The sequence below is a fragment of the Nitrospira sp. BLG_1 genome (assembly GCF_047338595.1).
In the GTDB taxonomy this organism is placed as follows: Bacteria; Nitrospirota; Nitrospiria; order Nitrospirales; family Nitrospiraceae; genus Nitrospira_D.
On the sequence record NZ_JBLFBO010000014.1, the window covers coordinates 1 to 54,923 of the forward strand.

54 protein-coding genes, 1 tRNA gene and 3 pseudogenes are annotated in these 54,923 nt (G+C 56.3%); 32 read left to right on the forward strand and 26 right to left on the reverse strand.

The window, feature by feature from the left end:
* Positions 1-207: 207 nt before the first annotated feature.
* The 6 genes from ACMTNU_RS12310 to ACMTNU_RS12335 all read right to left on the reverse strand — a co-directional run bounded on the left by ACMTNU_RS12310 (position 208) and on the right by ACMTNU_RS12335 (position 4,931).
* The gene (locus ACMTNU_RS12310) at positions 208-1,251 is read right to left on the reverse strand and encodes an NAD(P)-dependent alcohol dehydrogenase (protein WP_413935555.1); all 1,044 of its coding nucleotides are present in this window, start codon (positions 1,249-1,251) and stop codon (positions 208-210) included.
* Between the two features lie 152 nt (positions 1,252-1,403).
* A complete protein-coding gene (locus ACMTNU_RS12315) occupies positions 1,404-1,742 on the reverse strand; it encodes a DNA gyrase inhibitor YacG (protein ID WP_413935556.1) in 339 nt (112 codons plus the stop codon).
* Positions 1,639-1,974, reverse strand: coding sequence for a PilZ domain-containing protein (locus ACMTNU_RS12320; RefSeq protein WP_413935557.1), 336 nt, complete (start codon positions 1,972-1,974; stop codon positions 1,639-1,641). Before ACMTNU_RS12320 ends, ACMTNU_RS12315 begins: the two co-directional genes overlap by 104 nt.
* Before the next feature lie 144 nt (positions 1,975-2,118).
* Entirely contained in the window at positions 2,119-3,822 is a 1,704-nt protein-coding gene (locus ACMTNU_RS12325; RefSeq protein WP_413935558.1) for a glutamine--tRNA ligase/YqeY domain fusion protein, read from the reverse strand.
* Between the two features lie 96 nt (positions 3,823-3,918).
* Positions 3,919-4,344, reverse strand: coding sequence for a DUF6941 family protein (locus ACMTNU_RS12330; RefSeq protein WP_413935559.1), 426 nt, complete (start codon positions 4,342-4,344; stop codon positions 3,919-3,921).
* A gap of 68 nt (positions 4,345-4,412) precedes the next feature.
* Positions 4,413-4,931 carry a hypothetical protein gene (locus ACMTNU_RS12335; RefSeq protein ID WP_413935560.1) on the reverse strand — a complete coding sequence of 173 codons (519 nt, stop codon included), beginning with the start codon at positions 4,929-4,931 and terminating at the stop codon, positions 4,413-4,415.
* Positions 4,932-5,189: 258 nt separating this feature from the next.
* Between ACMTNU_RS12335 and ACMTNU_RS12340 the strand changes: the two genes are divergently transcribed.
* Positions 5,190-5,267: transfer RNA gene (locus ACMTNU_RS12340), tRNA-Glu, on the forward strand.
* 222 nt (positions 5,268-5,489) lie between these two features.
* Here the strand turns inward: ACMTNU_RS12340 and ACMTNU_RS12345 are convergent.
* Positions 5,490-6,320 (reverse strand): annotated as a pseudogene (locus ACMTNU_RS12345) (tyrosine-type recombinase/integrase); the annotation flags it as partial.
* On the opposite strand from ACMTNU_RS12345, the gene ACMTNU_RS12350 reads away from it, so the two are divergent.
* Positions 6,288-6,419, forward strand: coding sequence for a hypothetical protein (locus ACMTNU_RS12350; RefSeq protein ID WP_413935561.1), 132 nt, complete (start codon positions 6,288-6,290; stop codon positions 6,417-6,419). The pseudogene ACMTNU_RS12345 and the gene ACMTNU_RS12350 overlap by 33 nt on opposite strands.
* A gap of 46 nt (positions 6,420-6,465) precedes the next feature.
* Here the strand turns inward: ACMTNU_RS12350 and ACMTNU_RS12355 are convergent, their stop codons facing one another.
* Both ACMTNU_RS12355 and ACMTNU_RS12360 read right to left on the reverse strand, forming a co-directional pair.
* Complete coding sequence (locus ACMTNU_RS12355; RefSeq protein ID WP_413935563.1) at positions 6,466-6,777, reverse strand: helix-turn-helix transcriptional regulator; 312 nt, start codon at positions 6,775-6,777, stop codon at positions 6,466-6,468.
* Positions 6,778-7,387: 610 nt separating this feature from the next.
* Positions 7,388-7,594, reverse strand: a complete 207-nt coding sequence (locus ACMTNU_RS12360) for a toxin-antitoxin system, antitoxin component, Xre family protein (protein ID WP_413935564.1) — start codon at positions 7,592-7,594, stop codon at positions 7,388-7,390.
* 280 nt (positions 7,595-7,874) lie between these two features.
* Here ACMTNU_RS12360 and ACMTNU_RS12365 point away from each other — a divergent pair, with 280 nt between their 5' ends.
* Both ACMTNU_RS12365 and ACMTNU_RS12370 read left to right on the forward strand, forming a co-directional pair.
* Positions 7,875-8,516 carry a hypothetical protein gene (locus ACMTNU_RS12365; RefSeq protein ID WP_413935565.1) on the forward strand — a complete coding sequence of 214 codons (642 nt, stop codon included), beginning with the start codon at positions 7,875-7,877 and terminating at the stop codon, positions 8,514-8,516.
* Positions 8,513-8,716, forward strand: a complete 204-nt coding sequence (locus ACMTNU_RS12370; protein WP_413935566.1) for a hypothetical protein — start codon at positions 8,513-8,515, stop codon at positions 8,714-8,716. Before ACMTNU_RS12365 ends, ACMTNU_RS12370 begins: the two co-directional genes overlap by 4 nt.
* 96 nt (positions 8,717-8,812) lie before the next feature.
* Here ACMTNU_RS12370 and ACMTNU_RS12375 read toward each other — a convergent pair whose 3' ends face one another.
* Complete coding sequence (locus ACMTNU_RS12375) at positions 8,813-9,775, reverse strand: GlxA family transcriptional regulator (RefSeq protein WP_413935567.1); 963 nt, start codon at positions 9,773-9,775, stop codon at positions 8,813-8,815.
* A gap of 104 nt (positions 9,776-9,879) precedes the next feature.
* On the opposite strand from ACMTNU_RS12375, the gene ACMTNU_RS12380 reads away from it, so the two are divergent.
* Together ACMTNU_RS12380 and ACMTNU_RS12385 are read left to right on the forward strand one after the other, a co-directional pair.
* Positions 9,880-10,182: a putative quinol monooxygenase gene (locus tag ACMTNU_RS12380; protein ID WP_173045355.1), complete on the forward strand. Its 303-nt coding sequence runs from the start codon at positions 9,880-9,882 to the stop codon at positions 10,180-10,182.
* Positions 10,183-10,230: 48 nt separating this feature from the next.
* Positions 10,231-11,016 (forward strand): chlorite dismutase family protein, encoded by a 786-nt coding sequence (locus ACMTNU_RS12385; protein WP_173045353.1) that lies wholly within the window; start codon positions 10,231-10,233, stop codon positions 11,014-11,016.
* A 506-nt stretch (positions 11,017-11,522) separates the two neighbouring features.
* Here ACMTNU_RS12385 and ACMTNU_RS12390 read toward each other — a convergent pair.
* On the reverse strand, positions 11,523-12,731 hold the full coding sequence (locus tag ACMTNU_RS12390; protein ID WP_413935568.1) for a hypothetical protein: 1,209 nt from the start codon (positions 12,729-12,731) through the stop codon (positions 11,523-11,525).
* 933 nt (positions 12,732-13,664) lie between these two features.
* Here ACMTNU_RS12390 and ACMTNU_RS12395 point away from each other — a divergent pair.
* On the forward strand, positions 13,665-13,931 hold the full coding sequence (locus tag ACMTNU_RS12395; RefSeq protein ID WP_413935569.1) for a CopG family antitoxin: 267 nt from the start codon (positions 13,665-13,667) through the stop codon (positions 13,929-13,931).
* Complete coding sequence (locus ACMTNU_RS12400; protein WP_413935570.1) at positions 13,928-14,296, forward strand: VOC family protein; 369 nt, start codon at positions 13,928-13,930, stop codon at positions 14,294-14,296. Before ACMTNU_RS12395 ends, ACMTNU_RS12400 begins: the two co-directional genes overlap by 4 nt.
* A 124-nt stretch (positions 14,297-14,420) precedes the next feature.
* Here ACMTNU_RS12400 and ACMTNU_RS12405 read toward each other — a convergent pair whose 3' ends face one another.
* Both ACMTNU_RS12405 and ACMTNU_RS12410 read right to left on the reverse strand, forming a co-directional pair.
* Complete coding sequence (locus ACMTNU_RS12405; protein ID WP_413935571.1) at positions 14,421-14,924, reverse strand: DUF3368 domain-containing protein; 504 nt, start codon at positions 14,922-14,924, stop codon at positions 14,421-14,423.
* Complete coding sequence (locus ACMTNU_RS12410; RefSeq protein ID WP_413935572.1) at positions 14,921-15,211, reverse strand: UPF0175 family protein; 291 nt, start codon at positions 15,209-15,211, stop codon at positions 14,921-14,923. The genes ACMTNU_RS12405 and ACMTNU_RS12410 overlap by 4 nt, the downstream gene beginning before the upstream one ends.
* Positions 15,212-15,766: 555 nt before the next feature.
* On the opposite strand from ACMTNU_RS12410, the gene ACMTNU_RS12415 reads away from it, so the two are divergent.
* From ACMTNU_RS12415 to ACMTNU_RS12455, 9 genes and pseudogenes are all read left to right on the forward strand, one after another.
* On the forward strand, positions 15,767-16,327 hold the full coding sequence (locus ACMTNU_RS12415; protein ID WP_413935573.1) for a hypothetical protein: 561 nt from the start codon (positions 15,767-15,769) through the stop codon (positions 16,325-16,327).
* 297 nt (positions 16,328-16,624) lie between these two features.
* On the forward strand, positions 16,625-17,314 hold the full coding sequence (locus tag ACMTNU_RS12420; RefSeq protein WP_413935574.1) for a hypothetical protein: 690 nt from the start codon (positions 16,625-16,627) through the stop codon (positions 17,312-17,314).
* Positions 17,315-17,669: 355 nt separating this feature from the next.
* A complete protein-coding gene (locus ACMTNU_RS12425; RefSeq protein WP_413935575.1) occupies positions 17,670-18,776 on the forward strand; it encodes a deoxyhypusine synthase family protein in 1,107 nt (368 codons plus the stop codon).
* 8 nt (positions 18,777-18,784) lie between these two features.
* Positions 18,785-19,414, forward strand: a complete 630-nt coding sequence (locus ACMTNU_RS12430; RefSeq protein ID WP_413935576.1) for a DsbA family protein — start codon at positions 18,785-18,787, stop codon at positions 19,412-19,414.
* A 91-nt stretch (positions 19,415-19,505) separates the two neighbouring features.
* Positions 19,506-19,781, forward strand: a complete 276-nt coding sequence (locus ACMTNU_RS12435; RefSeq protein ID WP_413935577.1) for a hypothetical protein — start codon at positions 19,506-19,508, stop codon at positions 19,779-19,781.
* 38 nt (positions 19,782-19,819) lie between these two features.
* Positions 19,820-21,274: pseudogene (locus ACMTNU_RS12440) on the forward strand (aldehyde dehydrogenase family protein).
* Between the two features lie 153 nt (positions 21,275-21,427).
* The gene (locus ACMTNU_RS12445) at positions 21,428-22,000 is read left to right on the forward strand and encodes a pyruvoyl-dependent arginine decarboxylase (RefSeq protein ID WP_176697809.1); all 573 of its coding nucleotides are present in this window, start codon (positions 21,428-21,430) and stop codon (positions 21,998-22,000) included.
* A gap of 65 nt (positions 22,001-22,065) precedes the next feature.
* Entirely contained in the window at positions 22,066-22,998 is a 933-nt protein-coding gene (speB, locus tag ACMTNU_RS12450) for an agmatinase (protein ID WP_413935578.1), read from the forward strand.
* Positions 22,999-23,163: 165 nt separating this feature from the next.
* The gene (locus ACMTNU_RS12455) at positions 23,164-23,865 is read left to right on the forward strand and encodes a pseudouridine synthase (RefSeq protein WP_413935624.1); all 702 of its coding nucleotides are present in this window, start codon (positions 23,164-23,166) and stop codon (positions 23,863-23,865) included.
* Between the two features lie 80 nt (positions 23,866-23,945).
* Here the strand turns inward: ACMTNU_RS12455 and nhaR are convergent, their stop codons facing one another.
* Positions 23,946-24,845, reverse strand: a complete 900-nt coding sequence (gene nhaR, locus ACMTNU_RS12460) for a transcriptional activator NhaR (RefSeq protein ID WP_413935579.1) — start codon at positions 24,843-24,845, stop codon at positions 23,946-23,948.
* A 144-nt stretch (positions 24,846-24,989) separates the two neighbouring features.
* Between nhaR and ACMTNU_RS12465 the strand changes: the two genes are divergently transcribed.
* The 8 genes from ACMTNU_RS12465 (at position 24,990) to ACMTNU_RS12500 (ending at position 37,131) form a co-directional block, all read left to right on the forward strand.
* A complete protein-coding gene (locus tag ACMTNU_RS12465; protein WP_413935580.1) occupies positions 24,990-26,543 on the forward strand; it encodes a TolC family protein in 1,554 nt (517 codons plus the stop codon).
* Positions 26,544-26,566: 23 nt separating this feature from the next.
* Positions 26,567-28,114 carry a TolC family protein gene (locus ACMTNU_RS12470; protein ID WP_413935581.1) on the forward strand — a complete coding sequence of 516 codons (1,548 nt, stop codon included), beginning with the start codon at positions 26,567-26,569 and terminating at the stop codon, positions 28,112-28,114.
* 25 nt (positions 28,115-28,139) lie between these two features.
* A complete protein-coding gene (locus ACMTNU_RS12475) occupies positions 28,140-29,738 on the forward strand; it encodes a TolC family protein (protein ID WP_413935582.1) in 1,599 nt (532 codons plus the stop codon).
* A 141-nt stretch (positions 29,739-29,879) separates the two neighbouring features.
* A complete protein-coding gene (locus ACMTNU_RS12480) occupies positions 29,880-31,556 on the forward strand; it encodes an ATP-binding cassette domain-containing protein (RefSeq protein WP_413935583.1) in 1,677 nt (558 codons plus the stop codon).
* Positions 31,557-31,604: 48 nt separating this feature from the next.
* Positions 31,605-33,050 carry an HlyD family secretion protein gene (locus ACMTNU_RS12485; protein WP_413935584.1) on the forward strand — a complete coding sequence of 482 codons (1,446 nt, stop codon included), beginning with the start codon at positions 31,605-31,607 and terminating at the stop codon, positions 33,048-33,050.
* 277 nt (positions 33,051-33,327) lie between these two features.
* Positions 33,328-33,909 carry a 5-(carboxyamino)imidazole ribonucleotide mutase gene (purE, locus tag ACMTNU_RS12490; protein ID WP_413935585.1) on the forward strand — a complete coding sequence of 194 codons (582 nt, stop codon included), beginning with the start codon at positions 33,328-33,330 and terminating at the stop codon, positions 33,907-33,909.
* A 14-nt stretch (positions 33,910-33,923) separates the two neighbouring features.
* Entirely contained in the window at positions 33,924-35,090 is a 1,167-nt protein-coding gene (locus ACMTNU_RS12495; RefSeq protein ID WP_413935586.1) for a 5-(carboxyamino)imidazole ribonucleotide synthase, read from the forward strand.
* 193 nt (positions 35,091-35,283) lie between these two features.
* Entirely contained in the window at positions 35,284-37,131 is a 1,848-nt protein-coding gene (locus ACMTNU_RS12500; RefSeq protein WP_413935587.1) for an ATP-binding protein, read from the forward strand.
* A 29-nt stretch (positions 37,132-37,160) separates the two neighbouring features.
* On the opposite strand, the gene ACMTNU_RS12505 is transcribed toward ACMTNU_RS12500, so the two are convergent.
* The 4 genes from ACMTNU_RS12505 to ACMTNU_RS12520 all read right to left on the reverse strand — a co-directional run bounded on the left by ACMTNU_RS12505 (position 37,161) and on the right by ACMTNU_RS12520 (position 40,728).
* Complete coding sequence (locus ACMTNU_RS12505) at positions 37,161-37,865, reverse strand: rhomboid family intramembrane serine protease (protein WP_413935588.1); 705 nt, start codon at positions 37,863-37,865, stop codon at positions 37,161-37,163.
* 12 nt (positions 37,866-37,877) lie between these two features.
* Complete coding sequence (locus ACMTNU_RS12510; RefSeq protein ID WP_413935589.1) at positions 37,878-38,750, reverse strand: phosphoesterase; 873 nt, start codon at positions 38,748-38,750, stop codon at positions 37,878-37,880.
* Positions 38,751-38,816: 66 nt separating this feature from the next.
* Complete coding sequence (locus ACMTNU_RS12515; RefSeq protein ID WP_413935590.1) at positions 38,817-39,872, reverse strand: LOG family protein; 1,056 nt, start codon at positions 39,870-39,872, stop codon at positions 38,817-38,819.
* 79 nt (positions 39,873-39,951) lie between these two features.
* Entirely contained in the window at positions 39,952-40,728 is a 777-nt protein-coding gene (locus ACMTNU_RS12520) for a cyclic nucleotide-binding/CBS domain-containing protein (protein ID WP_413935591.1), read from the reverse strand.
* Between the two features lie 168 nt (positions 40,729-40,896).
* On the opposite strand from ACMTNU_RS12520, the gene ACMTNU_RS12525 reads away from it, so the two are divergent.
* From ACMTNU_RS12525 to ACMTNU_RS12545, 5 genes are all read left to right on the forward strand, one after another.
* The gene (locus tag ACMTNU_RS12525) at positions 40,897-42,378 is read left to right on the forward strand and encodes a DUF692 family multinuclear iron-containing protein (RefSeq protein ID WP_413935592.1); all 1,482 of its coding nucleotides are present in this window, start codon (positions 40,897-40,899) and stop codon (positions 42,376-42,378) included.
* A gap of 6 nt (positions 42,379-42,384) precedes the next feature.
* Complete coding sequence (locus ACMTNU_RS12530) at positions 42,385-43,560, forward strand: tRNA dihydrouridine synthase (protein WP_413935593.1); 1,176 nt, start codon at positions 42,385-42,387, stop codon at positions 43,558-43,560.
* Positions 43,551-44,183 carry a Maf family protein gene (locus ACMTNU_RS12535; protein WP_413935594.1) on the forward strand — a complete coding sequence of 211 codons (633 nt, stop codon included), beginning with the start codon at positions 43,551-43,553 and terminating at the stop codon, positions 44,181-44,183. The genes ACMTNU_RS12530 and ACMTNU_RS12535 overlap by 10 nt, the downstream gene beginning before the upstream one ends.
* 95 nt (positions 44,184-44,278) lie before the next feature.
* Entirely contained in the window at positions 44,279-44,926 is a 648-nt protein-coding gene (locus ACMTNU_RS12540; RefSeq protein WP_413935595.1) for a hypothetical protein, read from the forward strand.
* Between the two features lie 133 nt (positions 44,927-45,059).
* Positions 45,060-46,067, forward strand: a complete 1,008-nt coding sequence (locus tag ACMTNU_RS12545; protein ID WP_413935596.1) for a zinc-binding alcohol dehydrogenase family protein — start codon at positions 45,060-45,062, stop codon at positions 46,065-46,067.
* A gap of 52 nt (positions 46,068-46,119) precedes the next feature.
* Here the strand turns inward: ACMTNU_RS12545 and ACMTNU_RS12550 are convergent, their stop codons facing one another.
* The 5 genes and pseudogenes from ACMTNU_RS12550 to ACMTNU_RS12570 form a co-directional block, all read right to left on the reverse strand.
* Positions 46,120-46,503: a cyclic nucleotide-binding/CBS domain-containing protein gene (locus tag ACMTNU_RS12550; protein ID WP_413935597.1), complete on the reverse strand. Its 384-nt coding sequence runs from the start codon at positions 46,501-46,503 to the stop codon at positions 46,120-46,122.
* A gap of 141 nt (positions 46,504-46,644) precedes the next feature.
* A complete protein-coding gene (locus ACMTNU_RS12555) occupies positions 46,645-47,274 on the reverse strand; it encodes a hypothetical protein (protein ID WP_413935598.1) in 630 nt (209 codons plus the stop codon).
* A 115-nt stretch (positions 47,275-47,389) separates the two neighbouring features.
* Positions 47,390-49,120: an ABC transporter ATP-binding protein gene (locus ACMTNU_RS12560; protein ID WP_413935600.1), complete on the reverse strand. Its 1,731-nt coding sequence runs from the start codon at positions 49,118-49,120 to the stop codon at positions 47,390-47,392.
* Between the two features lie 90 nt (positions 49,121-49,210).
* On the reverse strand, positions 49,211-49,435 hold the full coding sequence (locus tag ACMTNU_RS12565; protein WP_141654195.1) for a hypothetical protein: 225 nt from the start codon (positions 49,433-49,435) through the stop codon (positions 49,211-49,213).
* A 68-nt stretch (positions 49,436-49,503) separates the two neighbouring features.
* Positions 49,504-49,561, reverse strand: a pseudogene (locus ACMTNU_RS12570) (AURKAIP1/COX24 domain-containing protein); the annotation flags it as partial.
* A 132-nt stretch (positions 49,562-49,693) separates the two neighbouring features.
* On the opposite strand from ACMTNU_RS12570, the gene ACMTNU_RS12575 reads away from it, so the two are divergent.
* Both ACMTNU_RS12575 and nadB read left to right on the forward strand, forming a co-directional pair.
* Positions 49,694-50,161, forward strand: a complete 468-nt coding sequence (locus ACMTNU_RS12575; protein WP_413935602.1) for a hypothetical protein — start codon at positions 49,694-49,696, stop codon at positions 50,159-50,161.
* 3 nt (positions 50,162-50,164) lie between these two features.
* Positions 50,165-51,799, forward strand: a complete 1,635-nt coding sequence (gene nadB / locus ACMTNU_RS12580; RefSeq protein ID WP_413935603.1) for an L-aspartate oxidase — start codon at positions 50,165-50,167, stop codon at positions 51,797-51,799.
* On the opposite strand, the gene ACMTNU_RS12585 is transcribed toward nadB, so the two are convergent.
* From ACMTNU_RS12585 to ACMTNU_RS12595, 3 genes are all read right to left on the reverse strand, one after another.
* Positions 51,732-52,394, reverse strand: coding sequence for a lytic transglycosylase domain-containing protein (locus ACMTNU_RS12585; RefSeq protein ID WP_413935604.1), 663 nt, complete (start codon positions 52,392-52,394; stop codon positions 51,732-51,734). The two genes, nadB and ACMTNU_RS12585, sit on opposite strands and share 68 nt — an antisense overlap.
* Before the next feature lie 135 nt (positions 52,395-52,529).
* Positions 52,530-53,390, reverse strand: coding sequence for an aminotransferase class IV (locus tag ACMTNU_RS12590; RefSeq protein WP_413935605.1), 861 nt, complete (start codon positions 53,388-53,390; stop codon positions 52,530-52,532).
* A gap of 31 nt (positions 53,391-53,421) precedes the next feature.
* On the reverse strand, positions 53,422-54,888 hold the full coding sequence (locus ACMTNU_RS12595; protein ID WP_413935606.1) for an anthranilate synthase component I family protein: 1,467 nt from the start codon (positions 54,886-54,888) through the stop codon (positions 53,422-53,424).
* Positions 54,889-54,923: the final 35 nt, after the last annotated feature.

Sequence of the window (54,923 nt, forward strand, 5' to 3'; positions counted from 1 at the left end):
AGGACGCCGGCCTTTGGAGCCGGCTACCTAGGTTCGATTCCTAGTCCCCCAGCCACTTTCCGCCAGGATGGTGAAAAGAGCTCGCCAGCTTCGTTCTCACTGGCTCGGAGATTCGACGTACGGCGCAACATACGCCTCACCTGCTTACTCGCTGTGGCCTTGCTGGACGGAGCTTTTGAACGTCCTGTGACTTGAGAAGAACCAAGATCAACGTAGCGACGCCATGTCGATGACGAATCGAAATTTCACATCGCCCCGGAGGATCCGTTCGTAGGCGTCATTCACCTGTTGGATGGAAATCACTTCCACGTCGGACTCGACCTGGTGTTGGGCACAGAAATCGAGCATGCGCTGTGTTTCTTTGATGCCGCCGATCAGAGAACCGGCCAGGCGTCGTCGTTTGAAAATGAGCGAAAAGGCTTCGACAGGGGTCGGGGTTTCCGGTGCCCCGACGAGGATCATGGTCCCGTCGGTTTTAAGCAGGTTCAGGTAGGCGTTGTAATTGTGTGGGGCCGAAACCGTATCGAGGACGTAGTGGAAATACCCCTGGAGTTTCGTAAACGTCTGAGGGTCCGACGTCACTGCAAAGTGTGCTGCCCCTAGCCGCTTTGCATCCTGCCGTTTATTCTCCGAGGTGCTCAACACCGTCACTTCCGTTCCCATGGCTTTGGCGATTTTCACCGCCATGTGGCCAAGCCCGCCAAGGCCGACGACGGCCAGTTTATGATAGCGACCGATGCCCCATTGCCGGAGGGGAGAGTAGGTGGTGATACCCGCACAGAGCAAGGGGGCTGCTCCGGCCAACGAAAGCGTTGCTGGAATCCGGAGGACATACCGTTCATCCACGACGATCTGGGCTGAGTAACCGCCTTGAGTGATCTGGCCTGTCTTGTCTTGCGCACTGTAGGTCCAGAGGGTACCGCCGTCGCAGTATTGTTCTAGCCCTTCTCGGCAGGCCGTACAGGTTCGGCAGGAATCCACGAAACATCCGACACCGGCTCGATCGCCGGCTTTGAAGGTTTTCACTGCCGCCCCGACTTGTGCGACGGTTCCAACGATCTCATGGCCGGGTACCATCGGGAAGAGGGAGATGCCCCATTCGTTACGGGCTTGGTGGATATCGGAATGACAGATGCCGCAATGCGAGATCGTAATCAAGAGGTCGTGTGGACCGACATCGCGCCGTTCAAATGAATACGGCTGGAGCGGTCCCTTTGCGGCCATCGCGGCATAGCCTTTGGTCGGGAGCATGACGGTCCTCCTTCGCACGGGAGAAATAGTTGTCAGACCTTAGCAAGTTCACCGTGATTCTGCCAAGGGCAAAAAGTGGGGATTTGGGTGGTGCAGTTGGCGGGTTCTGCCAAGTGGGACCGGTCTCAACGTGCTCAGGCTCAAACGATCGACTAGGGGATGTCTGCATCGCCTTGACTGTTAATGGGTCGCTCCATCGTCAAGGTCTGGCCTGGAATACGGTATTGTTCCATGGCCCATGTGCCCAGATCAGTCACCTGGCAACGTTTTGAGCAAAAGGGACGCCAAGGATTTCCTTCCCACGTTGTTGATTGCTGACACAGGGGGCAGGTCATGGGGTGGAGTGTAACGACGATGGCGGAGAAAGGAAAGTCTTTGCTGAACGCCTCAGTGGTGTGGCGAGGATCGGAGGCTGGCGACATGGAGCAGCCGCTGCAATCGGCTTCGATCGAGGTCGGTGAGGCGTAGGAACTCGATACCGAACTCGCCATGGCGCGCCCATCGAACTGCGCCAGACTGGATGGTGATCGGGACAGCCAATTCCGTGGCCTGGATCAACAGCTTGACACCGGTTCCAGGTGCCATTGAGACGGCACTGGTCACGGCACAACCGCCTGGTGAGAGGTCGAAAGTGGTCCCTTGGCGGATATCCGGCTGGTCGGTCAGAGAAAAAATGACTTGGAGCTCAATGGGGATGCGGGGATGTTCTCGACATTCGATCATAGCGACTCTCAGGGAACCTCACGGCCGGTCACCGGATGCTCAACAATCCGTTTCTCAAGAAAGTATAGACCGCCCCGTTTGCGGTGGCACGCGTTGTGGGAAAATCCGCAAGGGCACGCGGTGGTCGTCAATCTGGAAGGACGATCACGTGGAGGTGTGCTGGGCTTTCGCAACCTTAGCCCATGCATCTTTGAGCGGCACGGTTCGGTTAAAGAGGAGTGTGTCGGGTGATGAGTCGGAGTCGACACAAAAGTATCCCTGCCGCTCGAACTGGAATCGGGAGCCGGGTTCGGCAGTGCGAAGGCTTGGCTCCACCCAGCAACCGGTTAGTCGTTCAAGAGATTGTGGGTTCAGGGACTGCGTCCAGTCCTGATCGGCTGCGGGCTTGGCCTGGTCGGTGAGTAACAGCGGCTGATAGAGTTGGATGGTTGCCTGGACGGCATGTACCGCCGATACCCAGTGAATAGTCGCCTTGACCTTACGCTGCTCCTGGGCTGACCCGCTTCTGGTCTCAGGGTCGTACGTGCAATGGAGCTCGGTAATCGTCCCGGTTTGCGGGTCCTTCGTTACGCCGACGCATTTGATAATGTACCCATAGCGCAGTCTGACCTCTCGACCTGGCGCAAGGCGATAGAACTGTTTGGGCGGGTTCTCCTTGAAATCCTCCTGCTCGATGTACAGGACTTTTGAGAAGGGCACCTTTCTGGTCCCTGCCGATGCGTCTTCCGGATTGTTCACGGCCTCAAGGTCCTCAACGACACCATCCGGATAGTTATCAAGCACCACTTTCAACGGGCGGAGCACCGCCATAACGCGCAGAGATCGCTTATTGAGGTCTTCCCGGATGAAGTGTTCAAGAAGCTGCATCTCGACGATCGCGTCACGCTTGGCGACACCGATATGCTCGCAAAAGGCCCGAATCGCCTCCGGAGTCACGCCTCGCCGACGGAGGCCTTTCAAGGTAGGAAGACGTGGGTCATCCCATCCGGCGACCAGTTTCTTCTCGACCAGTTCAAGTAGCTTGCGCTTACTCATGACGGTCGAGGTGAGGTTCAGCCTGGCGAATTCGATTTGCTGTGGCTGATGGGGTGCATCGGCTTCCGCGACCACCCAATCGTACAGCGGGCGGTGATCCTCAAACTCCAGGGTGCAGATGGAGTGTGTGATCCCTTCGATCGCATCGGACAACGGGTGAGCAAAATCATATGCGGGATAGATGCACCAGCTCGATCCGGTTCGATAGTGGATCGCATGGCGGATTCGGTAGAGGATCGGATCGCGGAGGTTGATGTTGGGCGACCCCATATCGATCTTGGCGCGTAAGACCTGGGTCCCGTCGGAAAACTCTCCGGCTCGCATGCGCGTAAATAATCCCAGATTCTCGTCGACGGATCGGGTGCGGTAGGGACTATCACGACCCGGTTCGGTGAGTGTCCCGCGGTAGTCTCGAATTTGATCAGGTGTCAAGCTGTCGACGTAGGCTTTCCCTTTCCGTATCAGAACAATCGCGAAGGCGTAGAGTTCCTCGAAGTAGTCCGAGGCGTAAAACATCTTGTCGTGCCAATCGAATCCCAACCATCGGACATCATCCTGGATCGCGTGTACATACTCGGGATCTTCGGTCGTGGGGTTCGTATCGTCGAATCGGAGATGACAGACTCCACCGGACATCTCGTTCGCCAGCCCGAAATTCAGGGCCATGGATTTGGCGTGACCGATATGGAGATAGCCATTGGGCTCGGGCGGAAATCTGGTGACGACCCGGCCCCCATGCTTGCCTGCGGCCCGGTCGGCGGCGACGAGATCGCGAATGAAATTCGAAGAAGATGAAGACTCTGGTGTGGTCATGGTGTTGGATCGATCCTGTCGGCCTCGGTCGCATGAAGGCCGCGTTCAGGGAGGAGTTCTATCACAGACAGGGCGATGAGAGGAATGGGGGAACGGCTAAGAGGCAGGTTCAGTCGCAGTGGGATCCGGTATCGACATGACGTTGAAATCCTTCTGGGCGATCAGCTGGCCTTCCATCAGGAGGCGGAATTCATAGCGGCCGGGTGCCGGAAGGATGAGAAGCGGGATATTGATGCCGAAATCAGAGATTTGGAGGCGGTCGCTGATTTCGATGTTGGGAAGATTGGCTCGACAGACCAGTTGTTCCGAGTTGAGATAGATCAAGTCGATATCAAAGTGATAGAGGCCTTCGGCGTCGGTGAGGCAGAAGTAGAGTCCCATATGCTGATGATGGAAAGGGAACGTAGCCGTCTGAAGATGAGTGAAGATTCCGATCAGGCTTTTCTTTTTGGTGAGGCTATCCTCAATGACTTGGTCGCAGACGAGAAACGCTTGCACGGACGGCTTGGGGATATCGGTCATCGTTCTATTCTAGAGAAAAGAGGAGGTGAGGGCAAAGCGGTTCTTGAACACCTAATCGATCAATCCTCTCAGCCGAGGATAGCGGGGCCGCCTCGCATGTCCAGGATCTCTCCAAAGAGCGTCGTGTGGGAGCCGATTCGACAATAGTGCGGCGTGATTTCCACCGGCATACCCTTGTGCGAGAACAGTTTCCCGCAGACGAGGTCCACTCTGTGCACGGACATCATGTGAACCTCGAGAGCCGGATCACCGGACCGCAGATCTGATAACTGAATCGCCGGCAGGGTTTGACCGTGAGACATCTCCACGGCAAATCGTCCGCGGTCATTCACCGTCAGAACGTTCCGGCGTAGGTGCGCAATGCGAATACCCTGCTCGCTGTAGAGATCGAGGGTGATGAGGAGTTGCCCGAGCTCCGGCTTGAGTTCAACGACGAGTTGTTCTTTCCCGTCAATCGTGACGACGCCGTTGGTGTTGCGGAAGATATTGGATCCGATGCGGAGTTCAAGTCGCGGCTTGGACAGCACTCCCATTGAGGGCGAACGGGAGAACGGATCGGTCCCGTGAACCGGTACCGACTCACCCATTTAGCAACCTCGAACCGCAACGACCATGGGTCGTGTGAAGCAGGTATAGAGCATAGGGAATAGCGTGGAAACACTCACCAGGCTAGGCGTTCTGCCCTGTTCTGTCAAGTTTGTCCGACGTAGAAATGGCAGGTATTATGGCCCCATGCAAACGGCCTACAGGGAAGATCCCAAAGGGCTCCCCTTCCGATGGGGCGGCGGTTCGTTGCAAAGAGAAAACCGCTTGTGCTACCGTCCACCTCTCAGACCGGTTCGGATGGTCCCATCGTCTAGCCTGGCCTAGGACGGAGCCCTCTCAAGGCTTAAACACGGGTTCGAATCCCGTTGGGACCACCAAACCTTCTCTTGCCGTTCCAATGAGTTAGCGACTTTCACGTGTTCTGCTGATTCGTCAATCGGACTTCCATAGGACAAACCATAGGACAAAAGGGCGTTGTGGAGCTGAGAAACGGCGGCGCGGAGCTGCTGATTCCAGCCATGTCCGCCATGCGAATACGCCGCAGTCATGGATTCACCGCCGAGTGAATCGTGTCCCATTCCCCGCAGTCGATGTCCAAGCAAAGCCGCTCGCACCTCCAGTGGAACGCCGAGATTCTGAAGCCACGTCGCGAAGGTATGACGGAGATCATGGAAGTGGAGGTCGACCACCTTCGCTTCTTTTGCTAAACGCTTCCAGAAGATGCTAAAGGCCGCAGGAGTCCATCGCCTGAAGATTCTCCCGTCCACATGGGCGATCGCCCCGCGTAGAGCCGCATAGGCGGCAGGATTGAGGGGAATTTCACGAGGTGTCTGCTTCAATCGGCTCCGAGCTGGTGGGAGGATCAACCACCATCCGTCATCTCGCTTCCGCATCCAGGTCCGATCGAGCTCTAAGATTTTGGCTTCCCGGAGTCCAGTGTTGAGCGCAACCGTGACGATACGCCAGAGTTCTGCTGGGTCATATTGATTGGCATGCATTACTTTGGCCTGGCGCTCCTCTGTTTTCAGCTTAATTGCCTTGAGTTCTTCTGTCGTGGCGACACGCTCGCGGGTGGCCACGTCAGGCAGTTCGACTCTTTTGAGTCGGTTCTTGTCTAGCTTGTCGAAGTCGACGGCCAGATTGAGAATCCGCATGAGGACGTTCCACTCCCGCCGAATCGTCCAGTGTGCCGCCTTCGCGGCAAGTCGAGCCGTGATATAGGCGAGACCATCTTCGGCTGTGAGAGAGTCCAGCGGACGATCACCAAAGCGGGGGAGTAGGTGAGTCTCTATGATCGATTCCGGCCGGGCTAAGTCAAACCGTTTTTTCACACGCATCGTTTGCCAGTACAGCGGCAGAAAGTCTGCGAAGGTAGGGGAGACATTCGGAGGAGCCACGTGCTGCTCGTTCTGCTGAATCTTGGCGATCATGGCGATCGCGGCTTCCTCGGCCTGCTCTTTGGTGAGGTTGTAGCCGAGCAAGGGCCGGTAGCGAAGGCCCTTCCATCGGAAGTACAGATCGAAGGCTAAGCCCTTCTTCGTCGGTCTCTTGTTGATGACATATGCCATATGTCTCTCAGCGATAGAGTGGGTTGCGATGGTAGACACCCGCGTTTCGAATGTCCAGAGCGTCACTCGCAGAGATATTAGGAACACTGATAGGGTCAATGTTCGAGTGTAAGGCCGACTGACTCGGGGAAACCGCAGGTGCCGCTACGGATTCACATTCAACACGCCCAGTTTTAAGCCACATCTCGAGCTCATCCTGATCGAACAACAGCGCCCGCGAGCCAGGGCGCCGATAACGGGGAATATCCTTCCGTTGGTACAGAGAAGATTTCGACATCCGGAGAAACTGTGCGGCTTCTTGAAGATTTAACGGTCTCATCCACAACTCTCTTGCACTTGGGAATCCCACCTCATGCGGTGTTCAATCTATCGGTCAATGGTCACCACGACCATCCCTTATATCCGAGAGACTTCGCAATGACCGGGAACTTCCGAGAGCACTTTTGTTCCGTCATACCATGTGCCTCAAACAAGAGATGCCGAACGAACATGGCCATGGCACGGTGGCACTTATGAGAGGGTTCAGAATTTTTGACCATACCGAAAAGGTAGGGGAGGCCGGGGGAGGGGCTTCGGCAGCCACGCCTCTGAGGCACCGCGTCCAGAGACGCCGTGCCATGTGAAGTCCAGCACCGTCGTGTCGCACGACGCGATTCGACCGTGCGGAGAGAACATCTGTCGTTCATTAAGAAGTGTGGCACGCCCGTGGCAACCGCGCCACCGCGGACGGTGTCACGCGTGCAGCCGTGCGTGGCCACCGATTCAGAAGATAGGTTGCGCCCCCGTCGTCGGTGAGGGGCGCAACACGAGGTTGAGAAGAGGTCAATCTGCAGGTCCGGTCTGTGAGGCTGTTCCTACACCGTACAGCTATTCAGCGAGAACGGAGAGGATCGATAAAGTGAAAGGGGACTCAGACCATATCCCCAACGTCAGAACCGGTCATAGTCGGCGTCAGCGGGATTGTCCCAGACCCGCGCGAAGGCGACGGTGGCGAGGTCGCCGGTGGCCTGAGTCAGAGCACGTTCTTCGGCCTGACGTCGGGCGAGACAATCCACGAAGTCTTCCACCTCGGCTAGCCATTCGGAAGGAAGATGCCGAAGTTTCCGTAAAATAGTCTGTTCCTGCGCCGTCGTCATCTGCGTCGCTCCCACTGTACATAAACCTACAGGTCCCAGTTCCAAAGATCAATTCTTCCGCCGTTGCACGCGCACCTGCCGAGTCAGTTCTTTGACGATCCCGTGAGTATTCCGTTTTGCACATATTGGACGGATTTTAAGAGGTTGGGAGCCTCGATCTCTTTCTTCTTTCCTCTCTTCTTATCTCTTTTTTAGATGTTGCAGGATATGGCTCTCGCCCGTAGTTGTCTTACATCTTTGGTTTGGTGTGTCCTCGCGCCCATGCTCTTTGGCCCTTCCGATGGCCGCCTCTGGACTCTTCCTCCGACGACCAGAATCAGATCAGGTCGGTGATGGGGGTGTCTCGATTTGGGTTGGTGTCGGTGAGCTGATGGGGCAGCGGGTGAAGCGGACGACCACGATCACGGTGGAGCTGGGCGAGCTGAAAGCACCCTGGCTTGCCTGGTGTCAGGCTCACGGCATCACGCCGAGTCATGCGTTGCGGAACGCCCTTCGGCAGACTATGGATCGGAGAGCCACCCCGGCCCCTACGCCTCGGAGTCGTGTCACCCCGAAGCGAGAACGGGCAACCGCCCGCATCGAACTGAACCTGACGCCCTCAGAGCTCGCCGCCCTGAAGCGGATGGCCGGTCACGAGGGCTATGTGCCGACCAAATGGGTGGTGGCGATGGTGCGCACCAAGTTGACCGGGCAGCCGCAGGTCGGACAGCCGGAATTGGAGACCTTGGCCCGGTCGAATCAGCAACTGCTGGCCTTGGGCAGGAACTTGAACCAGATTGCCAAAGTCTTGAATACCGCCCCTCAGAACCGGACCGCCTTTCGGGTTGAAGTCATCACCGAACTCTCCCGTGTGATCCAGGCTCATACGAAGAAGGTGTCCGATGTCTTACGCGGGACTGTGGAGCGCTGGCACCTCCAATGAGTTCGACAGGCAGCCAGATCGACCAGAAGCTCGATGAGTGGGGGAGTCGGCTCTTCAATGTCTCAACGGAAACTCTTCCGCGGCCGCGGTCCAGCAGGAGTGTTCGTCTTGCTTCCGCTAGGTTCGTGAGCACCGGCGGACGGCTCAGCACGGCACAGGCTTGTGCGACCTATGTGCGGCAGAAACTGCAGGTCACATAGTGCCTCAGCAAAGTGGATTGTCGCTCCGTCATTCTCTGCAAGTACCGTGTTTCGTAAGTGGTGAGTTATGAAACAACCTCCAATCTTGCACAACTACTAGACCCGTGCTCTCAGCTCACGTACGCCGCGTCCAATTTTCCGTTGGATGAGGGTTCGCAACGTGGCCCCGCTTGCATAGCCTACCCGGTCGGCAATCTGGTCCACACTATGGTTGCTGGTCTGTAGCAGATGGACGGCGCGCTCGACACGAAGATCCTGGAAGTAGGCAAGCGGAGATTTCCCGATCACGGCGTGCAGCCGACGCGTCAATGTTCGTGGACTTGTCCTCACGGCACGGGCGGCATCATGGAGCGAGAAGCCGTCACCCAAACGACGGCGGGCCCACCGTTCGAACCGCTCCACAAATGGATCTGCGTGAGCCAGGTGGTCAGGAATGGCGAAGGTCGCCTGCATTGGTCTCGGGTCAATTACAAGGTAACGGGCAGTCAGGGCCGCCAATGCGGGACTACGGTGGCGCACGAGCCACAATGCTAGATCGAGATGCGCCAGCGCGGCTCCGGCAGTGATGAAGGGTGACGAGTGGACAATCATACGCGACTCGTCCAGTACTACCTGGGGATACCGTTCACGAAAGAAAGGAGCCAGCCACCAGGAAGTCGTCGCATGATGGCCGTTGAGTAGGGAGGCCTCTGCAAGGATAAACGTGCCCGTGCAGGCAGCCCCAAGCATGGTGCCCCGCTGGAACCAGTGCCGCAGGAGGCTTTGTGCGTCCACGATCTCTCGTTGGTCAAGAAGGCGGGACAACGTATCGGGCATCTTCGCCCCCACGGCCGGCACCAGGGCGATATCGGGATGAGCCAGTCCCGTTGCTCGTCTTGCCGGGATCGACAGGCCGTGACTCGTGGTCACTCGGGATCGGACACCCACGATGGTGACATCGAAGCGCGTCGTCAATGCTTTCGAAGATGCTGCGAGTTCATTTGCCACGCTGAAGGTATCAAGAAGAGTCGATAAGCCAGTATCGAAGGTGTTCTGTAGTGCCAGGATGTAAATTCGCATGGCGAGAACTGTAGCATATTTGGCATTCTTGCCAATAGACCAATCCTTGGCTTACACGCTAGGATGCGCACAGCAATTAGTTAATCTCAGAAAGGATGGGAAACATGGTACGAGTGGCATTGCTAGTGCGGTTGGAGGCCAAGCCAGGCAAGGAAGCGGAGGTGGCTCGCTTTCTCGAAGGTGGCCTTGCCTTGGCAAATCAGGAAGCAGCCACACCGATTTGGTTTGCCCTAAAGTTAGGGCCAACCACATTTGGCATCTTCGATGCCTTTGCTGACGAGGCGGGGCGTAAAGCGCACCTGGCTGGGCAGATTGCGGCCGCCCTGATGGCGAAAGCTCCTGATCTGTTGGCTAAACCCCCACAAATCGAACAAGTCGATGTGCTCGCCGCGAAAATTTCACACTAAGCGGGACCGGTTCCGACAATGGGACAACCTTATGCCTAAGGAGAAGTGATGCGACAGCGATCTATCCTCGCCGTGATGGTTTTGACTTTCATGCTTTGTGCGCAAATAGCTGGTGCTGAAGCGGATCGGGAGAAGTTATTGAAGGAACCCGGGATCTATGCCACCTTCGCCGTCTTCAAGGTTGGGGACGAGTGGTGGAAACTGGATCGCGATGCCCGGACGAAAGCCGTGGCGGAGGCAAAAAGTGTGTTCCAGAAGTATTCAGAGCAAATGACCATCGATACGTACTTGCTGCGAGGATTATCTGAGAAAGCTGACTTTTTCCTGAGGATTCACTCCAAGGAAATGAGTCACAACCAGAATGTTCTGATCGACTTCATGGGCACGACGTTCGGGAAAGCGTTGAAGAACACCGACACGTTCAACGGAATTACAAAGGCGTTAAATTATGTCCCGAGTTTTCCTGAAGAGTTGAAGACTGAACTGAAAACTCCTCCACCTCCGAGCAGTCCGTATGTCCTGGTGGTTCCTATCCGCAAAGATGCTGAATGGTGGATGATGCCGCACGATCCGCGTGCCGCTTTGATGAAGGAGCATACGGATGCGACAGTGGCATATCTCAAAACCGTCAAGCGCAAGCTGTATCATTCCAGCGGGCTGGATGACCTGGACTTCATCACCTATTTTGAGACGGCAAAACTGGACGACTTCAACAATCTGGTGATCGGCTTATTGAAGGTGAAGGAGAATCGCCATAATAAGCGGTTTGGTGATCCGTTGTTGTTGGGGACGATCCGCTCCCTGGATGAAATCCTCGAAGTCTTTTCACGGTAAGGACGCACGGGAGGTGCCGTCGCTAGGCGACATGCCCCGACCGTGTTCTCATAGCACTGGTATGGCAACCCGCATGGGTACAGGGACACGGGGTTCCCTCTGTGCGGGCATTTAGGGATTTTGGCAGCACTGGCCTGACCGTAAACCCGATAGCATGCAAACAGAACAGGACAGTGGAAATATTTTGAGCCGAATGGCGGAAACGCTATCGGGAACGGAATATAAAAATTGAACTGTTCGACTAAGCTCCGTCCTTGAAAAAGGGCGGGGCTTTTTTATTGAGTGCTACTGCCACAGCTCGTCGAAGTCCCCTTCCAATCAACGCGGCATTCCGCTGTTTTGCAAGTGGTAAGTTCTGAAACACCTGCCTAAACAGGGTCGTTTGCTCAAAGGGAGGGTATGAACGGTAACCCTGAACAAACTCATTCGAAGCATCTAACGACAGGAGGCCATGGTGTGCTGTGAATATACGCGCAACTCATGACCAGAAACCGGTACGTGCTGCATCATGGAGATTTCCAAATCAGAACCCTGGGCACGTACGGTTCCGTCACGATGAGGTACTGTGAGGTCACGAAAACATTGGCTGGAAAGGATAGTCCAGTTTGTGTCGTGGCGACTGTATGTGATGTGAAATCGGGTTGACCGAGCACCACATCTGCGTTCTGGCCATTCGATGTTGGCCACGAGTTCCAGATCATCACCCGAGAGTTGTCTATGTCCGCGACAAATACTTGTGTTCCGTTCGAGGCAACCCCAATATAGCCATCTGAATCTGTATAGAGACTACTTTGGGTCGTGACGCCGGAGACTGCGGAAGTAAAGTCGGCCTGACCGAGCACGAGGTCGGCGTTGGCACCGTCTGTGGTTGGAAACGAATTGTAGAGAAGTGCTCTATTGTTTCCTGCATCTCCGATGATAATGCGTGTGTCGTTACTCCAGACCGTATAGGGAGTATTGAGCGCGGACTGAGAGGTGCTGGCCGTACTGGTCGTGAAATCTGGTTGGCCAATCACGCGAATGGCATTTGGTTTATTGGCCGTAATCGGCAGCGAGAAAATGGTGACGCGATTGCAGTCAGGGTCAGCCACATACAGATAATTCAATGTCGCAAATAGTCCCTGGGGAGACATGAACTCAGATTGCGAGCAGGTACTGACTCCAACCGAGCTCGGGTTCGGAGCTCCAAGCGAAAAGTCGGCCGAGGGCGTACTACTCGACGGGATCGTGTTAAACACTTGGATGCGGTGATTAGTTTTGTCGGAGACGAACAATTGTGTCCCATTATCGACGGCACTGTACGGGTTAGCCAGTTCAGTAGACGAGCTCGCCGGAGTGTTTGAGGTAAAATCAACTTGCCCAATAACAAGGTCAGCGGCCGCACCATTTACTATCGGAAACGAGTTGTATCCGACCACTCGTGTGTTATTTCCGTCCACTATCCAGAGTTTTCCGCTTGTCCCAATGGTCGCTTGACCAAGCTGGTCAAATCTCGATGAAGTGACCCCAGGTCCACCGGAAGTAAAATCAGGCTGTCCCAATACGAGGAACGCCGCTTGCCCGTTCGTGAACGTCAAGAGTCCGGCCGGATTGCTACCAGTACCGCCGCTTCCACTATTATTGGATGAAAGTAGTGATTGATCGTCGTTGTCGGGGCAGCCGGTCATCAGGCCGAGGGTGAACAGTGCGGCTGCTAGATTTGTCAGTGTGCGCATCGTGACCCTCCTCGTCCCGAAGAAGTTCTCCTGACCACTGCTGCTCAAGATTTTCCAACGTGATACGTGAGCCCAAGTCTGCCGAAGGCCTGGCTGATCGCTTGTGAATATATTCCGTCCCCGCACATCGAAGACAGTCCGTCACTGGTATCGCCAATCCTCATCGAGGCGGCTCTGGGACAAACTAAGAAGCAGGTCGCTAGGCAGTGTATGTCCCCCCACAGTCCGATGGTTCCCACAAAATGGTGTACAGGACATTCTGAATTCGCACGGCGACCTACATGGAGTTTGTGTTGAATTAGACCAAATGACCAGTAGCCAAGCGTGGTTATTTCTTAAAGTCTTATCGGATGCATACTCATAAATCTTTATAGCTGATCACAGCGAGGCAATTTGGTGGAAGCCCGGGTTTGCCGAGGCCTATTCGGATCTAGGTTTTCACGTGCTGAGTAGGGTGACTTCGATGGTGCTCTGGAGGATTCCAACACAGCGGCTCGCGTCAGACTTAAACATGCGGATATCTACAACGAGCGAGGCAATATTCTCGTACCCAAAAGCAACCGAGAAGCCGCGCAATCGTGTCCCAAAAGTAGTAAGTGGTGTCCCAATTCAAGGCTTGACATCGTGTATACCATTGTATGGTATTGCGTGATGACCAAGTTTGGTGTAAGCGGGTTTGATTAGGACGGCGGCAACCGGATGATATGCCAGAAGCACAGTGTTTCTTTCCTGAGATCGAGGTTCTATTAACCGGAAGTCCACGTATTGCTCCAGACCCGAAGCATCCAATATATGAAAACCACTTCGTCGCCGTTAGGAGAATGCGAGTCGGACGGCCCTTGTTTGTAGTGTTTACGATACGAACGAAAGGCCAACAGCATCTCATTCGTCCTGTGACAGCTCGGCATAGACATGACAAGGAGGTTCAAGCCTATGACAAAGAGAAAAGTTCCGCGCCTAAAAAGCGATATGCGGTCTGAAACGTGGCCTGCAGAAGACCTGTCGGACCTCGATTTTTCTCAGTTCAGACCTTCCCGGTTTGAGTTTGAAAAAAAGCGAGAGCAGAATGAGACGCGCGTGCCACAGGCGCTCCTGACAGCTGTCAAGGCTCGTGCAAAAGCGATCTCCTACACACGCTTTATTCGCGAAACCCTAGAGCGCGCGATTGCGACGCCGAAGCAACCAGGAGTGCAACCATGATCAAACGCATCGCCTTTACCATGTATCCGGTGACGGATATGGTGCGGGCTCGTCGGTTTTATGAAGAAACGCTCGGTCTCCGGTTAAGTCGGCGAGAGGCGCACGAGTTCGAATGGGTGGAATACGATCTTGATGGTGTAACCTTTGCCCTTACGAATCTAACGGAAGGCGGCGCGCCCAGCGCCGAGGCAGGGGGGAGTATTGCCTTCGAAGTTCAGGACGTGGACCAGATGGTTGAGCAATTGCGCACGAAGGGTGTACGGATCAAACTAGGGCCCCTCTCGACACCAGTCTGCCGTCTCGCCGTTATCATGGACAGCGAGGGCAACGCGATCACGCTGCATCAGGTGACACAAGTCTGGTAAGGGCTAGCGGTCACTCTTGTCCAAAATGATAGGGAACAAAGGGGGCGGGAGTCTTTGTCTGATCGTCAAGAGAAAACATAGAAGTCGATAGATTCGTCGTGGGAGGCTTCCTCGTAGGGACTCATCACCGTTCTTGCACACGGCGGAGGGCATCTTGGTAGACGTGCCCTGCCGGGTCAAGATAAAACCCGGATGCTCTGAGTTGATCGAGCACTGGTTGCAGCCTATCGATGATTCCTTCCAACCGTGCATGTACAAGGATACCGATGGTTCCCATGACGGTGAGCCCTTCACGCATGGCCACTGTCCTGACGGCGATGTCATCAGCCAACAGCAGTGTGGCGTGATGGAGAAGCGCAGCGGCAATTACCGTGGCATCTGTTTTCGAGATGTTCGGCACTGTGAGCCGTTCGATCAACGCACGATCAGCCACATTCTCGACCGCAATCCACTTCTCCTGGAGGGCTTGCTGCAATTCAAGACTCCCGGCTCGACCTGCTCCCTGAGTGACCACTTCTTCATGAACTTGCGGGGTGATCAATAGGAGCTGGAAGAATTGGTTGAGGAGACGGAACTGGTTGACTGCGGCAAGGTGAATCAGCGGGCCACTATCTGTGACGACGATCACGCGGTATCCTGGGATGTGGCTGCTTTGAAGCTCTCTAACTCCTTGTCCAACCATCCGGCTTCGTATTCTGCGGCTGGGATCTTATGTGCCGCCATTAGCGTCAAAAACTCTCGCAGCGGCATCCCTAACAACTCGGCGCCTGCTCGCCAAGAAAGCTGCTCCGTGCGCACCCAATCAAGCACCGCTGCTCGTTTGACATCCTCGGCCAGTTTCGCGTCGTCTATTGCCATCATGTCAAGGAATGGTTTAGGCAACTCCCATTCAAATCGTATGGTATGGCCCATCATGTCACCTCATCATTGAAATCCCTCAGATTGTATCGGAAGACTTGCGTCAAAGAAAGAGATCGCTGATGTGAAGCAGGTAGAGAGAACAGGGTGCTCCCACTCCTTTTCGATCGGGTCTGGTGTTCAACAAACGGCAGCGTGGTCTCGCAACGCTCATCTGCGATCACAGAAGCCATGCAGGTCTTCCCCTTCCGCGCTTTCGAGCCCGGATAGTGACGGTCTGCGTGATGATATCAGTCGGGATACGGAAATCCTTCGGCTCGTTGGCAACGGTAGAGACTTCATCACTGTCCTATATAGGACACGCTTGCTGTAACTCATTGTAAATCCTTACTACTCATCGGACTTGTCAGAGGCATCATCTTGTTGATATTCTTCACTTTGGTCGGTCCTCTCAAGGCTTAAACACGGGTTCGAATCCCGTTGGGACCACCACAACCAAGCTTGCTCACGCTGCGGCTCCTTTAGTGTCTTGTCGAAATTGATGGCCGCGGATAAAACCCTTCGGGGTTTTGTTGTTCGATGCCACACGTTTCTTTCCCACGGGGGTGAATTATGAACCTCCTGACCTTCCGCTTCCGTGAGTCCCAGGCCGTAGACTTTTATTGGAACCTCGAGCTGGCCAAGCGCGGATCTCTACGCGAATTCAAGGTGCATCCCAACATCGTCATCTACGAGTCGGCGTTCGACCTCCTGAACCCGATCCAAGTGGGGCAGGCTTTGTCCCTGGCCAAAGCCTTGGTGCTCGACAAGCGAGCCGAGGTGTTCTCGGGGAACACGTCCTTGAGCATGGTGACCGTCCGGGACGTGTTGCAGTGCTATCAGCACTCGATGCAGGTCGACGACCATCATGCTCACTGTTGGTTCAAGATCCGGCTCACCTTTGACCTGACCGTGACACGATTCGAGGTGGAGTCGGACGACTCGGGGAGGTCGTTCGTGTTCCCCTGCCGATGTGCGGCTTCGCACGCGTACGGAATCCACTACGACCACCCGGGGACGGTCTACGACCAACTGGACTCGGCTTTGTGGCGAGCCGGCACACGGTGGTGTCCGCGGCTCACGGATCTCTCAGAAATAAAACTCGTCAACGTGGAGTTGCAGACGAAACGATGAAGAACTGAGGACGCTCACCGGTCGGATGGCACCCAAAGTTTGGTGAGCTCTTGCTTCTTTTTCGGATATATATGATGCCCGGAGAGAACAGTATCCCGTTCGTTACTGCTTCTACGGTGCACGTGGTGAGAGCCTGCTGCTTCAACAGCCTGGCTTCGTAGTTCCACCCCCAGCTCATACCCTCCCGTGATTCTTGTCTTCCGTGGAGGGTCTCAACTGGAAATGACTCTCAGCGACAGGATACACTTTCCCACCATGGTAGGTTCAAAAACTATCCTGCACAGTCGAGGGATCGACATGATGGTGAAGTGGCTCGTATCGGGTCTCGTGGCCGGTCTTCTCACCTTCGTAATAAGCTTGCCGAATGGACGGGCCGATTCAAGTAATACACCGAGTGCCGATGGGCCGTCGTTGGACGAGACGATGGGGTTTATCAAAGATATGTGGGACGCCTGCGCGACCATGCGCAGCGGGCTGCAACGGATGGCCCCGAAGGACGGAGCGCCCTGGCAGTTGGATCGAACGGCCAAGGTCGACGTGGTGGTTCGGCCTCCCTCCGGCCTCCAATTCATTACAAGGCTCAATGAGCGGATGCGATTCGGCGGGGCCCTTGATCTCCAAGCGCCGGTGGAAAAAGTTCAGGAGTTCGACTTGCGCGCCATGTCTCCCGAGGTCAGCTCCGAGCGAGAAGGAGAAGGAACGAACCTCTACGGCGTTCGGATGCGCTGCACACGTGCAGCCTGTGTGACCGAATGGGTGGCAACGCTCTTGATACCGGGGAAGCCGATGCACGAACTCAAAACCGGCCGGTTGGTAGTCACAAACCTGGAGGAACTGGTGTATGAGGACCGTGCGCCGAAGGACAAACCGGGGGAAAAGAAAGGGGAGCTCTCGCTTCCGGTCTGCGATGCAGCGGCCGCAGAGAGTCTGTCGAAAGCTCTGAGTCACGCCATCATCAAGGCAGGCGGGAAGAAGCCGTTATTTTAGAGCGTGGCTGAATGACCTGGAGAATCCAGATATGCCCGATGTGTCTGCCGGCACTCAGGACCTGTCTCGTCGGCAGTGTGAGTGGAGTGCGTTCTCTTGCCAGATATTTCCTTCCGAATCGGTCCGTGCTCGCCTGCATCCAGGCTTGCGGGGAAGATGGATGGGCGGGGGCGTTCAGAATTTGCTGTAGTGAGAGTTCAGTAGGATAAAATACCTTTCAGGCTGCTGGACCGTTCTCTCCGAGCAATCAAGTAGTGAGAATCCGCCCGCAACATTCATTGACGCCTCTATTCAGGGTTGTGTATAAACGAATCCACATCAGAGAATGGTTTGGGTAGCCGTAGAGGGTTGTCTTATGTATGCACGTGAGTTTCGTGATGGAGCCAAAGACGGATTAGAGGCGCTTGAGCCGCTGGATCCCGACAAGATTTCTTCGTTCGGAGAACTGCTCGAGGCCATGGGGAAGACGGCCTTCGGCGGACGGCATGTGGGGAAGGCCTTCGAGGTGCTCTGGGAGATGATCGCAGACCCTGAGTGCAAGGTCGTGATGACGTTGTCCGGCGCGATGACCATCGCCAAGATGGGGAAGATCATCACGAAGATGATCGATGAAGGCATGGTGCAGTGCATCATCTCAACCGGCGCGTTGATGGCTCATGGCCTGAGCGAGTCGGTCGGCAAGACCCACTATCGGCATGATCCCTCGATGAGCGATGAAGAGTTGTTCAAGAAGGGATACAACCGCGTCTATGACACGCTCGAGATGGAAGCGAATTTAAACTATGTCGAGCATGTCGTGGCGCAGACGCTGAAGCGCCTGGATCAGGATCAGCCGCTGTCGTCGCACGTGATCACGAGAGAACTTGGAAAGACGTTGGCGGAAGAACTGCATGGTGACGGCATTCTGAAAAGCGCCTACCTGAAAAACGTACCGGTGTATATTCCAGCCTTTACGGATTCAGAGGTGGGACTGGATATAGGAACCTTGGCGATGGCGCGGCAAGTCGAGCAAGCTCGTTCACGGGGCGATCAGAATGGTGATCTGGGGATCTTGCAGACGATTCTGCAATACCACCCGTCATTTAATCCGTACTTCGACCTGAACAGCTATGCCGACCACATGCTCTCTGCGAAGCGACGGGGAATTTTTACGATCGGTGGCGGCGTGCCACGCAACTGGGCGCAACAAGTCGGCCCCTATGTTGAAGTGGGCAACCTTCGGTTAGGGCTGAATGTGACACCGCCTCGATTTCACTATGGCGTGAGAATTTGCCCCGAACCGGACTATTGGGGGGGCCTCAGCGGCTGTACGTATCAGGAAGGGCTCTCCTGGGGGAAATTTGTGGCGCCGAAAGACGGTGGGCGATTCGCCGAAGTCTTGAGCGACGCCACCGTTGTGTGGCCGTTGCTGATGATGGGTCTGCTGGAAAGAAGAAAAGCCGGAGTGGTACGCGGTTCATGATCTGGTCGATGGGACAACGGGTGTGTCTGGCTGTCATCGGGGGCCTGCTCTTATGGTCGGTGCCGGTTTCTGCCGCAACTTCGGGTGAGACTGATCTGCGGATGAGGGGGCAAGCCAATGCCCCAGTCACCTTGATCGAATACTCGGATTTTACCTGCGGGTTTTGTTTGAAATTCTTTAAACAGACGTGGCCGCGAATTCAGGCGCGGTACGTCGATACGGGGAAAGTGCGATTTGTGTATCGAGATTTTCCGCGAGGCGACCAAGGGACGGGACTCGATGCGGCGACGGCGGCACGATGTGCCGGTGAACAGGGCCAGTATTGGGCGATGCATGACCGGTTGTTTTCCGAAGGAGGACAGCTGGACAAGCAGGTGTATCGGCGACATGCGGCGACATTGAGTCTGGATCAAGCTGCTTTCGAACGCTGCATGAGCGATGGGCGGTTTACGAAGGCGATTTTCGAGGACCGCCAGGAAGCCAATCAGTGGGGGTTTCATGGAACCCCCGGGTTCATCCTGGTGCGGACGGCGACGGAGCCGACGGAAAAAGAACCGGCTGTGGCTATTCCCGGCGCATTTCCCTTCGAGATGTTCGCGGAAGAGATCGATCGGTTATTGGCGAACGGCAAAAAGTAGCAGCAGTGTACGGCTGAATAATGTGGGCTAGGGTTGACATCGGTACTCAGGTGCGATAGTCCTCTGTATCACACAAGGGAGAGGTATCCCTATGGCTTCGATGCAATCGTTCTGGCCGGTCTCTCATCGCGATGACGACTTCTGGGTGTGCATGTCGTGCCTCACGGAAGTCTTTTATCGAAAAGTTCCGATGCCGGATTGTCCGTCCTGTCATGGCGTCTCGACCTACGAGGGGTTTACCATGGAGGCCATTCGTGATTGGGGGACGGAAGAACTGATCGCCAAGGCCATTGCCGCAGAGGAGGAGGCCGCCGCGATTGTGCAACCGGCAGCCGAACCGGCTGCGTCGGTGGAAGCGGCGGATTAATACCAACCCTCATCCAAGAGACTCCAGCGAATCTTCCTGTGCAGGAATCCCGTCCATTTCTCGTTCAAGGCCAGTGGAAACAGGGTGCGGTCGCGACTCCGGTCGTCGATCCCTTCACCGGAAGATCCGTGGCTCAGGTCGCGCAAGCCACCGAGGCCGATGTCGAGGAGGCCGTCGCATCGACGTCCGGTTCGGCGGCGGTGATGGCGCAGTTGCCGGGACATGCCCGGTACAACATACTTCAGCAGATTGCCGCGTTGCTCTACCGACGGCGAGACGAGTGCGCGCAGACCATCACGGCCGAGGCGGGGAAGCCGATCACTGATGCCAAGCGGGAGGTCAGTCGCGCCATCCAGACGTTCACCGTGGCGGCCGAGGAGTCGCGGCGGATTGCGGGTGAGGTGGTACCGCTCGATTGGACGCCGGGCTTTGACACCCATCTCGGCATGGTTCGCCGGTTCCCGATCGGTCCGATTCTCGGCATCACCCCATTCAACTTTCCACTGAATCTGGTGGCGCACAAGGTGGCGCCGGCTCTCGCGGCGGGGAACCCGATTCTGATCAAGCCGGCCCCGCAGACGCCGTTGACGGCCCTGCTGCTCGGCGAGATCGCGCTCGAAGCGGGCGTGCCTCCAGGCGGACTGAATGTCGTGCCCTGCGACAACAGCCTTGCCGAACGGATGGTGATCGATCCTCGGTTTAAACTGCTGAGTTTCACCGGCAGTGTGTCGGTGGGATGGATGTTGAAGGCCAAATGCGGGAAGAAAAAAGTCACGCTCGAGCTCGGCGGCAATGCGGGTGTGGTGATCGAGCCGGATGCCGACTTGGAGCTGGCGGCGTAGCGCTGCGCCGCAGGCGGGTTCGGGTATGCCGGCCAGACCTGCATTTCGGTGCAGCGGGTGTTCGTGCATCAGGCAGTTGTCGACGCGTTTACGACCAAACTCCTCATGCATGTGGCTCGGCTCAAACTCGGTGATCCTGCCGAGGAAGCGACGACCATCGGGCCTCTGATCGATCAAGCCGCCGCGCAACGAGTGGAGAGCTGGATCGGCGAAGCGGTGGCGGACGGGGCCCGCCTGCTCTTGGGCGGGAAACGGATCGGATCGTTGGTGGAGGCCACGGTATTGGGGAATGTGAAGCCTGAGATGAAAGTTTCCTGTCGAGAGGTGTTCGGACCGGTCGTGACCGTGACGCCCTATCGCCAGCTCAGCGAGGCCGTAGCGTTGCTCAATCAATCGGACTTTGGATTGCAGGCTGGTATTTTCACCCAGGACATCAACAAGATCTTTTACGCGTTTCGTCATCTTGAAGTCGGAGCCGTCTTGGCGAACGAAATTCCGACGTTCCGGGCGGACCATATGCCTTACGGCGGAGTGAAGGATTCGGGGTTGGGGCGCGAAGGCGTCCGGGCCGCGATCGAGGATATGACCGAACCCAGGATGCTCATCATGAACCTCAAGGACCCATCCGCGCCATCCGAAAAAAGTGTCTAGAAGATATTGCGAAGCCGGTTCAATCTTGCTACAACAAACGCCCGATACACGCGGTGGTACGGAGCAGTTTGTGTATCAGGCTGACCGCTTGAACGCACGTCACGCAACCAATTCCGAACAACCAGAAAGGCCGATAGCCGGACGAAAGGGGAGATGATGGTACCTACGCATATGTTTCTGACGAGAGGGGTGGGAGTCCACAAGGAAAAGCTGGCCTCCTTCGAAGAGGCGTTGCGCAGCGCCGGTGTGGCGTACTGCAACCTGGTCAGCGTGTCCTCCATCCTTCCGCCGCACTGCAAGATCATCCCCAGAAAGCGCGGTGAGCAACTGCTGAAGCCCGGCGAAATCACCTTTTGTGTCATGGCCCGATCCGAAACCAATGAACGGAACCAGCTGGTGTCGGCGTCCGTGGGGCTCGCCAAGCCGACCGACCGCGGGACGTACGGCTATTTGTCCGAGCACCATGCCCACGGCGAGACGGATGAAGAGACGGGAGAATACACCGAAGACTTGGCGGCACAGATGCTGGCGACGACGTTAGGCGTCGAGTTTGACCCCAATGTCGCCTGGAAAGAGCGGGAACAGGTGTTCAAGATGGGTGGGAAGATCGTGCAGACGTTGAATATCACCCAGTCGGCCGTCGGGAAGAAGGGCAAGTGGACGACCGTCATCGCCTTGGCCGTGTTTATCCCACCGGAAAACGTACCCTCTCGTCCTCGCCGGTAAATGCCTGTGGTGTTCGCCTGCATGAGCACGCGTCGGTCGCTCACCCCACGAAGGGAAGGATCAGCATGACGCTACCTGCTGGCTGGGAAGGACCGGATCGCAACTTTCTAGGGATCGACGAACCCTGGTGCCATCCGGACCATGCGGGTGTCTACGTCCTGCCGGCTCCGTATGAGCACACCTCCAGCTACATCCGTGGTTCAGACCGCGGCCCCTCCGCGATCCTTGAAGCCTCCGCTCAGGTGGAATTCTACGACGAACAACTGCGATGCGAACCCTATCGGGAATGGGGCGGCGTGGCCACGGCATCTCCGTTGGAGCTGAACGGCAAGGTTGATCGCGCTGCCGTCGATGCGATTGAGGCGTTTGTGTCACCGCATGTCGGATCCGGACGGTTTCTGGTCACCCTGACGGGGGAACATACCGGTGCGTTGGGTGCAATTCGCGCCCATGCCAAGCAATATCCGCAGATGACGGTCGTGCAAATCGACGCCCATGGCGATCTGCGCGAGGCCTATCAGGACAATCCGTTCAGCCATGCCAGTGTCATGGCGCGGGTGGTGGAGGACGGATTACCGCTCGTGCAGGTGGGGATCCGCTCGATCAGTTCTGAAGAGATCGCTCGTATCGACAGGACGGACCGCATCAAGACCTTTTTTGCTGCAACGATCCTAGATCCATCTGGTCCGTATGAGGGGAAAGCGGCGAAGTGGATTCCTGACGTCGTTGCGGCTTGCCGAACGCCGGTGTACCTGACGTTCGATTGCGATGGGCTGGATGCATCGATTATTCCGGCCTTGGGCACTCCCGAGCCTGGGGGGCTTGGATGGTACGACACCCTCAATCTCATCACGGCTCTTGCCGACGGACCAGGGATCGTGGGGATGGATATCAGCGAGATCGCTCCCATTGAAGGATTTGTCGCGCCGCAATTTTCCATTGCGCGGTTGATCTATCGCATGCTCGGCCGTATCAGGGCCGGTCGCCGCGTCCATTGAGACGAACATTGAGATGAAGCGGTCGCAAGGTCGCACGCTCGTTCTTTATTCTTGGTATTTCGCAAACGAACGACGCTTCACGAGATACGCTTCGCAGGCTTGAGGGCAAGCGTAACAGCCTGTTTGAGTATCCGGCGATGAGGCTGATTCTCCGTGGCTCAGACGATCCGCATCAATAAGTTCTTCACGGAACAGGGGATCTGTTCTCGGCGTGAAGCCGACCGATTGGTCGAGTCCGGGCTGATCACGATCAACGGCCGTGTGGCGAAGCTCGGTGATCAGGTCGAGCCATCGGACGTCATCGCCCGCGAAGGACAGGTCCTGCCCTGGGGAAGAGCACCTCTCTATATCAAGTACCATAAGCCGGTCGGTGTCACGACGACGAGCGAATCGCATGTTCCTCGAAACATCATTGCCGAGATCGGGCATGCTGAACGGATTTTTCCGATCGGGCGGCTCGATAAGGATTCATCCGGGCTCATCTTACTGACGAACGACGGCGACATCGTGAACGAGATCCTTCGTACTGAATTCGGACACGAGCGAGAGTATCTCGTGCGGGTGGATCGTCCGTTCGATCAGGCCTTTCTGGATCACATGGCGGAAGGCGTGGTGATTCTCGGCAGCCGGACAAAACCCTGCCGAATGAGTCGAGTCGGGCGTGACCGTTTCCGCATCGTCTTGACCGAGGGACGGAATCGGCAGATCAGACGGATGTGTCAAGCGCTCGGCTATCGGGTCATCATGCTGCATCGAACCAGGATCATGCACATCACGGTCGATGGCCTGGGCACCGGCGAGTGGAAGGAACTCATGAGTCAGGAGCGAGAGCAACTGCTGAAAGCCGTCGGACGGCTTCAGGTGTGATAGGGTTTGTGCCAGGCGTGAACCGGCCTCGCTGGGAGATTTTTGGAAAGCCCGTATCCCACAGGCTGTTCAACACCCTGTCAGCAGAGCAACTCGCGTCGGGCGGTGCGGACAAGCGCAAGGACAGCCGGGTGCTTCAGTCGCCGTTCAACGGTGATCGCGTAGAAATGCTGGATGAGCCCGTCCAGTCGTCCAACCACCTGCACCTGATATTGGCGACAGATCTCCTTTTCGATCACCGTGGCGCCGGGGAAGATCCCATGGCCGTCCTGACCGAAGGCTTTGAGCGTCGCACTGTCGTCGAACTCGCCGACCACGATGGGATGCATGCCATGGTTCACCATCCACTGGTCCATCAAACGACGAAGCACGGCGCTCGATGTGGGGAGGAGAAGCGGCGCGTTGCGGAGTGACTCGGGAAAGTCTCGGCGATACTGGGCGGCCAGCTTTGCCGTGGCGAATAGGGTCACGCCCGATTCACCCAACGGATGGTTGTACGCATGCTCCTTCACCCCTGGTGGAGCCGGCGTATCGGCGATCACCAAATCCGACCGATGGGCGGCCAGATCGGTCAGAAGCTGGCGCAGTTTATCCTCCTGGCAGATCAAGCGTGTCGGCTTATAGAGCTTGAGGGCGGATTTGAGCAGTTGGGTGGCGAGCGGTTTGGGAACGGCGTCGGCGATGCCCACGACCAGACGCGTCGGCTGTCCGTTTCCCTGCCCCCGCACGGTATTCATCAGCTCTTGCCCGGTTGCGAAGATGTCTTCCGCGTACTTGAACACGAGCTGGCCCATTTCCGTCAGCACCAAACGCCGGCCCGTTCGAATGAACAGCTTTTCGCCCAAGGTATTTTCCAACAGGTGGATCTGCCCGCTGACGGTGGGTTGAGCGAGACGGAGCTCTTCGCAGGCTTTCGTTACGGTCCCGTGTTTGGCGACGGACCAGAAATAGAGGAGATGATGATAGTTCAGCCAATCCATATGGTCCTGAGCCCCCGGAAGGAGGCGGTACTATACCATCGGATTAATCGATACCACAAATCTGTTTTATCTATTTTGAAAAAAGAAGGGGAGGTTGCTAGTGTGTGCGCCGTCCGCCGAATGTATACGAGAGGAGCATCCCACATGGTCGCACTGGTGTTGGCTCTGGTAGTAATTCTGCCAATGACCGCGATGGCGGAGCCGGTGATCGACTCCCGCACGGTGCAGGCACAGTCGACACGCACCGAACCTCTGAGCATAGGGGAAGTGCTGGCGCGTATTGAGTTGACTCATCCCCTGCTCCAGGCTACGGGAGCAGAGCGCACGAAGGCCCGGGCAAAAATCCTCAAGGCGCTCGGGGCCTGGGAGCCGCAGGTCAAAAACTATACACAGTTCGAGCGCTATACTACCTGGAACCTTACGACGGCATTCGACATTCCAAGTCAGCATACGATTGGATATGCCGACAGCACGGTTGAGGTCGGGCATCCTTGGGGCTTCAGGGTCGCCGGTGGACTTCGCAGCGGCTTCGGGGATCAGGAAAGTATGAACCGTATTGCACTGCCCCCTGATCTGCGCGCGACCTATCATAAGCAACACTTCTACTATGGTGGGACCATCCATTTCCTGCGAGACTTCATGGTCAACGAAGAGAGCGCCGAATTTCAACGGGCCGAGCTCGCGGGCCCGCAAGCAGAGATCAAGGTGGCGCAGAAACGGCAAGACCTTTACTTGGCTGGAGCCGTGCAGTACTGGGATTGGCAGGTCGCCGTTAAGCAAGCGGACGTCGTGAAGCGTGCACAAGCTGTGGCTGAAGAGCGCTTAGTTCAGATCGAAGGGTTGGCGAAGAATGGGAAGGTTGCGCCACTCGATGCCATTGAGGCGAACCAAGAGGTTCAGGTTCGGCGAGAGGCCGCCATCGCCGCGCAACGGAAGGTGGAGTATGAGCAGTACAAACTGTCCCTGTTTCTCTGGGAGAACGGCGAGCCCGTAACGCCGCGACGGGAATGGGCACCGGAATTCCAGGGGGAAACGCCGCTCCCAACCAATGCAGAGGTCGCAGGCTATAAAGCAGAGGCGAAAGAAGTGCGGCCGGAAGTGCGGGATCTCTACGTCGAAGCTAAACTCAACAACATCGATATAAAGCTTGCCAAGAACAAGCTGCTCCCGACGTTGGATCTGGAGGGGGGGCCGACCGGGGGCGCTGCGGACTGGTTGGTGGGACTCGGGTATCGGGTCGGCCTGCACACCGAGATGCCGCTGTTCCAACGAGGAGCGCGCGGGAAGGTCATGGCCGCCGAAGTGGCTCAGCAACAATTGGCGTTGAAGCAGCTGTACACCGAACAGCAAGTCACCTTTGACGTGGACAACTGGCTCTCGGCCCAAGTGCGTGCCAGAGATCGGGTGACCGCGGCGACTGAAGCGCTGCGGTTGGCGAAGACACTGGAAGAAGGCGAACGGACCCGATTCAACATGGGCGCGACCAGCGTCCTCTTTGTCAACCTCCGTGAACGCCACGTGGTGGAGCAGGCGTACCACCTGTATCGGGCGCAGGCCGACTACGCCGTGGCGCGTGGAGGGATGCTGTGGGCTCGTGGGCTGCTGTCCAAGCCCTGGCCCGAAAGCGAGTTGGCTAAGTACGGCAATCCGCTGGCGGCGGCGGGCATGAACGGCTTCAAACAACCGGGTCGCGATTAATCCGGCACAAGGAGCATTTGTCGATGACCGCTCTCTTACTCGTGATTCTGATCTTGCTTCCCGTGACGACCCTGGCGGCGCCGGTGCACGATTCCAGCGCGTTGAAGGCGCAGTCCGTCCGCACCGAGCTTCTGACCATCAGCGAAGTGCTCGCACGTATTGAGTTGACCCATCCGCTCCTTCGGGCGACCGGCGTTGAACGGATGCAGGCCCGGGCGAAAATCCTCAAGGCGCTCGGGGCCTGGGAACCAAAGTTTCAGAACCGGACCGAGGTCGATCGCTATCAGACGTGGAACTTTCTGGCTTTCATCAATACGACGACGGGGGGCTATAACGACAGCACGATCGAGATGGGACATCCCTGGGGCTTCAGGCTCAATGGCGGGATCCGCAACGGGTTTGGGGATCGCATCAACCAAGGCGCCCATGCGTACATCCCGAATGATGGACTGCTCTTCTGGCATAACCAACAAATGCTTGTCGGAGGGGAGGGCCACCTGCTGCGTGGATTCATGATGAACGAAGAGTACGCCGACTTCCAGAAGGCCGAACTCGCTGGGCCGCAGGCGGAGATCGCGGTGGCGCAGAAGCGGCAAGACCTCTACCTCGCCGGGGCCGTACAGTACTGGGATTGGCAGGTGGCCGTTAAGCAAGCGGATATCGTGAAGCGCACCCTGGCTGTGGCCGAAGAACGGTTCACGCAGATCGAGGGGCAGGCGAAGAGGGGGTTGTCCTCGCCGCTCGATGTCATTGAGGCCAACAAAGAGGTTCAGGTTCGGCGAGAGGCCGCCATCGCCGCGCAACGGAAGGTGGAGTATGAGCAGTACAAGCTGTCTCTCTTTCTCTGGGAGAACGGCGAGCCCGTGACTCCCCGGGCCGAATGGGCTCCGGAATTTCAGGGCGAAACACCGCTTCCGACCAACGAGGAGATTGCAGCCTATAAGGTGGAAGCCAAGGAAGTGCGTCCGGAAGTGCGGGACCTCTACATCGAAGCCAAGAAGAATAATATCGATATTAAGCTTGCCAAAAACTACCTGCTCCCGAAGTTTGATTTTAAGGGGGGGCAAATGGAGGCCAGCGCGGACTGGAATGTAGGGGTCGGGTATCGGGTCGAATCGTGGTTTGCGGTGCCGATTTTCCAGCGGGAAGGGCGGGGGAAGGTCCTGTACGCGGAGGCGGACCAGCAGCAATTGGCCTTCAAGCAGCTGTACACCGAGCAGCAAGTCAGCATCGACGTGGATAACTGGCTCTCGGCCCAAGTGCGCGCCAGAGACCGGGTGAAGGCGGCGACTGAGGCCTTACGATTAGCCAAGACGTTGGAGGAGGGCGAGCGGACCAGGTTCAATATGGGTGCAAGCACGGTCCTCTTTGTGAACCTCCGTGAGCGCAACGTCGTTCAACATGCGTACCAGCTCTATCGGGCGCAGGCCGACTACGCCGTGGCGCGTGGAGGCATGTTGTGGGCGAGGGGAGCCTTGTCGAAGCCTTGGCCTGAAAACGAGTTGGCCAAGTACGGGAACCCGTTGACGGCGGCGGGTATGAACGGCTTTAAGCAACCGGGCCGCGATTAATTCCGCAACAAAGGAGCATCCTTCCTTGATCTTTCTCTTGTTGTTCTCGTTGATGATGGTACCGGCGATCGCACTGGGGGAGCCGGTGCTCGACTCGAGTGTCATGCAGGCTCAGTCAACTCGCACCGCTCCCCTGACTATTGAAGAGGTATTGGCCAGGATTGAGTTGACCCATCCGCTGCTCCGGGCGACCGGACTGGAGCGGGCGCAGGCTCGGGCGAAAGTCTTAAAAGCGTTGGGTGCCTGGGAGCCGAAATTTAAGAACGAAGTCGAGTACGACCGGTATCAAACCTACAATCTGACGAACGCAACCGGCCTGAACACCTTAAATGCCGGCTATGTCGATACTATGCTCAAGATCGGCCACCCCTGGGGCTTGGAGCTCTTCGGCGGTATCCGTAACGTTTTCGGGGATCGTGCGACGCTCATGGGGAACAGAGCCTACCCTATTATCGATGAGCGTAACGTACAGAGTCCTGCGATTGCGGTCCCTCAAGACTTTCAGCTGTTCTATCCGCAGCAAATGGGTATAGTCGGTGGAAGAATTAATCTCCTGCGGGGGTTCATGATTAATGAAGAGTATGCCGAGCTTCAGCAGGCAGAACTCGCTGGCCCACAAGCGGAGGTGAAGGTGGCTCAGAAACGGCAGGATCTCTATCTTGCCGGGGCGGTTCAATACTGGGATTGGCAGGTTGTGGTCAAGCAAGCTGATGTGGTCAAGCGTGCGCTGGCTATTGCGGAGGAACGCTATCGTATGGTGGAGGGCCGAGCCAAGGCCGGCGCGGTCGCTCCGATCGACGTGGTCGAAGCTCGAGAAGAAGTTCAGCGGCGTCGTGAGGCTGCCATTGCCGCGCAACGGAAGGTGGAGTATGAGCAATATAAACTCGCGCTCTTTCTCTGGGAGAACGGCGAGCCGGTGACGCCTCGTCCGGAATGGGCTCCGGAATTTCAGGGGGAAACACCATTGCCGACCGAAGACGATGTGGCGGCTTTTAAGGTCGAAGCCACGGAGGATCGTCCGGAAGTGCGCGATCTCTACATAGAAGCCAGATTGAACAATATCGAAATTAAACTGGCGAAGAATAGTCTGCTTCCAAAGCTCACAGTTGAAGGTGGTCCGGCAATCGGCGCGATCTATTGGGTGGGTGGAATCGGCTACCGAATGGCTGCTCTCTTCAGCATGCCGCTGTTCAATCGAGCTGCCCGGGGGAAGGTCCTTCACGCAGAAGCCGAGCAGACGCGGTTGGCGTATAAGCAAGTCTACACTGAGCGGCAAGTCCAGATTGAGGTGGACAACTGGCTCTCGGCTCAGGTGCGGGCCAGGGACCGAGTGAAGGCTGCGACGGAGGCACTGCGATTGGCCAAGACCTTAGAAGAAGGAGAACGGGCTCGGTTTAATATGGGAGCCACGAGCGTCCTCTTCGTCAACCTCCGAGAGCGCGCGGTGGTTGAAGCGGCCTATGAGCTCTACCGTGCCCAAGCCGACTATGCGGTGGCTCGTGGAGGGATGCTCTGGGCGAGAGGGGCATTATCCAAGCCGTTGGCCGACAGCGTGCTTGCCAAATACGGTGATCGGGTCAGTTCTGCAGGTGCGTCGGGGAGAAAGGTTCCAGGACGCGATTAAGTGTGCCGCATCTGCTTCGTGGTATCGCGTAGTTCCTTTGGTGGGCTTGGAAGTTGATCGAGGAATAGATTAAGTTCCGTTTGTATACAACGTTAGCAAGGGGCCAATGATTCACATTCTGACATATTGCTGGGGGTGCTCATGAACGAACCTCAGGGCGTTAGCAACCAGGGCCTGTTCGAAGCGCTGATGAAACAGTTGTCCGTGGCCGTCCGGGCTGAGAAAAAGATTATGAGTCTGCTTTTCTCCTATGCCCTGGCCGTCGGCTTCTTCTCGCTGATCATTCCGTTGACCGTGCAGGAATTGGTCAGCACCTTTTCCTACGCGATTCAACCGGTCATGATCTGGACACTGACGGGCATCATGTTTTCCGTGTTGCTGTTCGTCGGTCTGTTCAAGACCTTCCACTTTTATGCGGTGGACGTCGTCCAGCGCCGGATCTTTGCACGCGTGGCGGTGGCGATGGTCGAGGCGCTGCCCCGTAATCGATTTAAAGGGGCTCGACCGGAAATCGCGAACTACTTTATTGAAACGGTCTTCATGCAGCGGGCGCTTTCCACCCTGCTCATCGATCTGTTAAACGTCGTGGTGGGTGGAACGGTCGGGATGATCATGCTGGTCGTCTACCACCCCTATTTCCTCATTTATAACCTGATGCTCATGGCCGGGTTTGCGATCACGTTTTTCGTGCTCTCCCGTGGGGCCCTGAAAACAACTCTCGCGATGTCTCACGCCAAGTACGACGTCTTCAATTTTATCCAAGAGGTGTCGCGTAATGCCTTGCAATTAAAGGCGACCGACAGCAAACCGTTTCTTATCCAGAAGACCGACGCACTGGTCAGCCGGTATGTCGAAGCCCGGAAGGCGCGGTTTGCCGTGCTGGTGCGGCAGTATATCGGGTCCGTGGGAGGGCAAGCCATCGCACAGGCCGGTGCGCTCTCCATCTCAGGCTCGCTCTTGGCCTCAGGGCAATTGACACTGGGGCAGCTGGTTGCAGTCCAGGCGGTCGTCAGTGCCTTGGTCATCAATTTTGACTCGCTGATCAAGAACATGGGCTACATCTACTATTTCTTTGCTTCACTCACCCACCTTGATGAGGTGTTCAGTCAGGAGCAGGATTACGTCTCGACCGAATCTACCGTGGCGCTGCCGAAGCATCTCGGTCAAGGGGTTCGCGTGACCTGTAAGGGGGTGAGTCTGGTTCACAGTGGTGTGGCCGTGTTCGATGGCTTCAATCTGGATGTGGCTCCCGGTGAGAAGCTCGGGATTTATGCCAAAACAACGGCTGCAAAAACAGCGTTGGCGAGAGTGCTTGGCGGACTTGAAGTGCCGACCGGTGGCGTTGTGCAATATAACGGCGTCGATCTTCGCTACATCGATCCCAGTGCGATCAATCAGTGCCGCAGTGTCATGATTGACTCGCAGTTGTCCCTGGTCAAGGGCACGATCGAAGAGAACATCGTGATGGGCCGCTCCTATGTCACCTACGATGACCTGAACTGGGCGCTCCGCTTCACGGAGCTGGAAGAGGATATCGAGGGGCTTCCACGCGGAGTGAAGTCCGATATCTCCTCACTTGGGGAGTCCTTGTCGCCGACGCATGTGGTGCAGATTCTTCTGGCCCGTGCAATTCTTGGCCGTCCGCAAGTGCTCGTGTTTGATGGGTTGATCCACTCCCTTGAGCCGTCATTGCGCGAGCGGATTTTACGACGGCTTTGCTCGAAGGATGAGGCCTGGTCGGTGATCTTTGTGTCGACCGATCCGAACCTTACGGATCATGCGGATCGTCGTATCATGTTGCATCATACTCATGCGTAAGTCGTTGAAACGGCGAATTCATAGCAGTACTTTTATTATGGAGGCTCCATGGCTAGCCTAGGTCGCGGTCATGATAATAGCGGTGAGCGTGCGCTGGTTCAACGAGGGGTCGGCTTGGAAGCGATCACGATTGAACAAGGTCCGGCATTGGCCAAGTTGCCATGCTGGCAGGCGGTCCAAATCCCGAAAGGAATGTTCACGGCGTCTCGTGCCATTCTGACGATTCTTCTCTTGTTTCTCATCGTCCTTGAGTTCGTCCCTTGGACGCAAACGATTCAAGCGTCGGGTAAGGTTTCTGCCTATACCCCCTATGACCGACCTCAGAACATCGAGTCGCGGATCACGGGACGGGTGAAGTCGTGGCATATTTATGAAGGTGTCAAGGTTAAGAAGGGCGAACTGGTCGGCGAACTAGAGGATTACGATCCGACCTTTATGGCGCCGGAGATCCTTCCTCTCTTCGAACAGAGGAAAGACGCCTTGGAGAAAACCAGGCAGGCGGCATTGGCCAGGGCAGATCAACTGAACCGACGAATCGGTGAAATGAAGAAACTGGTCCAGGCAGCTGTCCCTTCAGCCGAGGCGCGGGTTGTTGAGGCTGACAATAAAGTCCGTGAAGCTCAGCAGAAGGTTGAGCAGTACAAGATCGACGTGCATACAGCTCAACTCAACGTCGACCGTCACCGGCAACTGGTCCGGGAAGGATTGGTTTCCCAACGTGAACTTGAGTTGACGATCCAGACCGAGATCGGGACCAAGGCAGGCTTACAGGCTGCACAAGCGAGTTTGCAGGCTGCAGAGCAGGCCAGGTCATCGCTGAGCTTCGGTCGTGATCAAGTTTCGGCTGATGTGAATCAGAAGTTGATGGACGCGATTGCATCGCGTGATTCCGCCGTTGCTGAAGCTGCGAAGGCCACGGAGTCCTTGGCGGACATTTCCTACCGGCAACAGGGGGTCCAGCAACGTATTGAAGCGGCAAAACTGTATGCGCCGATGGACGGCACCGTCGTCAAGATGGCTAAAGTCGGAATCAATGAGACGGTGAAACAGGGAGAGAATCTCGTCACTATTTCTCCTCTTGCTTCAGATCCAGCCATTGAGATGACTGCTGAGGGATTGGACTCTCCACTTCTGAAGCCTGGGCGCAAGGTGCGGATCCTCTTCTTCGGAGTTCCCGCTATTCCTTTGCCGGCTTGGCCTGGCTTAATGGCAGGTACCCGTGGAGGTATCATCAAGGTGGTTGACCAGATCGATGACGGGAAGGGCAACTATCGTTTCTGGGTGGTTCCGGATCCTGAAGATCCTCAACCATGGCCTGAGCAAGCTCAGGTGAGACAGGGAACCAAGGTGCTGGGTTGGGTGATTATGAATCGTGTGCCGCTCTGGTACGAATTGTGGCGGCGATTCAACTTCTTCCCGCCTGACTATCTGCAGCGTGAACCGAGTCTGTTTGAAATGTTCGCGCCGAAGGTAGCAGCGCCTGCCTCGAAGTAAGTGAATGGCGCTGCAGCGCCACGATCTGTCGAACAAAATGGCCCAGGGGAACTCCCCTGGGCCATTTTATTTCAGCTCCCAGCCAGAATAGAACCAACCCTAGTGCCATAATATTCGTGAATGCCCATGTGATGTCATTGCCAGTTCCCTAGAGCCAAGAGATTCCTAACGGCTGACGTGGGTGGATTGTCTTGACCCGGTTCGGCGGACTCGCTATGGTGCCGCCATCACAGGCTGGCAACTGTGTCGGGTATGTCTAATCAAAGGAGGCGGAGGGATGGGTAAGAGCAGGCTGCCGCTACGACGGTCTCGGGGCAGCACCCGTGGGAGCGCGCTGCAAGGTCGGCCGATCGTTGGCGTATTGGGAGGTAGTAAATCCGACTTTCCTATCCTTGAAAAAGCCGGAGCGATCTTAGCTGAATTGGGAATCCCGTATGAACTCCTTGTAGTTTCAGCGCATCGGACACCAGACCGACTCTTTGAGTATGCCACCACGGCTTCAGACCGGGGCATTCAAGTGATTATCGGCGGGGCAGGCGGTGCCGCTCACCTTCCGGGAATGCTCGCCTCGAAGACGCATCTCCCCGTAATCGGTGTGCCCATTCCGACAGAAAACCTTCGAGGCCTGGACTCATTGCTCTCCATTGTTCAGATGCCCAAAGGCATTCCAGTGGCAACAGTGGCGATCGGCGGTGCCGAAAATGCCGGTCTTCTTGCCGCACAGATCCTTTCCGGAAGCCGTCCTGACATCGCAGAGCGACTGATCGCCTACCGGCGTATTCAGACGGAGACGGTTCTCCGTTCCCCTGAGGCGAAGGGAATCGTGGCCAAGATGTCCGCTGGACAACGGGGATCGTGATGGAGCCAACACTCATGCCAGGGTCTATGGTAGGGGTCCTTGGCGGTGGACAACTTGGTGCGATGTTCACCGGAGCGGCTCGCCGCATGGGCTATCGGGTCGCAGTGTGGGATCCTGATTCCGATGCACCGGCCCATCGGATTGCGGACCAATCATTCTCTACCTCCTTCGCAGATCATGATACCCGTGAACGGTTCGTTGATTCGGTTCAAGCCCTGACGCTGGAATGGGAAAATATCCCGGTCGAGCTCTGTCAATGGCTTGAGCAACGTCGGCCGCTGCGTCCCTCGAGTGCCGTCCTGCGGATTCTCCAAGACCGGCTGACTCAGAAGCAGTTCTTGTCGTCCTGTTCGATTCCCGTTCCGGACTTTGCTGAGGTGCAGTCGGTCCATCAGCTTCATCATGCGATCAAACGTCTCGGTCTTCCACTGATCTGTAAAACGGCGAGAAGTGGGTACGACGGAAAAGGTCAATGGCTGATCAGGCAATCCTCTGAGGTCGCGCAGTTCGAGCAGATCCTCAGCAGACCCTCCTCCGGGGTCCGGTGGATCGCCGAACAGGTCGTTACCTTTGTGCGCGAGCTCTCGGTCCTCGTGGTCAGATCAGGAAACGGCGAAACCCGTGTCTATCCCGTCGCTGAGAATCGGCATGAGCACGGGATTTTGCGGGATAGCGTCGTTCCTGCTTCCATCTCTCCCAGTGACGCCGAGGCCGCCTGTGAGCTGAGCGTCCGGGCGGTGGCTGAGCTGCATGGAGTGGGAATCTTCTGTATCGAGATTTTTCAGGCCCAAGACGGTCGCCTGCTCATCAATGAAATTGCGCCGCGTCCGCATAACTCCGGGCACTACACCTTGGATGCCTGTACCGTCTCTCAATTTGAGCAGCAGGTTCGCGTCACGTGCGGTCTTCCATTGGGTGAAGTGAGACTGCTGTCCCCTGCCGTTATGGTGAATCTCCTTGGTGACGAGGTGACCGTCGTGCTGTCCGGTGAGGGAAGCCGGGAAACCTTTTCCACCCAGGGTGCCTCGGTGCATCTGTATGGCAAGCGGGTGATTCGCCCGGGAAGGAAGATGGGCCATGTGACGTTTACGGCTCCAGAAAGAGAAATCGCAGTCGCATCGGCTCAGCAATTCCTATCGCGAGTCCAGAACCCTCCCTCCGCTGTTCCATCCCCTTCATAGGCCAAAAGCAACATTTATTTCCTCAAAAAAGTTCGTTCCCGACCAACCCTGTCCGTTCGATTTTGTCCCTTGATGGTTCGGAAGCGGTCCGAGCTCGTACCGCACAGGCAAAAAACCGAAGAATTCGCCAAGGGGCGGAGGGCACACAATTTGCTGTTTCCCGGCTATTTCCACCTCTGGAGGTAGATCTAGCATGGGAACTCGTCCGGCCCAATCTCGCTCTCATCAAGCCCCAGACCGACTCTATCGGATGCTGACGGACTCAGGATCGCGCTACCTTGTCCTTCAGGGGTTGGTCACGATCATCTTGTCCTATGAGCTGCTGTTCGGTGCCGATCCCGTCCTGAGTCGAGTGACGACCAATAGTCTGGTGTTGGGACTCTGGCTTGGGGTCATTGCCCTGGCCATGTTGCCTCGAACCGTATTTGAAGCTGCCTGGTTTGGGTCCATGCTGGTGGCTCTCGATACGATTCTGGTGACCGCTGCCATTTATCTCTCAGGGAATGCCCGCTCTGATCTCTACATCACCTATTTTGTGCTCATGTTGCTGGCGGCATCCGTTCGGCGACTCAGTCATCTATTCGGTCTCTCGTTGCTCTTGAGCGCCGGATACTCTGTGGTCCTCTATGAAGGTATTCTGAACACGGGAGCGCCGGTGACTGGACAGTTGCTGGGCATCCCGGTGCTGGTTGTGATGGCGGTCTTCTATGGAGTGGCTCTGGAAAATACGGCGGTCGTCCAGAAAGAGAACGACTCCCTACAGAAAGATGTCGAAGGGTTGAAGAAGACAGAAGAGGACTTGGCGATCGCAAAGTCCGAATTGGAGGCCAGGATCTCCGCATTAAAATCAGATCTGACCAAGGCCAAAACGGATTTGCGGGAAGGGCAACTCACCCGGCAGGGGCTTGAACGGCAGCTGCAGGAGGCGCAGAAACTTGAGGCGGTCGGCCGAGTCGCGGCGAGAATTGCGGGAGAGTTCGGATCTTTGTTTTCAGCTGTCGGGAAACAGACCGGGATCATGTTGACGCACCTTCAACAACATGATCCGCTTCGAGGGACGGTCGACGAATTATTCAAGGTCGGAGAACAAGCCGCCACGCTTACAGCACAACTCATTGCACTCAATCTCGAGAGAGATTCGGATCGAAACAAGGTATCGGTCCATGCCGTATTGGGTGACGTGCGCGGCATGATCGCTGATCTTCTGCCAGAACACATTGAGTTGCGGGTTCAGTTGGACCCCCAGGCGGCACATGTAGAAGTTGATCGAGAAGGGCTGGAAACCATCCTCTTTCAGTTGGCGGTGAATGCGCGGGATGCCATGCCGAATGGAGGTCGGCTCACGATCGATGTGAAGACGATCGAAGCGCCGGTGAAATCCGCACGGACAACTCAGGTCGGTGCGGCGGCGCCCCAGGTTGAGATCACCATCAGTGATACCGGAACCGGCATGAATTTGGATACTCAAGCCCACATGTTTGAACCATTGTTTTCAACGAAGGAAATGAATATTGGACTTGGCCTGACCGCTGTCTTTCGGATTGTGAAACAACATGGAGGTCGGCTGGCTGTGGAGAGCCGTCCAGGGCAGGGGACGGTCGTCCGCGTGTCCTTTCCCGCTGCGTCCGTCCCAGACGGACAGGAGGATTTACTTCAGAAGTCCATGTTGGCCAGGGGAGGAGAGACCATCTTATTGGTGGAAGAAGACGAAATTGAACGGAAGTTAGCGAAGTCGGTTTTACAGCGGCACCGCTACCAGGTTCTGGAAGCCGCCTCACCGGTCGAGGCACTGATGTTGACGCAACAGTATCAGGGAATCGTGCATCTTACGGTAAGTCCATTGGTCATGCCGGAAATCGGCGGGCGTGAATTGGCCAGGCGGCTGTTAGACCTCCAGCCCACGATGAAGGCATTGTTTCTATCCAGTTATGATGATGAAACGATTCGACAGCACCGGATCAATCAGCGGTTTGTTCTACAGCAGCCATATCGCCAGACCGGGTTGATCGGGAAAGTGAGAGAAATGTTGGATGCCGCTTAACGTGCGGTGGCCTAATCCGGATTGCTTTGCTATCGATCCCAGGTTGACCGTTCAGGAGCAAAGAACCGCACGTCCCTCCGTTTGAACAATCCGATTAACGCCATCCCCGTAAGAAATCCCCCGATGTGAGCGAAGAAGGCGACCCCACCGCCTGTGGAGCCTATGCTCATGCCTCCGCTGACGAGTTGAGTCACAAACCACATTCCTAGGACGATGCCGGCCGGCACCCGAGTCATTCCGATCGCCGGGAGCATCACCAACACGCGTGCGCGCGGATAGAGCAACAGGTAGGCGCCCAGTACCGCAGAAATGGCTCCGCTGGCTCCGACCATCGGAATCTCGGAGGAAGGATCGGTCAACGCATGGCTGAGCGCTGCCAGAATACCGGATAGGACATAAAAGACGACGAACTTCGCATGGCCCATGGCGTCTTCAACATTGTTCCCGAAAATCCACAGGTACAGCATGTTTCCCAGCAGGTGCATCCAACCTCCATGCAGGAACATGCTCGTCACCAATGTGAATACGGCGGGAAACCCGACGGCCGCTTCCTCTGGGAGGGTGGCGGTGCCGAAGATCACGGATGGAATCGCCCCGTACTGAACGGCAAAGAGCTGCGCCGGCACCTCTCGCAGATTGCTCTGATAGATAAACACGACGAAACACATGGCGATGAACGCCATCGTCACGAGGGGGGGCAGTCTGGTCGGATTATCGTCATGGAGTGGGATCACGACGACTCAAGGTTATAGGTGTTGGTGTCGAGCGGTCACCAAGCGGGGCAATTGCGGGTCGCTTGGGGGGGATCCATCGTGGCCCAGCGGAACTGAAAACCCGGCGGCATGGGTATGGCCTCCACCGCCGAATGAGGCGGCTATCGCACCCACATCTGTCCCGTCCGCTCGCGAACGCATGCTGAAATAGCGACGGCCATCCCGATCGTGCCAAATTACGCAAAACGGATACTCCGGAGAAAGCCGCTCGCCGATCTGGCTCGTAAGGATCGCACTCTGGACGGACGGAACGACTTCTCCCTGGAAGGCGACCATCACTGCCTGTGCTGCAAGTTTCCCGACGAGTTCCTGTTCATAGCGGAGGATGGCTCGGCCTTCCTGCTCGAGTGTCGATTGCGAAAATTCGTCCCACACGTTGAAGTCGAGGGGATAGGATGCCAATGCCGCGCTGATTTCACGACTGCCGGGTAGTGCCCAGGTCCATAAGTCCTTGTCTTGCACATACTGAAGGAGCCACGGTGCCGTCGTTCGATGAGCCCATTCCCAACTCAAGACGGCTCCGGACTTGGTCTGGTCAAAGTAGGCATGGGGAAACCCGGCCAAGGTCTGCTCGGCGGTGATATGGTGGTCCAAAATCAGGAGTTCTTTCGTTTCTGCGGCCATCGTCTCCAGAATCGGCCGTGCATAACTGAAGTCGACGATCAGTACCCGGCGGTCATTGAGATCGGGGGGCGGCGGTTGGCCGTGCTTGACGGGGAGAAATCTGGTGTTCGGAAACTTCTTCCAGACCGCCCAGGCGGCTCCAAACCCGTCGAAGCAATCCGCATGGTACAGGACGATGTCAGGGGGACCACAGAATGGTGAAGCAGTCGATACGGGAGCCATAGACTTGGGAGCGGACCTCTTGGCCTGTTGTTCTACGCCAGGAACTGTACATGGAATCGGAGTGCCTTACAAGTCGTTGAGGTGGTGGATCAGGTGGCGGAGCCGCCCGGCACTGCGTCGGTTGAAGTTGAATACGAGCCGTGGCAGCTCTCGTATGGCCGGTTCATCGAGTTCTTCTTGCAGTGGTCCGCTCTGTTCAAAGGTGCCGTCGGAGAGTAAATCGGAAAAGCGTTCCCGGATCCGTTCAAGTTGTTCCGCAGAGACGGGCTCTTTCAGTCGCATAGCCAGCTGCCTGCCCACGAATCGCATGGAGTGATAGCGCCGATAGAAGCGGAGGATGTGGCTTACGGCTTCATCGGCGGAGGTCACGATGGTGAAGAGAGCCAGGTCTTCCTCGTTGATCAGTTTGCGGCGCAGGAGTTGTCTGGTGATGAATGCCGCCCAATCGTCCCAATAATCACAGCCGGGAGCCTGAAGACAGACGATCGGCTGGGGATCACTCTTTCCTGTCTGCGCGAGAGTGAGAATTTCAAATCCCTCGTCATGCGTGCCGAACCCTCCGGGGAACAGTGCGATGGCGTTGGCTTCCTTTTGGAACATCAACTTGCGGGTGAAAAAATACTTGAAGGTGATCAGTTTCGGGTCGTCGGCGATCGTCGAGTTCGGTCCTTGTTCGAACGGCAGCATGATGTTGACGCCGAAGCTGTGCTCACGTCCTGCACCCTCCTGTGCGGCACGCATGATGCCATCGGCACCGCCGGTAATGACCATGAACCCCGCTCGCACAACGGCCTGGGAGAATTGGTGGGCCAGCTGATAATTGGGATCGTCGGAGGGAGTCCGTGCAGATCCAAAAATGCTCACTTTTTTGCGGTCGCGATACCCATGGAATACACCGAAGGCATGGCGGAGTTCTTTGACCGCGCGGTTGACGATTTTGACATCCAGGAGATCCAGCTGCGCCTCATGCAGCTTCAACAGCCCTGTCATGAGCTCACGCATGAGTGCGGCATGGAGGTCGTCTTCCGGACTATCGAGTAACAGGCTGATCTGCTGGAGGATGTCCTCTCGCGATAAGGCGGGGCGGGGTCGAAGCGATGCAGACTTGCTGGTCATCGTCATGGTTGTCCTTGTGAGTGGTAATAAGAAAGCTTACCAACGGATCGGGTCCTGGTCAAAGATTGATGCAAACAAGACCAGTCTACGATGAACTGAGGGAGGGGGGAAGCTGCCCGAGGACCCAGGCTTTGATTCGAGACTGATCTGCCGGGGAAAGGTCCAGAAACTGGATTTCCACGGCAGGCGGCGTGGACAAGATGGGGCGGGTCACACCTGATACGGCCTCAAGGCCGGCGTTATTCAACACGGTCCCTCTGATCGTGAGGGGACTCATCGTTTCTGAGAGAGAGAAGCCTAGAATAACTCGGGCTCCGGGTAACAATAAGGCGGAAGAGATCAGCGACGCACCGGCATGGCTTAGTTGGGTGATGGTGCTCTGATGGGCTGTTCCTGCGCCCTCTCCCTCCAACATACTGACCGTTGCCGAAATATTGGCCACACATCGCTTGGGTGACAGCACGAGGTCTCGGGCAGTCAACACACCGACCGGTTGGTTTTCCTTGGTGACGATGAGGATCGGGGTTCCCGAAGACATCATGAGGGTGGAGGCCTCATCTATGGCTCGATCATACTCGATGAATTGGACCGGACGTGTCATGATGGTCCGCACTTCGACATCGTCTGGTTCGAGTCCTTGAGCCACGACCTTCTTGACGATGTCGGTCGGAGTCATGAGTCCAAAACGCCATTCGGTATCTTTGACCAAAAGACAGGGCATCCGTTCGCGTTCTAGCAGTGAGGCCGCTTCGGTGACCGATATATCTCCGGGAATTTGGACTACACCGGGTGTCATCATATGTCCAACCAGAATAGTCTGCGGATCCTCCCCTCGCAGCCGTTGAATATCCTTCTCCAACATCGCTCAGCCAGGTCCTCTCTTCTCACGAATCTGCTCGCCTGGCCGTCGCAATGTATGCCAAGTATAGCAGAAGGTTCTCTGGGCCCATGAAGGGCTGAACGCCTTGTCATTCAATGGTTTTCCGGCATACACTAGGTACGAATTGTGGCCCTGTCGGAAGGACCAAAGATGGATTGCGGAGAGTCTGCTCATCAAGAATTCCTGAGTCGAGTTGAGGCGATTCCGTTGCATGGTTTGGGGTTGTCTGTCGATGTCCACTCCCCGGATTTGCCTAGCTTGCGGCGAAGTCTACTCGCACGTCAAGTGCCACCGGCGTACTTCGAAATCTTTCGGAATACGACGCGGGCCTTGGCGGTGACAAGGGGCGAAGTCGTCGATGCACGATTGACGTATCATGGCGAGGGCTTATGGATGACACAACCCGGAGTGACGGAGTCCGAACTGTTTCAACAAGCCGTATGTGAAGCGGGCGAACACCTCCATACTCTGCAGAGTGCGTGGCTCAATCACGAATGCGCAGCCAAGGTTTTTGCCGGCTACTGCTATGGAACCTATCTGCCGCCGCTCTATACACGAGGGAGTGCGGAGGTGGTGGCCGAAAATGCCACCGTGGTGCAATATCAGCTTGATCAGCTAGGTTGTTTGCTAGATGGGAGCAGGCCGCTGGTTTTGCTTGAGATGCCGCCGCTCACCTACTTTGTCGCGGGAACGTTGCCCATCCCGATGTTTTTTCAGGTGATTTGCGACCAGTCGCCATGTGGTCTTGTCCTTGATGTGGGGCATCTGTGGACGGTGTATCGCTACACCGGAGCGTATCGGACGATCTCGTTGCCGCGGTTCGTTGAGACATTTCTCGATGCGTTCCCGTTGAATCGTGTTGTCGAGATTCATGTTGCAGGCCTTGATATCCATGAATCAATCCGAGCGCATCCGAGTCAACGGGTACCACGCGCCGATGAGACCGCATTGCCGGCTTGGACAGATGCCCATGCAGCCCCTATTCCACCGGTCCTGTTCGAGATGCTTGATCAGATTTTGTGCCATCCACGGCTCACCAACTTAAGGGGGCTGGCTTTGGAAGTGGATACGAAACCGGCAGAAATGATCGTGGACGAATTTGCTGCGTTTTCCCGACGCTATGCGGCGGTGTTCCAAAAGGGAGGTCACAGCGAGAAGACCGTCCCTATCCGTGAAGCGGAGGTGGTGCTGGGGGCAGCGGCATCCGCAGCGAGCAGAGAGATGATGGAAGCAGCCTATCAGCGCTATGTCCACGTTCTACTGGGCAAGGTGGAGCCAAGAGGGCCGGAGTGGAATGAGGATCCGGGGTACACCCATGAGCTAGATCTCTATCACTCTCTGTATCTCCCCTATGAAATCCTACACTGGAGCGGTGAGATTACGGATATGTTCGTGGAATCATGCCGTCGGCTTCGTGAACGAGGGATTGCGTTGGAAGGATTTGTGGCGTTCTGGTTCCATGACCCTCAGCCGCTCGCCGAGCTATATGATTTCTTCTTGTTGAAAGTGGATCGATTTGTCGCATTCGTCTATGAAGTGGCCCCCGACGTCGGGGATTTGGCTGCAGCAGAGGCTGAGGGGCTTCGTCAGGCCTATCGCCTTGCGAACGAACCAATCCCGACTGCGCAATGAGCTGACATGAATTTCTGGCAGCACCTTCCTCGACCGATTGTTGGACTGTCCCCGATGGACGGTGTCACCGACGCCTGTTTCCGGTCCGTCATTGCTTCTCACGGAAGGCCGGACGTGACGTTCACGGAGTTTACACATGTTCATGACGTGTGCCGCGCTCCGGAAATCCATTTGGAAACACTCCGGTACAGCGAGATTGAGCGGCCGATCGTCGCGCAGCTCTACGGGAATGATCCGGAGCTTTTCTATTTAGCAGCACAAGCGGTCTGCGAATTGGGATTCGATGGGTTGGACATCAACATGGGGTGTCCCTCCAAGAGTGTCGCAGCGTCGGGATCCGGCGCCGGCCTCATCCGTACCCCCGAACTGGCGCGCTCGCTGATCCAGGCGGCCAAGCGCGGCATTGACGATTGGGCAGGCGGGCAGACCCTTGAACAAGGGGGCTTCAAACCTGCACGTGTCGAAGTTTTTGAACGGATGAACCGACAGCGTGGTGCGCAACCGGTCAGCCGACGGGAGACACTTCCGGTTTCCGTCAAGACCCGACTGGGATATGAATCGGTGACGGTGGAGGCCTGGGTCGAGCAGTTATTGATGGAACAGCCGACGGTCATTTCCCTCCACGGACGGACGTTGAAACAGATGTACCGGGGGGCAGCGGATTGGTCGGCGATTGCACGAGCGGCTTCACTGGTACGGGGAACCGGAACATTGCTGTTGGGGAACGGCGACATTCAGTGTCTCGACGACATATCACGGCGGGTTGGTGAAACCGGTGTTGATGGTGTCCTCGTGGGACGCGGAGTGCTTGGCGCTCCTTGGTTCTTTCGCCCCAAGGAGTTAGTCCGGGGGCAAGCGAGTAGCGAGAGAGGGCCTGAGTCCGGCTTGTCGCTCAGCACTGTTTCGCTAGACGAGCGCTTTGCCGTTCTGCTCGAACATGCCAAGCAGTTTGTGGAAATCTTTGGGCACAAGCAGTTCTATCGCATGCGCAAGCATTTGGGGTGGTATTGTAAAGGATTTCCCCATGCTGCTTCGCTTCGGTCCCAGATGGTGCGTGTATCCTCTGTCGAGGAGCTCCAGTCCATCCTCAAGGCGTTTCACATAAGACCCCAGAGTGGAGTGGTCCTTCCATACGATGAATCAGTCGATATGGCCGAAACTTTGGCGTCACGATGCAGCTAGTACTCGCATCCGGTTCACCTCGGCGTAAGGAACTTCTTGCCCTGCTCGGTGTTGATTTTGAAGTATGCACATCCGAGTTCCCTGAGCATCCGATGGCGGGATGGTTGCCGCTCGAACAGGCCAAGTACTTCGCTCGTGAAAAGGCCCGCTGCGTCGCCCGGGTTCGTCTGCAAGACTTCATCCTTGGCAGTGATACCGTCATTGAACTCGATGGGCACCTCTTGGGGAAGCCCCTTCATCTTGAGGATGCCCGCATCATGCTGAGTCGGCTCGCCGGTCGCTGTCATCATGTCCATACGGCGGTTGCAATCTGCTGTCAGGCGCGAGGGATTGACAGAGTTGAGGCGTCCACAACACACGTGACCATGAAAGTGGATGTTGAAGATGTCTATAGCCGATATCTTGCTTCCCAGGAATCATTGGGAAAAGCCGGAGCCTATGCGATTCAAGGACTTGGCGGAGATCTGGTGGAGCGGATCGACGGCGATTATACCACCGTGGTGGGTCTACCGCTGAAACTCGTCGCTCGCCTGTTGCAGTCAGTTGGGTATCCGATTGCGCTCGATATCGAGGAGCTGTATCACCGCAAGCCCTATGCGAATTGGCATCGCTTCGCGGTGTGATTGCAAAGGCGGGGCGGTTCCCCTACAATGCGCCCCTATCAAGAGAATAGGCCTGTTTTGCAGGACCGTGTCTACATGAGAGAGAACCTGAATCCATGACGTTTGGTGGTTTGATCAGATTGGTCGTTGGGTTGATGGGAATCCTGGCAATAGGGGCTCATTCTGCCTGGGCGATCGATGTAAATTTGTCCTCAGAAGAGGCCCACAAGACGCTCGAAACCGGGCGCACTCCGATGGAAAAAGCCAATTCCCAGGACGAGGTGAAGAAGGTCCTTCAGCAAGCGTCGCTGGCGACCCGTGTCGGTGCCGATCCTGAAACGGATCCCTGCGGAGCAAGCGCCGTTCTCCGTACGAAGCGGTACCGGCTTGAAGCATTCGGCCGCCAGGAGGCTGCGGAATCGAAGAAACGCAAAACGGACATTCGTATGCCGGAAGAGTTCATCAAGAAAGTGATGGACATGCCGAACATGGAGATCGAGGTGCAGCTTTGCGGCGACGACGAGTACTTCGCCGAGGGTGCGCTGATTGAGCTGCAGCAAGGGTCGAAGCGGATCAAGGCCATCGACATCGGCAAAGCCGAGCGTGGAAGAAAAAATGAAACGAACGGTCCTGCCTATCGGTCTCGATTTACGGCTCTCTTCGCCTACGAGCAATTCGATCCAAACGCCGCTTCCGTGTTTGTCGTGAACCTCCAAGACGGCAAGGAAATCAGAATCCCCGCCGAGTTCTCCAGGGTGAAGTAAGGTCGACTCATTTCCTACGCCTTTGTGTCCCGGTTCAAATCGACAGAGTTTCTGTTCCCTCAGTTTCTAGCTTGGCACAGTCATGGCCGGACTTGGTTGCCGAGCCTATGGATCACTATGGTAGGAGGGGCCAATGAAGGTACTGGGCTACACACAGGCACATATGCTAGATGCGTTCAATCTTCAGTGGACGGAACTGCCGGATCCCATTCCAACTGGCCGTGATCTTCTGGTTGAGGTCAAAGCTATTGGGTTGAATCCGATTGATTACAAGATCCGTTCACGACGATCCGGGATAGATGGTCAACCGGTGATTCTTGGTTGGGATGCTGCAGGGATTGTACGGGCGAACGGCAACGAGGCGACGCACTTCAAGGTCGGGGACGAGGTGTTCTATAGCGGAGACCTCAACCGGGCGGGCTCCTACGCAACCAGGCAACTCGTGGATGAACGGCTCGTGGCCTTGAAGCCGAAGAATCATTCCTTTGCGGAGGCTGCCGCGCTTCCCCTGACCAGTTTGACAGCCTATGAGATGCTCTTTGAAAAGATGCGGCTTCTTGGGTCTGATCGTCGGACGGTGCTCATTATCGGTGGCGCCGGGGGTGTCGGGTCGCAGGCGATCCAATGGCTCAAACTAAAAACTCCCATGACCGTGATTGTCACGACGTCTCGTCCGGAGAGCCAACAGTGGGTGACCAGCCTCGGTGCTGATTATGTCGTGTCACACCAGAGCTTCGTCGCGGACATCCGGGCACTTGGGATCCAGTTTGTCGATTGTATCTTCAGTACGACGCATTCAGGCCAGCACTGGAGCAACATGGCTGAGATTATTGCGCCGTTCGGCGAAATCGGGCTAATTGACGATGCCGATGGACTGGATATCTCGATCTTTAAACGCAAAGCCGTGAGTCTCCATTGGGAATTGATGTTTACGAAATCGATGTTCGGCTATCGCCTGGAGTCACAGGGAAAGATTTTGAGTGAGGTAAAGGATTTAATTGAGTCTGGTAGGATGCGTGCCACGGCGAATCGGGTACTGAACGGTCTGACTGTTGAGAATCTCCGAGCCGGCCACACGATGCTGGAACAACATACCAACATCGGCAAGGTGGTCGTGTTGCTGTCCTCAAACGGACAGTGATTAAGGAGTGGAGATACCGTGGCCTGGCCGGTGAAGCGAGTCGGTTAGGGGTTTAGAACTCGTCGATGGACACCGGTCGAAGAAAGTCTCGGACCGATACGAGCCCGATGAGCGCACCCCCTTTTGTCACTCCGAGGTGGAGCGTGCGGTGCTTATCCATGAGGTCGGCTGCTTCCGTTAATGGCCGCCGCTCTTCGATACCGGGAATCGGACTGCTCATGATGGCATCAACCGGCACAAAATACGATGCCTTCTTGGCTCCCACGAATTTCTTGACGATGTCCGACTCGGTGACGATGCCGATGATTTTCGCTTTGTGAGTCACCAATACACTTTCTACATTGCAGGCTCGCATGAGTTTCGCTGCCTCGATGACCGACGTGCCAGCTTCTACGGTCATCGGTTCTGTCTGCATCAAATTGCCGACTGTTACCATCTGATCCTCCATTTGATTGTTTAGTAGTGCCCTGATGCTACCAGTGTCCTGTTGCGCTGGGGTTAGAGGGACGTTACAGGAAGGTAAAGTTTGAATGGCAGAAGCGCCAGGTATCTTGTGCGATTGTCTTAAGCTGGTAACTCATTCGAACTCTTCCCATCCGCTCAACCGGCTACCCAAGACGAGTGTGCGTCTGGTTGTGGACACAAGAATGAGCCCGTTGTCGTTGTCCACTCCCACGATCTGTTCGTGCACGTCCAACGGTTTCGAGGCGAAGCCTCCGAGCAACGGGGTAAAACCGACCACGCGCTCATTCGTGAGGAAGACTGCTCCATAGTCGTTGCTATACAATCGGTGCACCTTTTCTCGCACGCCCAGTGCTTCTTTGAGCCACAGACCGTTGACACCACGAAATCCGTACAGATCTCGGTCCGTTCTGATAAGCATGAAGGTGGGAAGGATCTTCCGCTCGAGGATTTTTTCGTTCACGCCCAGTTCTATCTTCGTCCAGGTCAGCGCACGGCTGGAAAATCCTAAGAGGCGACGTGATGTCACCACGATGCCGTTGAGTCCGTTCGCACCGGAACTGATCACCACTTCCTGGGCCCCCAACGGAATTTCCCTCCGCCCACTGAGCTGACTGGTCGCGACAGCTTGGCCAGATTCAACCCACAGGGTCACCTCGGTCCCCAGCTCCACGGCCTGCACCATGGTCGGCCATGACGAACAGATCAGGAGAAGAAAAATCCGATGGTAGTGAACGAGGGCCATGGCACGGTGATTATACCGTGCTTCAAGGTCCCGTTGGGGGTGTGGTGGGTAGTCCAACCTGGGTGTTTCGAGAGTGCCACAGGTCTGTCGGTTGGGATGAGGCTGGAGCGATCGTTCAGGTCGTCGGCTCGTTGAGCCTGATGGTGTAGAGGTAGTGGTATAACCCCTTGCACTCCATCAATTGCGTATGTGTGCCTTCTTCCACCAACTGCCCTTTATCCAAGACCAGAATTCGGTCGGCACGTTGGATGGTTGACAAGCGGTGGGCGACGACGAAGGTCGTGCGGTTTTCCATGAGGCGTTGGAGGGCTTCCTGCACCAGCCGTTCCGATTCGGTGTCGAGCGATGACGTGGCCTCATCGAGTAAGAGAATGCGAGGATTCTTCAAAATGGCTCGAGCAATTGCGATTCTCTGGCGTTGCCCACCCGATAGGTTGACCCCTTTCTCGCCTACCACGGTATGGTACCCATCCGGCAAGTCGGTGATGAAGTCATGTGCGTGGGCTGCTTGGCTTGCCGCTACCACAGTGACTTCGCTTGCCTCTCTGTTCCCATAGCGAATGTTGTCGAGGATGGTACCTCCGAACAAGATGGTTTCTTGTGGCACCAGCGCAATCTGTTGATACCAACTGTCGAGGGTCACGTCCCGCAGATCTCGTCCGTCGATGGTCAGGTGCCCTTCTATTGGATCGTAGAACCGATGCAGCAGATTGATCACCGTGGTCTTCCCGGCGCCGGTTGGCCCGACGAAGGCAACCAATTCACCAGGTTTCGCCTCAAACGACAGGTGAGCAAGCACTGGATGACGAGTGTCATAGCTGAAAGTGACGTCTTCCATCCGCACGTGGCCTGAGATTGTTCCGAGCGGCTGCGCGTCTGGTCGATCATCGATATCCGGCTTGGCCTCCAAGATCTCGAAGACTCGCTGAGTCGCACCCTGTGCCTCCTTGATCTGAGTAAAGATCTTGGCCGCTGAGCTGAAGGGCCCGATCAAGATGCCGGCAAAGAGTACAAACGAAAAGAGATCACCCGGTGTGACCACGCCGTCGATGACCTGGCGACCTCCGTACCACAGGACGGCGGTGGCCGATGAGAAGGTCAGCAGGCTGATCACCGGAATGAAGACGGCCATGATACCGGCTCGACGGAGTGTCAGGCGCAGTGTCTGCTCGACCTGATCAGCAAAACGGGTCTGCTCCCGTTCTGTCTGGACGAATGATTTGACGATGCGAATGCCGGAAATGACTTCCTCGGTCAGGGTGCTGAGTGCAGCCGTGTGATCTTGAATCAAGGTCGACAGAGATTTCAGCCGTCGACCGAACATTTTTGAGACGACTACCAACAACGGGAGCAGCACAAGAATCAGGAGGCAGAGCTGCCAGTTCATCAAGAGCAGGAACGTGATACCGCCGACGAAAGTCACGAGTTGCTTGACTCCGTCGATGGGAGCTTCCGTGACGAGGGATTGAATGACAGTGACATCGGACATCAACCGGGAGAGTAATTCTCCTGTGCGTCGGCGGGCGAAAAAGCTGACCGTCAGTTTTTGGAGGTGCCCGAAGAGATGCTTGCGAAAGTCAGCGACGACGGTTTGGGAGACCCAAGCGGTGAGGTAACTATGGCCCATCGAGCAGAGTCCTTGAAGAATCACCAGGCCAAGGAACCACCCGATGGAGCGCGTCATTCTGTCTGCGTCATGTTGAACGGTGATCACGTCCCAGAGCGTCCCGGCCAGCCGGACCAAGGTGAGGTTGATAAGAGCCACGCCGGTCACGAGAAGCCCGGCCAGCAATAGACGAGGGACGTAGGGGCGAACGAACGGCAGGAATCGCTTAAAGATCACCATTGCACGTCAAGTAGTTCGGTTGACTGTATCATCAAGCGGTCGGTGCAGTCTTGTTACACGAATCGGAGTGACGGGAGGGGGTGGTTTGGGCTAGATCTGAACGATTGACTCGATCAGGTTTTTGTTGACTGCGACGAAATCCGACTGTTCCTTCTCGTTGATAACCACGTCAGTGAGGCTAATGAACAGACGTGCCTCTTCGTTAATCGCATCGGAGACGCGATTTCGCATCGGGGGTACCAGGAAGTCTCCCACGTACGTACAACTGACCGTCCGTACGCGGATTCGAACCTTCTTGCCCTTACCCTCGGACACGGCCTTGTCCTCCCGCTACGCAGGCTGAGCTTAGCTTTTCCGGCGAAGGAACTTTTGACGTTGGCGCAACTTCTTGTACTTGTGCTTGCGCATCTTCTTCCGTCGTTTCTTCAAGACGCTTGACATGCTTAGTATCTCCAAAGAAGGGGGAGTCTAAAAGCTTTTTCTGAAAAATGCAAGCTCACGGCATGCTTTTCCCCTATGCTATACTGCCGTTCTATGATTGTCCGGCGAGCCTGTCTTTCACCGACTTCGCATATGGGGTGGCTTCTGTTGCTGGCTTTTCTAGTGACAGGCTGTCCGTCTAAGACGATTCAGTACCCCGCCGAGCACGAGCGACTGCTTCGTCTTGATCAGGCCCTGGAATCCCTCCGAAGCGCGTATGAGCGAAAGGATCGGACAGGATTTCGGTCGATGCTGTCTCCGCTCGATCAGACTGAAGAGCTGCAACGACAAGCAGAAATGGATTTTGAGGCGTTCCATACGATTACGCTTGAGTTCAGGATCGAGCGGGTCATGCTCGCAAAGGACGCCTTCGATGTGCTGGTCAATTGGCAGGGGACATGGAAAAAAGACGCCAATGATACGGGCACACGGCAGCGTGGCCATGCTCGATTGCAATGGGTCGGGACGTCTTCGATTCTTTTGCGCGGGGCGCAGGGCGACTTGCCATTCGGGATGCAGACCAAACAGATGTTGTCCGAGCAGTCCTCTCCACTACGATAAACAATGCCGCGATCTGTGCTGGAAGCAGATTTTCTTGTGATCGGCAGCGGCGTTGCCGGGCTTCGTGCTGCCTTGGAGCTCTGCCGGGTTGGGCGAGTGATCATGCTCACCAAAGGCCATCCTCTTCAGAGCAATTCGATCTTCGCGCAAGGGGGCGTTGCCGTTGCGTTGAGTGAAGAAGACGATGTTGCCATTCATTTGATGGACACGGTAAAGGCGGGCCATGGGCTGTGCCGTCGAGCGGCGGTACGTGTGCTGGTGGAAGAAGGGCCGGACCGAATTCAGGAATTAATCAAGTGGGGAGCAAAGTTCGACAAGGCCGGCGGAAAATTCGCTTTTACGCGGGAAGCAGCCCACAGCCGTAACCGCATCCTTCGCGCGCGAGGCGATGCGACGGGAAATGAGATGGTCCGCGCCCTTATGGCACAAGCGGTTCGACAACAGCGAATTGCCCGCTTGGATTATCACTTTACAGTTGATCTGGTTGTGGAAGGAGGGCGATGTTGCGGCGCGGTGGTCCTTGACGAAAACTCCGGAAAACAATTCGTCATTCCCGCAAAGGCAGTTGTCCTTTCGACCGGTGGCGCCGGCCAGGTTTTTGCCAGGACGACGAATCCTCCCAATGCCACAGGCGATGGGATGGCGATGGCCTTCCGTGCGGGGGCGGAACTGCAAGATATGGAGTTCGTCCAGTTTCACCCGACGTCACTCTATCTTCCATCAAGCCCACCATTCTTATTGTCGGAAGCCATGCGCGGGGAAGGTGGTCAGCTCCGCAATAATAAGGGCGAGTCGTTTATGACACGATACCACCCGCTCGGTGTGTTGGCTCCAAGGGATATCGTGGCACGAGCGATCTGGGCGGAAATGGCGGCGACGCGTGCCCGGCATGTCTATCTCGATGTGACGCATTTGGGATCGGATTTTGTGAAACGTCGCTTTCCCACAATCTATGCAACCTGCCTTCGGCACGATATCGACATTACGGAAGAGTGGATTCCGGTCTCGCCAAGCGCCCATTATATGATGGGCGGGGTCACGACTGACCTGAACGGAGCGACAACCTTGCCGGGCTTGTTCGCGGCCGGAGAGGTGGCATGCAGTGGAGTGCATGGAGCCAATCGGCTGGCGAGTAACTCGTTGTTGGAAGGGTTGGTATTCGGGAGGCGTGCTGGCGTGGCCGCCATCGCATCAGCCGCTCGCGGTTCGATGCCGAGTGTGTTCGAATCCCATGAACTGCTACCATGCGACCACGGTGATCGTTTGGAAGATGTCGAAAAGGTGCGAAATTCCCTGCGACGGATCATGTGGGGCCAAGTCGGGTTGATCCGATCTCGGGAGTCTTTAGTCCGGGCCACGGCCCAACTTGGTCGATGGGAACGGATGGTTTCTCGATCCTTTTCGAGCAGAGCGGATCTCGAGGTGAAGAACATGGTCCAAGTGGCGCGTTGTGTGGCGGAGGCGGCTTTGTGGCGGGAGAACAGCGTCGGCGCCCACTACCGATCCGATTTCCCCGGGACGCGACGTCCTGGATGGAAGACGCATAGCCGACTGCGTCTCGCGGATCGGACTACTGAGCGGGTGGGATTGAGACCTCGGGGGAGGCTGGTGCCACGGCGTACCCCGAAGACGGGATGACATGCCCGGTCGACGCCAGGTCATGTGAGAGGAAGGTTCGGTAGTACCGAAGGACCTTGCGGACATACTGGCGTGTTTCATCGATCGGTGGAAGGGTGCGGTATCGGTCGACCACGTGCTCTCCAGCATTGTAGGCCGCAAGCGCGAGAGGGAGATTCCCTCGGAATCGATCCAATAGTTGACGGAGATACTTGGTTCCCCCACCGATATTGTCTTCGGGATCGTACAAATCTCGAACATCCAACTGAAGTGCGGTCTGCGGCATCAACTGCATCAACCCGATCGCACCGGATCGTGAAACGGCGCGGGGGTCAAAATTCGACTCAGCCTTGATCACAGCACGGATAAGGGCCGGATGGAGTTGATGTTGCCTTGAAAACCGCTTGATCATCGGCTCCAATTCCTGCTCCGAGATGACCGGGTGTAGTCGATTCGGGCGGATGTCGACTCGGCGATATCGGATATCAGATGGGACATTGGTCAGAGAAATGGTCCCCTTGGAGTCAATGTACTGGTAGATCTCCGCATGCAGAGATGGAACCGTACCCAGTAGACAACTGCTCAGCAAGAGCGCAGTTGCCAGGCTGGTGCGCATGCATGCGGAGACGCATAGGAATCTGTGATTCAGCATGGTCACACGATAGCAGTCTCTAATGGGCAGTCAAGGAATTGTAGATCTTCTGCTGTTCGGCTGTGTGAGGACCCGATGAAACTGCAGAGAATCGGAGAGTCAGCTTGATGTAGGAGGTTCTGAGAGTCGGGCTCGAGACTGAATAAACCGCGCTCGTAGTTTGCGGGTCAGAGGGCCTGGGGCTCCATTCCCGACTCGCTTGTTGTCGACCACTACCACCGGCATGATCTCTATGCTGGTGTTGGTCAAAAAACACTCATCGGCCTGATAGAGTTGGTCAACGGTAAAATGTCCTTCCTTGATGGGCAGGTGGAGTTCTTCGGCCAATTGAATCACGGTTTGTCTGGTGATGCCGTCGAGGAGACCACAGTCCAAGGCAGGCGTACTGAGTCGGCTATTCCGGATGAAGAAGAGATTGCTGATCGTGCCTTCAGTCAGGTGTCCTTCCCAATTGAGCAGAAGGCTGTCGAACGCGTTCCCTGCGATGGCTTCTTGCTTGGCCAAGATGTTGTTGAGGAAATTGGTGGTTTTGATTCGCGGTGGGAGGGCGCTCGGCAAGTTACGCCTGGTTGATGCGACGATCACGGTGACGCCTTGGTCGTAGAGCTGGGGTGCCGGAGGCACCAGCCGCTTGGTCATCACGACAACGGTCGGTGAGGAGCACAGGGCCGGATCCAGCCCAATATCTCCGGCTCCACGCGAGACTGTGATTCGGACATAGGCGTCCTGTTGATCAGTTCCTACCTCGTTCCGTTCCATGGCTTCCTGAAGAATGGTGGCCCATTGGGCAAGAGGAATCGGAATCCTCAAGTTGATGGCATCAGCGGACTGAAACAGTCGCAATAGATGGCGGTCTCGCATGAAGAGGCGAGGGCCATACGAGCGCATCGTTTCAAAGACTCCATCGCCGTAGAGAAACCCATGATCGAAGACAGAGATGATCGCTTCGTGGTCTTGCACAAATCGATCATTCAAGTAGATCCACACCGTGCTACCCCAAAGCGCTGAAAAAAGCCTGGGCCTTGTGAATGGTTTCCTCGTACTCACGTGCAGGGTCGGAATCGGCCACGATGCCGGCACCGACCTGGAGATAGCCTGTCCCATTCATCATCGTGAGCGTACGAATCAGGATATTGAAGTCAAGGTCGCCACTCCAGCTGAGGTACCCCATGGAACCGGTATAGGGACCGCGGCGGACTGGTTCCAATTCCTCAATAATCTCCATACAGCGGATCTTCGGAACGCCAGTGATCGTGCCTCCTGGAAACATGGCCCTGAGCAGATCGAACCCGGTCGCCTGCTCCGTGAGCGTACCGGCGATATGGGACACCAAGTGGCTGACATGCGAGTACTGCTCCAGGGTCATGACTTCATTTACCTGAAGGCTCCCAAATCGGCAGACACGACCGAGATCGTTGCGCTCGAGATCGACGAGCATAATGTGTTCCGCTCGCTCCTTCTCATTGGCCTGCAGTTCCGCGACGAGTCGTTCATCTTCGAACGGTGTTTTCCCTCGGGGCCTGGTTCCTGCGATTGGCCTGGTATCCGCTCGACGACCGTCAAGGCGAACAAGGCGCTCGGGTGATGAGCTGATGAGGCGGACGGTATCGAGCCGGAGTAGTCCAGAAAAAGGCGAAGGGTTCAGAGTCCGTAGGCGACGATAGGCGGAGAGATCGGCTTGCGGCTGTCCTTGACGGAGTGCGGCACAATTGATGGTGAAGCGGTGTGAGAGATTTGCTTGGTAAATGTCACCGGCGGCGATGTAATCCTGGCACCGGCGGACACTCTGTATATAGGCTGATCGCTCCTGCTCGGGTGTAAAGGTGAGGGGGCCCAGATCGTCTGGATGGGCGTCGCCTGTACGTGGCTGCGTCAAGCAGGCTTCGAATCCAGCAAGTCGGTCCTCTCCTTCGCGGAGTAGGTGTTCTCGCGACTCACCTAAAAATCGTGTCAGTGGCGGACAGAACATCAGTATCAGATGGTTGCTCGCATGGTCGATTGCTGCGACGAGATCAAAAAATGCGAATTCCAGGTCAGGAACGATGGGACGAGCTGATGCGAGCGACGGTAATGTCTCAAATTGGCGAACGAGATCATAGCTGAGATAACCCACGGCCCCTCCGAAAAACGGAGGAGCGTCGGGGGGGCGAGCAATGTGCTGGTCGGCAAACAGTTGGGCCAACCTCTGAAAGGGAGCCAATCCTGACGAGATGTGGTTCCAGGTTGGTCGTTCTGCCAGGTGGCTGCCCATTCCTGACAGTCGGTAATAGGGGTCTGTGGAAAGGTACGAGTATCGCCCCATCGATGGCCCACCGCCACTTTCCAAAAGAAAAGACGGCTGCCCGGTCGAGGCGATGTTCGCATACAGCCCCAAGGGGGTCGTCGATGGACAGGGACGAGTGACGATAAGCGGTGAGGGGGAGCCGTGCAAAAACCTTAATGATGTCGTGTGTCGCATGGATTGGGCATGCCTTGATCAGTACTGAAAATAAC

What these genes read in the sequence shown, in the direction of transcription:
- ACMTNU_RS12310 (WP_413935555.1), bottom strand. Translation starts at nt 1,251, where the DNA reads ATGCTCCCGACCAAAGGCTATGCCGCGATGGCCGCAAAGGGACCGCTC.
- ACMTNU_RS12315 (WP_413935556.1), bottom strand. Translation starts at nt 1,742, where the DNA reads ATGGCGAGTTCGGTATCGAGTTCCTACGCCTCACCGACCTCGATCGAA.
- ACMTNU_RS12320 (WP_413935557.1), bottom strand. Translation starts at nt 1,974, where the DNA reads ATGATCGAATGTCGAGAACATCCCCGCATCCCCATTGAGCTCCAAGTC.
- ACMTNU_RS12325 (WP_413935558.1), bottom strand. Translation starts at nt 3,822, where the DNA reads ATGACCACACCAGAGTCTTCATCTTCTTCGAATTTCATTCGCGATCTC.
- ACMTNU_RS12330 (WP_413935559.1), bottom strand. Translation starts at nt 4,344, where the DNA reads ATGACCGATATCCCCAAGCCGTCCGTGCAAGCGTTTCTCGTCTGCGAC.
- ACMTNU_RS12335 (WP_413935560.1), bottom strand. Translation starts at nt 4,931, where the DNA reads ATGGGTGAGTCGGTACCGGTTCACGGGACCGATCCGTTCTCCCGTTCG.
- ACMTNU_RS12355 (WP_413935563.1), bottom strand. Translation starts at nt 6,777, where the DNA reads ATGAGACCGTTAAATCTTCAAGAAGCCGCACAGTTTCTCCGGATGTCG.
- ACMTNU_RS12360 (WP_413935564.1), bottom strand. Translation starts at nt 7,594, where the DNA reads ATGACGACGGCGCAGGAACAGACTATTTTACGGAAACTTCGGCATCTT.
- ACMTNU_RS12365 (WP_413935565.1), top strand. Translation starts at nt 7,875, where the DNA reads ATGGCCGCCTCTGGACTCTTCCTCCGACGACCAGAATCAGATCAGGTC.
- ACMTNU_RS12370 (WP_413935566.1), top strand. Translation starts at nt 8,513, where the DNA reads ATGAGTTCGACAGGCAGCCAGATCGACCAGAAGCTCGATGAGTGGGGG.
- ACMTNU_RS12375 (WP_413935567.1), bottom strand. Translation starts at nt 9,775, where the DNA reads ATGCGAATTTACATCCTGGCACTACAGAACACCTTCGATACTGGCTTA.
- ACMTNU_RS12380 (WP_173045355.1), top strand. Translation starts at nt 9,880, where the DNA reads ATGGTACGAGTGGCATTGCTAGTGCGGTTGGAGGCCAAGCCAGGCAAG.
- ACMTNU_RS12385 (WP_173045353.1), top strand. Translation starts at nt 10,231, where the DNA reads ATGCGACAGCGATCTATCCTCGCCGTGATGGTTTTGACTTTCATGCTT.
- ACMTNU_RS12390 (WP_413935568.1), bottom strand. Translation starts at nt 12,731, where the DNA reads ATGCGCACACTGACAAATCTAGCAGCCGCACTGTTCACCCTCGGCCTG.
- ACMTNU_RS12395 (WP_413935569.1), top strand. Translation starts at nt 13,665, where the DNA reads ATGACAAAGAGAAAAGTTCCGCGCCTAAAAAGCGATATGCGGTCTGAA.
- ACMTNU_RS12400 (WP_413935570.1), top strand. Translation starts at nt 13,928, where the DNA reads ATGATCAAACGCATCGCCTTTACCATGTATCCGGTGACGGATATGGTG.
- ACMTNU_RS12410 (WP_413935572.1), bottom strand. Translation starts at nt 15,211, where the DNA reads ATGATGGGCCATACCATACGATTTGAATGGGAGTTGCCTAAACCATTC.
- ACMTNU_RS12415 (WP_413935573.1), top strand. Translation starts at nt 15,767, where the DNA reads ATGAACCTCCTGACCTTCCGCTTCCGTGAGTCCCAGGCCGTAGACTTT.
- ACMTNU_RS12420 (WP_413935574.1), top strand. Translation starts at nt 16,625, where the DNA reads ATGATGGTGAAGTGGCTCGTATCGGGTCTCGTGGCCGGTCTTCTCACC.
- ACMTNU_RS12425 (WP_413935575.1), top strand. Translation starts at nt 17,670, where the DNA reads ATGTATGCACGTGAGTTTCGTGATGGAGCCAAAGACGGATTAGAGGCG.
- ACMTNU_RS12430 (WP_413935576.1), top strand. Translation starts at nt 18,785, where the DNA reads ATGGGACAACGGGTGTGTCTGGCTGTCATCGGGGGCCTGCTCTTATGG.
- ACMTNU_RS12435 (WP_413935577.1), top strand. Translation starts at nt 19,506, where the DNA reads ATGGCTTCGATGCAATCGTTCTGGCCGGTCTCTCATCGCGATGACGAC.
- ACMTNU_RS12445 (WP_176697809.1), top strand. Translation starts at nt 21,428, where the DNA reads ATGATGGTACCTACGCATATGTTTCTGACGAGAGGGGTGGGAGTCCAC.
- speB (WP_413935578.1), top strand. Translation starts at nt 22,066, where the DNA reads ATGACGCTACCTGCTGGCTGGGAAGGACCGGATCGCAACTTTCTAGGG.
- nhaR (WP_413935579.1), bottom strand. Translation starts at nt 24,845, where the DNA reads ATGGATTGGCTGAACTATCATCATCTCCTCTATTTCTGGTCCGTCGCC.
- ACMTNU_RS12465 (WP_413935580.1), top strand. Translation starts at nt 24,990, where the DNA reads ATGGTCGCACTGGTGTTGGCTCTGGTAGTAATTCTGCCAATGACCGCG.
- ACMTNU_RS12470 (WP_413935581.1), top strand. Translation starts at nt 26,567, where the DNA reads ATGACCGCTCTCTTACTCGTGATTCTGATCTTGCTTCCCGTGACGACC.
- ACMTNU_RS12480 (WP_413935583.1), top strand. Translation starts at nt 29,880, where the DNA reads ATGAACGAACCTCAGGGCGTTAGCAACCAGGGCCTGTTCGAAGCGCTG.
- ACMTNU_RS12485 (WP_413935584.1), top strand. Translation starts at nt 31,605, where the DNA reads ATGGCTAGCCTAGGTCGCGGTCATGATAATAGCGGTGAGCGTGCGCTG.
- purE (WP_413935585.1), top strand. Translation starts at nt 33,328, where the DNA reads ATGGGTAAGAGCAGGCTGCCGCTACGACGGTCTCGGGGCAGCACCCGT.
- ACMTNU_RS12495 (WP_413935586.1), top strand. Translation starts at nt 33,924, where the DNA reads ATGCCAGGGTCTATGGTAGGGGTCCTTGGCGGTGGACAACTTGGTGCG.
- ACMTNU_RS12500 (WP_413935587.1), top strand. Translation starts at nt 35,284, where the DNA reads ATGGGAACTCGTCCGGCCCAATCTCGCTCTCATCAAGCCCCAGACCGA.
- ACMTNU_RS12510 (WP_413935589.1), bottom strand. Translation starts at nt 38,750, where the DNA reads ATGGCTCCCGTATCGACTGCTTCACCATTCTGTGGTCCCCCTGACATC.
- ACMTNU_RS12515 (WP_413935590.1), bottom strand. Translation starts at nt 39,872, where the DNA reads ATGACGATGACCAGCAAGTCTGCATCGCTTCGACCCCGCCCCGCCTTA.
- ACMTNU_RS12520 (WP_413935591.1), bottom strand. Translation starts at nt 40,728, where the DNA reads ATGTTGGAGAAGGATATTCAACGGCTGCGAGGGGAGGATCCGCAGACT.
- ACMTNU_RS12525 (WP_413935592.1), top strand. Translation starts at nt 40,897, where the DNA reads ATGGATTGCGGAGAGTCTGCTCATCAAGAATTCCTGAGTCGAGTTGAG.
- ACMTNU_RS12530 (WP_413935593.1), top strand. Translation starts at nt 42,385, where the DNA reads ATGAATTTCTGGCAGCACCTTCCTCGACCGATTGTTGGACTGTCCCCG.
- ACMTNU_RS12535 (WP_413935594.1), top strand. Translation starts at nt 43,551, where the DNA reads ATGCAGCTAGTACTCGCATCCGGTTCACCTCGGCGTAAGGAACTTCTT.
- ACMTNU_RS12540 (WP_413935595.1), top strand. Translation starts at nt 44,279, where the DNA reads ATGACGTTTGGTGGTTTGATCAGATTGGTCGTTGGGTTGATGGGAATC.
- ACMTNU_RS12545 (WP_413935596.1), top strand. Translation starts at nt 45,060, where the DNA reads ATGAAGGTACTGGGCTACACACAGGCACATATGCTAGATGCGTTCAAT.
- ACMTNU_RS12550 (WP_413935597.1), bottom strand. Translation starts at nt 46,503, where the DNA reads ATGGTAACAGTCGGCAATTTGATGCAGACAGAACCGATGACCGTAGAA.
- ACMTNU_RS12555 (WP_413935598.1), bottom strand. Translation starts at nt 47,274, where the DNA reads ATGGCCCTCGTTCACTACCATCGGATTTTTCTTCTCCTGATCTGTTCG.
- ACMTNU_RS12560 (WP_413935600.1), bottom strand. Translation starts at nt 49,120, where the DNA reads ATGGTGATCTTTAAGCGATTCCTGCCGTTCGTTCGCCCCTACGTCCCT.
- ACMTNU_RS12575 (WP_413935602.1), top strand. Translation starts at nt 49,694, where the DNA reads ATGGGGTGGCTTCTGTTGCTGGCTTTTCTAGTGACAGGCTGTCCGTCT.
- nadB (WP_413935603.1), top strand. Translation starts at nt 50,165, where the DNA reads ATGCCGCGATCTGTGCTGGAAGCAGATTTTCTTGTGATCGGCAGCGGC.
- ACMTNU_RS12585 (WP_413935604.1), bottom strand. Translation starts at nt 52,394, where the DNA reads ATGCGCACCAGCCTGGCAACTGCGCTCTTGCTGAGCAGTTGTCTACTG.
- ACMTNU_RS12595 (WP_413935606.1), bottom strand. Translation starts at nt 54,888, where the DNA reads ATGCGACACACGACATCATTAAGGTTTTTGCACGGCTCCCCCTCACCG.